Genomic DNA, 54322 nt, shown 5'->3' with positions numbered 1-54322 from the left:
CTGGTTGAAGCCTCTGTCAGAAAGATACTTCAAGTGCTGAACAACGAACTGCAGGTGGTACAAGCGCTGATTGATAACCATATCGATAAACACCCTGAGCTGAAACGGGATATGGAATATCTGACGTCGATAAAAGGGATAGGGTCAGCAGTCGGGAGTACAATGCTGGTAGTCCTGAGGGGAAATCACTTCATCAGTGCAGAACAGGCAGCATCCTGGGTGGGAGTTGTACCTAAGGAAAAACGCTCAGGAAGCTCTGTCCGCGGCAGAACAAGACTCTCAAAGAATGGTCCTCCAGAAGTGAGAGCCAAACTCTTTATGGCTGCAATAGTTGCCGTCAAACACAACCCTCTACTCAAACAGTTTTATGACCGCCTTCTGGCGGCGGGAAAAGCGAAGATGTCAGCGCTGGGTGGGGTGATGAGAAAGCTGGTACACATCTGCTACGGTGTTGTGATGAAACAGCAAAAGTATGACGAGAATTACGCTACAGCAGCTTGACGCTCAAGACGGTAGCTGTACGCTCGAGCCGCGACATCCCTGTCGCGGACGCTTTACTCTTCTATCCCATTATCACTGTTTTCGTTCCTTAAATAGATTTATCGCCGTATCTAACACGTGCAAGCGCCTTTTTCATCTACGCTAATCGCGATAGTTATGAATTCCCGGCGGCAGGATGAGCTGTGCGGCGACTTCGGCGGCTTTTTCTTTTCCCAGCAGCAAATCAATAATCTTCAAGGCGAAATCCATGCTGGTACCTGGCCCTTGTGTGGTTAACAGATTTACGCGCGGATCGTAGACGACACGCTTTTCCATCCATTTTTCTGGCGCAATCTTATCCTTAAACGCCGGATAGCCCGTCATGTTTCCGACGGGGAACAGCTGATGATATTCCAGCACCAGCGCAGGCGTTGCACACATCGCAGCGACAATTTTCCCTTCCAGATGCGCTTGTCGAATGCATTCCACCAGTATTGGGCTATCGCGGAAGCACTCCGCACCTTGCAGCCCACCCGGTAATACCAGCACATCGAAAGGCCGATCGGCGACGGTAGCCAGTGGGGCATCCGCTAGTAGCCTTACCCCACGTGAGCAGACGATTTCAAGATTGCCATCGCTGGCTACGCTGGCAAGCGTGACCTGAATACCTGCCCGGACAAGCAAATCGATGGTCGTGACGGCTTCAGTTTCTTCACTACCAGGTGCCAGACACACCAGTGCCGATGCGGTCATAATCATTTTCCTTTTGCTTAATGTAGTCAAACAGACGAGCATTTTCGGGGAGCATCAGGCCGTGGAGGCGCGCTCGGTGCAGTAAATACCCGGTAATGTAATCAATTTCGGTATGCCGCTGAGCGATGATGTCCTGCAACATCGATGAGGTGTTTGCCGCCGTGTTCTGAATAACTTGATTCACGTAAAGCAGCAGACTATCTCCCGATGTATGGAAGCCTTCCCGTTCCATGACGCTGGCCACCTCCTGACAAAGTGACACAATCAGTTCTGGATAGGCAGAAAGCTCGCCATTAGTGCAGTGATATTTCACCGTCAGCGGATTGATGACGCAGTTAGCCGCCAGCTTCAGCCAGCAGGTGGCGCTAATGTTGGTGTGCCAGGCCACATCAGGCAAGGCCTGATGCAGCACCTCAGCTAAATGGCTTTGGCTGCTGTCACCGTTAAATGTGCCAATATGCGTTGTGCCTGCCGCAACGTGTACGACGTTATTGATGTCGCGTCGGGCGGCGTGGGTGGTGATACCGAGCACCAGTGGCTGCTGCAACGACGGTAATTCTTCCCGCGTGCCCATCCCATTATGTAAAAGCAGAATCGTGCACTGTGGGTTGAGCTGCGGCAACAGCACGGTAACGGCATCGGAAACCTGCCAGGCTTTTAGCGTCACCAGCAGAAGTTCGCTTTGGGCAAGGTGATCGTGGTCGTTCGCTGTCAGGTTGAGATTACAGTGCTGGCCGTCCAACATGGTGACATTGACTGGACAATACGGTTGCGGAATGCGCAGCCATCCCTGGACATCATGCCCTTGCTGATGTAACGCAGCGAGCCAAAGTTGACCCAGCGCGCCACAGCCAAGAACGGTGATTTTCATGTACGTTTCCCCTATTTGATACGGGCGCTGTCGTTCTGCCATGATAGGCTATCATTCATGTCACGATCTTGTGTTATTCGGCCTGTTTGCCGGATGCCGAGTAAAAATCGGGATTGTGTCTGGCATCTTGCTTATCGCAGAAGAGCGGTTATTATGCTCGCCAGCCAAATTTGTCAGGAGAGCGAATTATGCCATCTTTCGATATTGTTTCGGAAATTGATATGCAGGAAGTCCGTAACGCGGTGGAAAATGCGACGCGCGATCTGAGCACCCGTTGGGATTTTCGTAATGTTCCGGCCAGCTTTGAACTGAATGAGAAATCACAGAGTATCAAAGTGGCCAGCGAGTCTGATTTTCAGGTACAACAGCTGGTTGATATTCTGCGTGAAAAGCTGGTTAAGCGCGGTATTGAAGGCGGTTCGCTGGATATCCCAGAAGAAATGGAACACAGCGGAAAAACGTACAGCGTGGAAGCGAAGCTGAAGCAAGGTATTGAAACGACGCTGGCGAAGCAAATCATCAAGCTGATCAAAGACAGCAAGCTGAAAGTGCAGGCGCAGATTCAGGGTGAACAGGTTCGCGTCACCGGTAAATCACGTGATGACTTACAGGGTGTGATGGCGTTGATTCGCGGCGGGAATCTGGGGCAACCGTTCCAGTTTACCAACTTCCGCGATTGATACTTTTAGTCAGCCGCCGATGAACAGAAAGGCCAGCAAAAGCTGGCCTTTCTATTTAGTTCTGTCCTACCAGCTGTTCTAGCTGCTGCCGATTGGTCTTTTTGTTGTCGATCTTCACATAGATGCTCTGTTCATCCGGTACGACGACCACTTCTGCAACGCCGGGTTGGGTACGTATTTTCTGTTCCAATTCACTATCGCGCAGCGCTAAATCAGGCAGTGTAATTCTCAGGCTGCTGAGATAAGGCGGTTCTTGCATGGTGAAGCTGACGAGTAGCCAGATGGCCGCAATGGCCGCGCCAGCCATAAAGACGGCAGACGCGCCATAAAGCTCAAACAGTCCGCCGCCGAGGCTCCCGCCAATTGCAACGCCGATAAACTGCGTGGTGGAATAAACACCCATCGCGGTGCCTTTATATCCTGCTGGTGATTCCTTGCTAATCAGCGATGGCAGCAGCGCTTCCATGACGTTGAAGGCCAGGAAGAACAGCTGTACGCCGATGATAATTTGCCAAAGATGGTTACCCGCTGCCCATAAGACAACCTCTGCGGCGATCAGCACCACGATGCAACTGATGAAGACCTGCTTCATTCGTCTTTTCACTTCCGCATAAATGATGAAAGGCACGACGCCGGCAAAAGAGATCAGCATCGTGGTCAGATAGACTTTCCAGTGATCCTGCGGTGCTAACCCTCCGGATTCCATGACTCGGGGGAGGGCGACGAAGCTCGACATCAATAAAATATGCAGACACATGATGCCGATGTTCAGCTTCAGCAGGCGGCTATTGCTGAGCACTTTGCGGAAACTGCCGCGCACCATCGCCGATTCTCGATTCAGAACGTGCTCAGGTGCGGAAGGAATCAGCGTCAGGGTAATGACAATACCTGCGAGTGACAGAAGGGCGATGCCCCAGAAGAGCGCCTGTAAACCGAAGGCATGGGTAACGATAGGCCCAACGACCATCGCGATAGCAAAGGTGACGCCGAAGCTCACGCCGATAAACGCCATGGCTTTGGTTCGGTTCTGCTCACGCGTCAGGTCGGAAAGCAACGCCATAACGGCAGCGGAGATTGCCCCCGCGCCTTGCAGTGCCCGGCCAAGGATAATGCCCCAGATAGAGTCGCTCAGTGCAGCGATGACGCTGCCGAGAGCAAAAATCAGCAATCCCCCAACGATCAGGGGTTTTCTGCCGATGCGGTCAGAGGCCAGGCCGAAGGGAATCTGGAAAATAGCCTGCATCAGGCCATAAATGCCAATGGCAATACCGATCAGCGCTTCACTGGCCCCCTGTAAGGCCATGCCGTAAGTTGTCAGGACAGGCAACACCATAAACATGCCAAGCATGCGCAGTGAAAAAACGGCTCCTAAGCCCCATGTGGCGCGTAATTCGCCAGGGGTCATTTTATTATCGTTCATGTGTACCTCTGAAAAGCAATTGCCACTATTTTAGTGCGTTCTTGGTCAGACAGTAAACGATAGGTTTGTTACGTGATTTGGCGGAGGAGAAAGTAGGGGAGGGGAAAAGAAAAAAACGCAGGGTGCATTTTCCAACATTGCTGGCGACGGCCCGAAGGGGACGTGCAGAAAACATGACATAAAAAAACAGGCGGACAAGCCACCTGTTTTTCTTAATGTATGTAACGCTACTTGTGATTAACGCAGGTAAGTCAACATGATTTCATGCGCGGGTGCCATTGAATCCACGGACATCATGACGCTCAGTGATGTAATCGCGACAATGGAGAAAACAAACAGTTTTCTTGCCCATACACGGTCATCAATCGCGTTTTTATAGCCTGACAGCGCCATACCCAACCACCAGACACTCACTGCTGCGGCAACGATCAGATATTTATAGCCAGCATAGCCGCCGAGAGACAGCATCAATGTTGCTACCGCAAACGCCACGATATAGAGCGTGATGTGGTGTTTCGCAACGGAGATGCCTTTCACAACAGGCAGTACCGGGATGTTGGCGGCCTGATAATCCTTGAAGCGGAAAATCGCAATCGCGTATGAGTGTGGCATCTGCCACAGGCTAAAGATCAGCAGCAGAATCAACGCGCCAGCGTCGAACTGGTTGCTGACGGCACAGTAACCGATAACCGGTGGTGCCGCGCCGGACAGGCTGCCAATCAGCGTGCCATAAACAGAATGCCGCTTCATGTACAGACTATATACACCGACATACACAACGAAGCCCATCACCGCCAGCCACATGGCCAGCGGGTTAGCCGCGATGTAAAGCAGAGCAAAGCCCGCAATACCTAACAGCGATGCGTAAACCAGCGTTACCTTCAGCGAAATCAGTCCCTTTACCAGAACCCGATTTTTGGTTCTCTCCATTTTCTTGTCGATATCGCGGTCAATGACGTTGTTAAACACGCAGCCAGATGCAACGACTAACGACACACCCACGAGGGTGGCGAAAAACAGGGGATAATCAATGCGGCCTTGGGCCGCAAGGAGAAATCCACCGATAACGGAAATCAGATTTCCGAAAATAATTCCTGGTTTAGTAACTTGCAGGTATTGCTTAATCATCTTTTACGGCTCTGTTACTGGATCATCATATTGTGGTGTGCGCTCATCATAATCCAGATGGAGCCCACGACGACAATAGCGATAATCAGGACGGCAAACACAAGAGCCACCACGTTCCAGCGCTCTTCTGAGGACGTATTCAGGTGCAGGAAGTACACCAGATGCACCAGAATTTGAACCACTGCACATCCCACCACCGTGAAAAGAATGGCGTTATGCGAGGCAGTGCCGCTCATGACCATACTGAAAGGAATCACTGTCAAAATCACAGACAGAACAAAACCTATTACGTATGACTTAACGCTGCCGTGGCTGGCACCTGAATGATCGGTTGTTGAATGACTCATTACATCGCCCCCAGCAGATAAACAACGGTGAAGACACAGATCCATACCACGTCGAGGAAGTGCCAGAACAGACTCAGGCACATCAGACGCGTTTTGTTGGTTGCAGTCAGGCCACGTTTAGAGACCTGAATCATCATGATGACCAACCAGATCAGACCGCCTGTTACGTGGAGCCCGTGAGTGCCGACCAGTGCGAAGAAGGCTGACAGGAACGCGCTGCGATCCGGGCCATAGCCTTCCACGATCAGATGATGGAACTCATAGATTTCCATCCCGATAAACACCAGACCGAACAGGAAGGTCACGCCTAACCAGGTATTAACCTGAGATTTGTTGCCCTTGTTCATGGCGATCATCGCCATGCCGTAGGTAATACTACTGAACAACAGCGCGAACGTTTCCACCAGCACGAAAGGCAGTTGGAAAAGCTCTTTCCCGCTTGGGCCACCCGCAGTACCGTTAACCAGTACCGCATAGGTCGCGAACAGTGACCCGAAAATAATCAGGTCGCTCATCAGGTAGACCCAGAAGCCGAATACTTTATTGGCGCCTGTGTCGTGGTGCCCATGCTCGGCATGGGCAGTGTTGTGGTTAGTCAGAGTTTCAGTTGACATGTTTCACGCCTGCCTTACTGAGTTGATCAAAATTCTGATTCTCAATTTGCTCAATTTCTTTAACCGGCACGTAGTAATCCACGTCTTGATTAAAGCTATGCACAATCCAGGTCACAATCATGCCTGCGAAGCCAGCGATGGCCAGCCACCAGATATGCCAGATCATGGCAAAACCGAATACCAGGCTGAATGCGGAGATAATCACACCGGCGCCGGTGTTCTTCGGCATGTGAATCTCTTCATAGCTGGCAGGGCGCTTGTAAGCTTCACCTTTCTCTTTCGCTTCCCAGAACGCATCACGTTCGTCAACATGCGGCACGACAGCGAAGTTGTAGAACGGCGCAGGAGAAGAGGTTGCCCACTCCAGCGTACGTCCACCCCACGGATCGCCCGTCAGGTCACGGTTCTGGTGACGGTCACGGATACTGACGTAGAACTGGATCACCTGACACAGCACACCGATACCGATCAGCACTGCACCGATGGATGCAACAACCAGCAAGGCGTGGAATTCAGGGTTGATTTGCTGGCTCAGACGACGCGTCATCCCCATGAAGCCGAGGACGTACAGCGGCATGAAGGCAACGAAGAAGCCAATAATCCAGAACCAGAACGCACGTTTACCCCAGGTTTCGTTCAGGGTGAAACCAAAGGCTTTCGGGAACCAGTAAGTAATACCCGCGAAGCAACCAAACACCACGCCGCCGATGATCACGTTATGGAAGTGAGCAATCAGGAACAGGCTGTTGTGCAGGACAAAGTTTGCGCCCGGTACGGCCAGCAGTACGCCGGTCATCCCACCGATGGTAAAGGTGATGATGAAGCCCGTGGTCCACAGCATCGTGGAGTGAGACTGAATACGGCCTTGATACATGGTGAACAGCCAGTTGAAGATTTTAACCCCGGTTGGGATTGAAATAATCATGGTGGCTATACCGAAGAAGGCGTTGACGTTCGCGCCGGACCCCATGGTAAAGAAGTGGTGCAGCCAAACGATGAACGACAGAACCGTAATCGCAATGGTTGCCCACACCAGTGAGGTGTAGCCAAACAGACGTTTTTTACAGAAGGTGGCAACCACTTCGGAGTAAACACCAAAGATCGGCAGCACCAGAATGTAAACCTCAGGATGACCCCATGCCCAAATCAGGTTGATGTACATCATCATGTTGCCACCCATATCATTGGTAAAGAAATGGGTGCCGAGGTAACGGTCAAGCGTCAGCAGCGCAATGGTAACGGTCAATATTGGGAACGCGGCAATGATCAGCACGTTGGTACACAGTGCCGTCCAGGTAAATACTGGCATTTTCATCAGCGTCATGCCAGGTGCGCGCATCTTCAGAATGGTGGCGAAGAAGTTAACACCTGTCAGCGTAGTACCGATACCGGATATCTGTAGACTCCATATCCAGTAATCGACCCCGACGCCGGGACTGTACTCCTTTCCTGAAAGCGGCGGATAGGCCACCCAACCCGTCTGCGCGAACTCACCGACCCCAAGAGAGAGGTTGATCAAGATAACGCCCGCAACAAACAGCCAGAAGCTAAGGGAGTTCAGGAAGGGGAAAGCAACGTCACGCGCACCGATCTGCAAAGGAACCGCAAGGTTCATCAGGCCAACGACAAACGGTGTCGCCACGAAGAAGATCATTATGACACCGTGCGCGGTGAAAATCTGATCGTAGTGGTGAGCGTTTAGGAAGCCTTCTTGCCCGGCAGAGGCCAGCACCTGCTGGCCACGCATCATGATGGCATCGGCAAAACCACGTATCATCATCACCAGACCGACGATGATGTACATGATACCGATTTTCTTGTGGTCGACGGAGGTGAACCATTCGGCCCACAGCCATTTCCACTTGCCGAAATAGGTTATTGCCGCTAGCAGCGCAAGGCCGCCAACGATGATCGCCGCCACGGTGACCATAATAATGGGTTCGTGATACGGAACCGCATCGAGTGTAAGTTTTCCGAACATCGTATTATCCCTCGGCTCCTTTGTGCGAGCTATGCTCGCCCATGTTCATACCCTCACCGTGTTGCATGTTTTCTTCGGGCTTCATGCCTTCACCATGATGTTGCATGTTCATGCCGCTGCCTGTGAATTTGCGAATAAGATTATTAAACAAATCCGGCTGGACACTGGAGAAGTATTCGACAGGATGGAATTCACTTGGTTTAGCCAAAGCGTTGAATTCATCCATGGTATTCAGTGTCTTAGGGGACGACCGAACGTTCGCAACCCACTGGTCGAACTCTTGTTGAGTTGGCGTAGCAATCGCGGTGAACTTCATACCAGAGAAGCCTTTACCACTATAGCCGCCAGAGATACCGTCATATTTGCCCGGTTCGTTAGCGATCAGGTGGAGCTTCGTCTGCATTCCGGCCATGGCATAGATTTGTCCACCAAGACGAGGGATGAAGAAGGAGTTCATCACGGAGTCGGATGTAATCTTGAACGCAACAGGTACGTTGGCAGGGAAAGCCAGTTCGTTAACCGTCGCGATACCCAAGTCCGGGTAAACAAACAGCCATTTCCAGTCAAGCGAAACAACTTCGACATTGATAGGTTTGACGTCTGACACCAGTGGCTTATAGGGATCAAGCGAGTGGGTCGTCTTCCAGGTAATCGTGCCAAGAATGACGATAATGATAATTGGTACAGTCCAAACTACTGCTTCTATCTTATTGGAGTGTGACCAGTTCGGGGTATATTTTGCCTTTTCATTGGAAGCACGGAACTTCCAGGCAAAAGCTATCGTCATAACGATAACGGGAATCACAACGATCAACATCAGCCCGATGGCAGTCAGTATTAACGATCTTTGCTCTAACCCGATCTCTCCTTTGGGGTTCATCAGCGCCATATCGCAACCGCTCAGCAGAGCAGTGGCTGCAAATAAAGACAGCATCCCAAAAATTGTATTGTATTTCTTGAGTCTCATCTAGCGACCTCAATAACAAGGGCTCTATTGTCATTTTACGCGAGCGGGCATTTTACGGGAAGGTTACTGCACTGTAAACATGATTAAGGTTATGTCAGCCGTTTGTTGCTGTTTTTTGCCCTTAATGTCACAAAGATAGCCAAAATAAAAATGGTATTGAAAAACAGCAAATTAAGAGGCTACCCCGATAAGAGTATGGATGGATAATAAGAAATTACAACTCACCATAACGCTTATTTTCTATTTCCGATTTAGTGAAAATTTTTGTTCAATCTGCGTTTTTGATGACAAATGAAATTAGTTCTGAGGGATTTTTACGAGGAAATAAAATTCCAGCTAGCAAGATAATTGTGGGAAAAATAATTAAATAAAGGAAAACTGTAATAGGTTCAGGCAGCATGTGGGCGCTGCCTGAACGAATATCGTCAGTGTGTTGACGGTTTTGATGCACGTCTGAGCGACAGGTAATCCAGCAAGCTACCGAAGAAAATGCCCAGCAGAGCGAGTGCGCCGCCTGCGGCGAGCAGGTATTCTGCTACCTCTGGCAGTGAGGACCATTCCAGCACATTGCTGATCAGCAGCATGAGCCACAATGCCAGCACGATCGCACCCAATGCCAACACATATAAGGCTTTCTTGTAATAGTTCTGGAAGTTTGTGCGTAACTGAAAGGTGTCGGTTTTCTGGGTGAACTCCAACGTCTCACGGCAGATCAGCAGGATGGCCAGACCCGGTAACGCGGCAAAAATCGAGAACAGGTAGAACCATGCCCAGCCATAGGATTCGACAAACCAGCCTGCGATAGGGCCAACGTAAACCCGTCCGACGGCGGCAAGGGCGGAAAGCAGAGCAAACTGTGTGGCTGAGAACGACTTATTACACAGCGTCATCAATAGTGCGACGAATGCTGCTGTCCCCATACCGCCGCAGAGATTTTCCAGAAAAACAGCGGTAGCCATGGTGAACAGATTTTTGGCGGTGATAGCCAGCAGCCAGTACCCCGCGTTGGACACAGCCTGAAGAATACCAAACAGCATCAGCGCTCTGAACAAGGAGAGCCGCTGCATCAATAATCCGCCGTAAATGGCTCCCACGATGGTGGCGAAGAGTCCAAGCGTCTTATTAACCAGCCCGACATCACCCGCATTGAAACCAACGCCGCGTATCAGGAAGGTTGTCGTCAGGCTGACCGCAAAGGCGTCCCCGAGCTTGTATAACACGATAAGCAGAAGAATGAGCCAGGCGTTGTTGCGTGCGAAGAAATCGCGTAGGGGGGCAACAATCGCTTGCTCCATGCTGCGCGGCGCTGGCTGGATATTCAGTGGCTCCGGTGCTAACAGGGTCGCGAACACACCGATCAGCATGAGTCCTGCCATTAACCAATAGGTGGCCTGCCAGCCGAAATAGCGATCGGCCATCCACAACGCCAGTCCACCAGAAACCAGCATCGCCAGACGATAACCTAATACCGAGGTGGCTGCGCCCGTACCACGTTCTTCTGGGGGAAGTAAATCCGTCTTATAGGCATCAAAAACAATATCCTGAGAAGCGGAGCAGAATGCGACCAGAACCGCCAGCGCAGCCAGCCACCAGAGATCGCGAGCTGGGTTCATAAACCCCATACCAATAATGGCAGCAATCAGCAGAAGTTGACTGAGTATCAGCCAGCCGCGGCGTCGGCCGAGAAACGGTGGGGTGTAGCGGTCCATCAGCGGGGACCACAGGAACTTGAATACGTAGGCCTGACCAACCAAAGAGAAGAAACCAATGGTTTTCAGATCGACATTCTCGACGGTCATCCAGGCTTGCAAGGTGCCGGAGGTCAATGCCAGTGGTAAACCGGAAGCGAAGCCAAGCAACAGCATAAAAAGCGAATTACGTTGGCTGAACAAAGCAATGATGCGACTAAACATGAAGAGTCCTTTCCCTTGCTCCGTGAGCGTTCAGGAGCAAGGGAAGCGGCGTACAGAAATTAACGGGCGTTTTCTTTGATAAAGCTACTTACTGTTGTGTCTTGTGCCATGTCGTTGATGACATCGCCTAACACCGTGTTAACAGCATTGGTAATGTTCTCATTATTGGCAGTAAACGCGCCCTGAACGTTATAGGTTGAACGGTAGTTCTTCACCTGCTTGTTGCCATTTGCCGCTTGAGAAATGATGGAGATATCCGCTTTGGTGGTGATGTTGTAGCGCAGGTTGCCTTCGGAGACATCGGCGTACAGGTGGTTAACCACGATCTGCAAGGCTACCGGGCCGCCAGTACCGATCATGTAACCACGCGCGGTCATTTGTTTCTCCAGCGCTTCTTGCAACAGGAAACGCAGATCGCGAGAAGGCGTCAGCGTAATCAGTTGGCCATCGCGATTCACTTTCGCCAGAGCCTGATCGGCGCGTTGGTCTGCACCATTGATACTAATCGTTACGCCCATCAGCGTCGGGTCCTGGGAAGGCAGGCTGATTTTGGGGGTGATGTTCAGCGTGTTGCTTTTTGCTGCACATCCTGCAAGCAGAACGACGGCCAGAAGAGGAAAAAATAATTTTTTTAACATTCGTATTTTCTCAGTAATGATTAGTGTGGTGAGCTGACAAATATTGTTGATATCATATCATCGCCACAGGCAGGAAAAAGAGCAGATAGCAGGTAAATTGTCCTGAAATTCATCTTTTTCATGCCGTTGACCCGGAAAAACGTTTTTATCACATCAATACCGCCGATGATATCTCCACTCTTCGTGACCCTTTTTTCTTCTTTGTCATGCCGCTCTTAGGCATAACAGATTGAAAAAACGCTAAGGTTATACTGACTCGGACATCGGTGAATGACAGCAATGTCGCGTTGATATCACATTTTCCCCAAGCCGAAAGGGTAGTCGTATGATGCGTGAAACGATAGAAGAAAAGCTGCGTGTGGGTTTTGAACCCGTTCATTTAGAAGTCACTGATGAGAGCTATCGCCACAACGTGCCTGCGGGAGCGGAAAGTCATTTTAAAGTTGTGTTGGTCAGCGATAAATTCACGGGCGAACGTGTGATTGGGCGACATCGCGCAGTCTATGCCGTACTGGCCGCGGAGCTGGCGGGGTCGGTGCATGCACTCGCGCTACATACGTATACGACAAAAGAGTGGACCAGCTTGCAAAATGCCGTCCCTTCTTCACCGCCTTGCGGTGGCGCTGGCATCCTTTCTTAAGTCATTAATATGGCCCGTTCCTGACATATCGGGGCGGGTTACTGACAAAAGTGTGAATCCGTTGCTGTAATAGTCTGCCCGCCGTTCTCGACTCATCCCCTCTATATCGCTATAATGCTGCGTCTATTTTTCCTGAATGTATTCGGGACGCTTCTGACTACAGGGACGGGGTTGGCAATTTCTCGGTTCTGCGAGGTTTATTTAAGCCTGTGCGCCTTGGTGCCAGCGCTGAATCAGCCCTGCTGTCGTGAGAGTTTTCGTCGCGAGAATAGTTTTGGGGTTGACCGATCACTGTGATTTTTTGAGGTAACAAGATGCAAGTTTCAGTTGAAACCACTCAAGGTCTGGGACGTCGCGTAACGATTACCGTTGCTGCTGACATCATTGAGAGTGCGGTGAAGAGCGAGCTGGTCAACGCGGCCAAAAAAGTACGTATTGACGGTTTTCGTAAAGGCAAAGTGCCGATGAATGTTGTTGCTCAGCGTTATGGTGCCTCCGTGCGTCAGGACGTATTGGGTGACCTGATGCAGCGCAACTTTGTTGACGCGATCATCAAAGAAAAAATTAATCCGGTTGGCGCGCCTAACTATATCCCTGGCGAATATGCTGTAGGCGGCGACTTCACTTACTCTGTTGAGTTTGACGTGTACCCGGAAATCGAACTGAAAGGTCTGGATGCGATCGAAGTTGAAAAACCGGTTGTTGAAGTGACTGATGCTGACGTTGATACCATGCTGGACACGCTGCGTAAGCAACAGGCAACCTGGAAAGAAACTGACCGCGCTGCGGCAGCGGAAGATCGTGCAACGATCGATTTCACTGGTTCTATCGACGGTGAAGTCTTTGAAGGCGGAAAAGCGTCCGACTTCGTTCTGGCAATGGGCCAGAACCGCATGATCCCAGGCTTTGAAGATGGCATCGTTGGTCACAAAGCGGGTGAAGAATTCACTATCGACGTGAACTTCCCAGAAGATTACCACGCTGAAAACCTGAAAGGAAAAGCGGCTCAGTTCGCTATCGTCCTGAAGAAAGTTGAAGAGCGTGAGCTGCCTGAACTGACTGAAGAATTCATCAAGCGTTTCGGCGTGGCTGATGGTTCTCAGGAAGGTCTGCGTGCTGAAGTTCGTAAAAATATGGAACGTGAGCTGAAAGGCGCGGTGCGTAACCGTGTGAAAACTCAGGTTCTGGACGGACTGATCAACGCCAACGAAATCGACGTGCCAGTTGCACTGATCGATGGCGAAATCGACGTTCTGCGTCGTCAGGCTGCACAGCGTTTTGGCGGCAACGAGAAGCAAGCGCAGGAATTACCGCGTGAGCTGTTCGAAGAGCAAGCTAAACGCCGTGTTGTTATCGGTCTGTTGCTGGGTGAAGTTATCAGCACCAATGAGCTGAAAGCTGACGAAGCACGCGTTAATGCGCTGATCGAAGAGATGGCTTCTGCTTACGAAGATCCACAGGAAGTTATCGAGTTCTACAGCAAAAACAAAGAGCTGCTGAACAACATGCGTAACGTCGCTCTGGAAGAGCAAGCGGTAGAAACCGTACTTGCTAAAGCGAAAGTCGTTGAGAAATCAGTAAGCTTCAACGAACTGATGAATCAAACAACTACGGCATAAACCTTGTTGAGATCAACATTGTTTATTGCGTAGCGGGGATGCTTCCCTATCAAAGCCCGTGCCTTATGGCGCGGGCTTTTTGCTTGTAGCGTTCGCAATATACTGATGATTATCGTTTAGGTGGTACTTAACGCCGGCGTTTAGCGCCTTCGCCTCCGCTAGTGAATCGACGAGAGAGGGGCGACTGAAATTGCACTATTATTAACTCATGCAGAGAATTTGTTAGGTCAGGCAACGAGTTAAACCACAACGTTACCGTGCTGATAACGTGTTAAGAATAAAATAATTGGCTCTTTAATAGAGAACGATTGATAGTGTAAGCTTGAAATACAATGCGTGTGCCCCCACTCACTGAAGAGGAAAAGTGGCACAGCAGGTAAGGATTCTCGGCCATATGGGTTGTTCAGCAAGAGTGAGGCAGGGTTCCATAGTCATCCCCCCCTATCTCTAGTAGAATTGAGTAATACTATGATTGAACAGCGCAATGATTGAACAACGCTAAGAGTGCCGGACGCATTTTATCTAGGAGACGTGAATGTCATACAGTGGCGAACAAGAAAGACAAGCACCTCATATGGCGTTAGTGCCGATGGTGGTTGAACAGACCTCGCGTGGGGAACGTTCTTACGATATCTATTCCCGTCTGCTAAAAGAACGGATAATCTTCCTGACTGGTCAGGTCGAAGATCACATGGCGAACCTGGTTGTGGCACAGATGCTGTTTCTGGAAGCCGAAAACCCAGAAAAAGACATTTATCTGTACATTAATTCCCCAGGTGGCGTCATTACTGCTGGTATGTCCATTTATGACACCATGCAGTTTATCAAGCCAGATGTCAGCACGATCTGTATGGGACAGGCCTGTTCTATGGGCGCGTTCCTGTTGACGGCGGGAGCCAAAGGTAAACGTATTTGCCTGCCTAACTCGCGCGTCATGATTCACCAGCCATTGGGCGGTTTCCAGGGGCAGGCAACGGATATTGAAATCCATGCCAAAGAAATACTGAAAGTGAAAGCCAAGATGAATGAGCTGATGGCGAAACATACGGGTCAGCCTCTTGAAGCGATAGAGAGAGACACCGAGCGCGATCGTTTCCTCTCTGCCAGTGAGGCAGTAGACTACGGTTTGGTAGACTCCGTATTCACGAACCGTGGGTAATAATTCGCCATATTAGCGGTCTGGTGTAGCTAAAAATCAGTGTTCGACCGATAGTCTGTTGTGCGAGGTTATTTTACGCGTATTGGCTATAAGTATCGGCGTTCGTTGTAGCGGTATCGCTGTGGTTGGCCTGCGGGCAAAAGACGAAAAAGAGGTTTAACTCATGACAGATAAGCGCAAAGACGGTTCAGGAAAGTTACTGTACTGCTCTTTTTGCGGCAAAAGCCAGCATGAAGTGCGTAAGCTGATTGCCGGGCCGTCGGTGTATATCTGCGATGAATGTGTTGACTTGTGTAACGACATTATTCGCGAAGAAATTAAGGAAGTGGCGCCCCACCGTGAGCGCAGTGCGTTGCCGACGCCACACGAAATTCGCCGCCACCTTGACGATTACGTTATCGGCCAAGAGCAGGCCAAGAAGGTATTGGCCGTTGCGGTATATAACCACTATAAACGCTTGCGTAATGGTGACAGCAGCAACGGGATCGAACTGGGTAAAAGTAACATCCTGCTGATCGGCCCTACGGGGAGCGGTAAAACGCTGCTGGCTGAAACGCTGGCGCGCTTCCTGGATGTCCCGTTCACCATGGCGGATGCCACTACGTTGACCGAAGCGGGTTACGTCGGTGAAGACGTCGAGAACATCATTCAGAAGCTGTTGCAGAAGTGCGATTACGATGTGCAGAAAGCGCAGCGTGGCATTGTCTACATCGATGAAATCGACAAGATTTCTCGTAAGTCAGACAACCCATCGATCACTCGCGACGTATCTGGTGAAGGCGTGCAGCAGGCGCTGCTGAAGCTGATCGAAGGTACGATTGCCGCGGTTCCACCGCAGGGTGGGCGTAAGCATCCGCAGCAGGAGTTCTTGCAGGTTGATACCTCTAAGATCCTCTTTATCTGCGGCGGTGCGTTTGCGGGTCTGGACAAAGTGATCGAGCAACGTACCGATACAGGTCGCGGTATCGGCTTTAATGCGACGGTTAAAGGATCGGCTGACAAAGCAACAGAAGGCGAGTTGTTAAGCAATGTTGAACCGGGTGACTTGATTAAATTCGGTTTGATTCCTGAGTTTATCGGCCGTCTGCCAGTGGTTGCTACGCTGAGAGAACTGAGCGAAGAAGCACTGATTCAGATTCTGCGTGAGCCAAAGAATGCGCTGACCAAGCAGTATCAGGCGCTGTTCAATCTCGAAGGCGTTGAGCTGGAATTCCGCGATGAAGCGCTGACGGCGATTGCCAAGAAAGCGATGGCGCGTAAAACCGGTGCTCGTGGTCTGCGTTCTATCGTTGAAGCAGCTCTGCTGGATACCATGTATGACCTGCCATCGCTGGAAAGCGTGGATAAAGTCGTCATTGATGAATCCGTCATTGCGGGCCAATCTGAGCCATTGCTGATCTATGGCAAGCCTGAGACACAGCAGGCATCCGGCGAATAATTAATCAATTTGGCCGTATCAAAAAATAAAAATGGGGGATTTTATCCCCCATTTGTTTTTTACACGCATGCTGGTCGTTGAATGTGAGATATTTATCCCCATATACTCAAATACCTATTTGATGAAACCCGTGAAAACCGCGTTTCACGAGATTCCTATAACCTGGCGGAAACGAAACTAAGAGAGAGCTCTATGAACCCTGAGCGTTCCGAACGCATAGAAATCCCCGTATTGCCATTGCGCGATGTGGTGGTTTATCCGCACATGGTCATTCCGTTGTTTGTTGGTCGGGAGAAATCGATTCGGTGCCTTGAAGCCGCAATGGATCATGATAAGAAGATCATGCTGGTGGCACAGAAAGAGGCCTCAACGGATGAGCCAAGTATTAACGATCTTTTCTCGGTAGGGACGGTAGCCTCAATTCTTCAAATGCTGAAACTGCCGGACGGCACGGTAAAAGTGCTGGTCGAAGGGTTACAGCGTGCGCGTATTACGACGCTTTCTGACAGCGGTGAGCATTTCGCTGCACACGCAGAATATCTTGATTCCCCAGCGATTGATGAGCGCGAGCAGGAAGTGCTCATGCGCACGGCGATCAATCAGTTTGAGGGATACATCAAGCTGAACAAGAAGATCCCGCCGGAAGTGCTGACATCTCTGAACAGCATCGATGATGCTGCGCGTTTAGCTGACACCATTGCTGCGCACATGCCGCTGAAACTGGCTGATAAGCAGTCTGTACTTGAAATGTTCGATATCACTGAACGTTTGGAGTACCTGATGGCGATGATGGAATCCGAAATCGACCTGTTGCAGGTAGAAAAACGGATTCGTGGCCGCGTTAAGAAGCAAATGGAAAAAAGCCAGCGTGAGTACTATCTGAATGAGCAAATGAAAGCGATTCAGAAAGAGCTGGGTGAGATGGATGACGCACCGGATGAACACGAAGCGTTAAAACGCAAGATTGATGCGGCGAAAATGCCGAAAGACGCGCGTGAGAAAGCCGAAGCAGAATTACAAAAGCTGAAAATGATGTCACCGATGTCAGCGGAAGCGACGGTGGTGCGCAGCTATATTGACTGGATGGTGCAGGTGCCGTGGAATGCGCGCAGCAAAGTGAAGAAAGACTTGCTGAAAGCGCAGGAAATGCTGGATACCGACCATTATGGTCTGGATCGCGTGAAAGAACGCATCCTCGAATACCTCGCAGTACAGAGCCGGGTCAGCAAGATCAGAGGGCCGATTCTGTGTCTGGTGGGGCCTCCTGGCGTGGGTAAAACCTCGCTCGGCCAGTCTATTGCCAAAGCGACCGGGCGTCAGTATGTGCGTATGGCGCTGGGTGGCGTGCGTGACGAAGCGGAAATCCGCGGTCACCGCCGTACTTATATCGGTTCCATGCCGGGAAAACTGATCCAGAAAATGGCAAAAGTTGGTGTGAAAAACCCGCTATTCCTGCTGGATGAGATCGACAAGATGTCTTCGGACATGCGTGGCGATCCGGCTTCTGCCTTGCTGGAAGTGCTCGATCCTGAGCAAAACGTGGCGTTTAACGATCACTATCTGGAGGTCGACTACGATCTGTCCGATGTGATGTTTGTTGCGACGTCTAACTCCATGAACATCCCGGCACCGTTGCTTGACCGTATGGAAGTCATTCGTCTTTCCGGCTATACCGAAGACGAAAAGCTGAATATCGCCAAACAGCATCTGCTGCCGAAACAGATCGAACGTAATGCGCTGAAAAATGGCGAGCTGTCGGTAGAAGACAGCGCGATTGTTGGCATTATCCGTTATTACACGCGTGAAGCTGGCGTACGTAGTCTGGAGCGTGAAATCTCCAAGCTGTGCCGTAAAGCAGTAAAAACGCTGTTGATGGATAAATCCACTAAGCATATCCAGATTTCGGGCGATAACCTTAAGGATTTCCTTGGGGTACAGCGCTTTGACTATGGTCGTGCGGACGATGAAAATCGCGTAGGGCAGGTGACCGGACTGGCCTGGACGGAAGTGGGCGGCGACCTGCTGACGATTGAAACGGCCTGCGTACCGGGCAAAGGTAAGCTGACTTATACCGGTTCACTGGGTGAGGTCATGCAGGAGTCGATTCAGGCTGCGCTTACCGTGGTTCGTGCCAGAGCGGAAAAATTAGGCATCAATGCTGATTTTTACGAGAAGCGTGATATCCACGTTCACGTTCCAGAAGGTGCGACGCCGAAAGACGGTCCGAGTGCGGGTATTGCGATGTGTACCGCGCTGGTTTCTTGTTTGACCGGTAACCCGGTGCGTGCCGATGTGGCGATGACGGGGGAGATTACCCTGCGTGGTCTGGTGCTGCCGATTGGTGGTCTGAAAGAGAAGCTGTTGGCCGCACACCGTGGTGGTATCAAGACGGTATTGATTCCTGATGACAACAAGCGCGATCTGGAGGATATCCCACAGAACGTGATTGCCGATCTGGACATCCATCCGGTGAAACGTATTGAGGAAGTGTTAGCGTTAGCGTTGCAGAATGCGCCTTCTGGTATGCAAGTGGTCTCGACGCCTAAAGCCAAGACCAAAGCCAAGGCAAAATAGTGACCTGTCGCAAAAACCCTTGAGAAAATCAGGGCTGGTGAGTGAAATCGTGCTTGCCAGCTTTTTTTTGTACCGCTAAGTTAGAGCACTGTTAGTTTTAGCCGTAACTGGCTAAGCATGACAGCATTGATAATAAGTTACGTGTCGCGTCTTGGGACATTGAAGCGCGATAAGAGAATTCCAGAGGGGATGACAGAGTGAACAAGTCACAATTGATCGACAAAATTGCCGCAGATGCTGATATTTCCAAAGCGGCAGCAGGGCGTGTGTTAGATGCAATTATTGGTTCCGTTACCGAATCCCTGAAAGAAGGGGATGATGTCGCTTTGGTTGGTTTTGGTACTTTCTCAGTGCGTGAACGTGCTGCTCGTACCGGCCGTAACCCGCAAACGGGTAAGGAAATCAGTATCCCTGCGGCGAAAGTACCAGGATTCCGTGCTGGTAAAACGCTGAAAGACGCCGTTAACTGATTATTACGTCACAGGTTTGGTGGATAACCACTTTGGGCCCCAAACAATACCTGACGCAATGATATTGGTAGGGTAAGATACGAGGCGCATCATTTTATGATGTGCCTTTTATTTATTAGGACTATACATACCCGACACATGGCAGACGTGGCGGGCAATAAGCTTAAGTGCGCCCTAGCCTTGTATTGGGCTATAGCAATCGCAAGGATGCATGGCTCCGGCCAGCGCAGGGAGTTTTATCCATTCTACAGCGGAGTGTTGTCACATTATGATGGACAATTTACGTACGGCCGCGAATAACGTCGTGCTCAAAATTATTCTTGCTTTGATCATCGCATCATTCGTTCTAACTGGCGTTGGTGATTATCTTATTGGTGGTTCAGGAGATTACGCTGCAAAGGTGAACGGGCAGGAAATTACCCGCGCACAGCTCGAGCAGGCGGTACAGAACGAACGCAGTCGTCAGCAGGAAACCTTGGGAGAGAATTTCTCTCTTCTGGCGAGTAATGACGGCTACATGCAGCAATTGCGTAGGCAGGCACTCTCCCAACTTATTGATGAAACCTTGCTGGACCAGTATGCCAACAAACTTGGGTTGAACATCAGTGATGAGCAAATCAAACAGGCGATCTTTGACGTTCCCGCGTTTCAGACCGACAACCGTTTTGATAATGAAAAGTATCTGGATCAGGTTCGTCGCCTTGGCGTAACGCCGGATATGTATGCGCAGATGCTGCGTAAGCAGCTGACTTCACAGCAACTGATTCGCGGCTTTGGCAATACCGTATTCCTGCTGCCGCAGGAGATCGATAATCTGGTGAAACTGGCTGCACAAGATCGTGTTGTCCGTGTTGCAACCATTGATATTGCTGCCAAGGCGAAGGCGCAGACGGTTGCTGACGATGAGATCCAGAGTTATTACGATCAAAACAAAGGGAATTTCATCGCACCAGAAGAATTCAAAGTCAGCTATATCACGCTGGATGCGGCAAGCATCATGGACGGCGTGAAAGTAGACGATGCAGCCATCAACGATTTCTACGAGCAGAACAAGAGCGCCTATTCCCAACCTGAGCGCAAAAAATTCAGCGTTATTCAGGTGAAGAATGAGGCCGATGCAGCGTCTATTCTGGATGCGCTGAAGCAAGGTGGTAATTTCGCTACGCTGGCGAAAGAAAAATCAACGGACGTTATCTCGCGCCGCAACGGTGGCGATCTGGGATGGATGGACGAAAACAGCATGATTGATGAGCTGAAGCAGGCAAAACTGACAGAGAAAGGTCAGGTTTCCGAAGCGATTAAATCCTCTGTTGGCTATCTGATTGTGCGTCTGGATGATGTTCAACCGCAGCAGGTCAAACCGCTGAGCGAAGTGCGTGCCGAGATCGCTGAGAAAGTGAAGCACGAGAAAGCGCAGGATGGTTACTATGCGCTTCAACAAAAAGTCAGCGAAGCGGCCAGCAATGACAACGAGTCTCTGGCTTCAGCAGAAGAAGCGGCTGGAGTGAAAGCCACGCAGACCGACTGGTTTACGCGTGAGAAAGTTCCCGCTGCGTTGAACTTCCAACCGGTAACGCAGGCTATCTTTAGCGGTGCGCTGCTGGGCGAGAACGGTGCTGCGGGCAACAACTCCGATGTGATTAACGTCGACGGCGATCGTGCTTTCGTTCTGCGTATCACTGAGCACAAGCCTGAAAGTACTCGCCCTCTGGATCAGGTTCGTACCGAGATCGTAGAGACGCTGAAACGTCAGAAGGCTGAACAGCAGACTCATGTAGACGCTGAAAAAATTCTGGCTGAACTGAAGCAAGGTAAAGATGACGCGCTTAAAGCTGCGGGCCTGAGCTTTGGCGAGGCAAAAACGATGTCTTCTATCTCTCAGGGTGATGCAACGGCCGAAGCAATCTTTGCTATGCCACATCCAGAGAAAGATAAGCCATCTTATGCGATTACTCAGGATCAAGCCGGTAATGTCGTGCTGGTCGCGCTGGATAGCGTGACACCACATCAGCTAAACGATGAGCAGAAAACGCAGTTTGCTAGCCAGGTTCAGCAAGGTTCTCTGGGCGCGCTGTTTGATTCTCTGCTGTCCAGCTTACGCAGTGAAGCGAAAATCAAGATGGGCAATGCGGCGCAAGAACAGCAATAAGCTCCGCAAAAATTTGCAAATCGTTGCAATAAAAAAAGGCCGCTTTCGCGGCCTTTTCCACATTTAAATTCTGCTGTTTGCGGTGTTGATGGGTCTGCGGCAAGGTAGCCGTGCTGTCACACACAAGGAGGAAACAGCATGAAAAAATCAGGAATAAAAGCACTGTGCTTAATCATTGGGATGAGCTTGTCTGGGTTGCCATTACTGAGTCAGGCGGCACCTAAAGCCGCCGACAGTACGGCAACAGCGGTGAAGTCTGCGCCAGCAGATCAGAAAGCGGAAAAAGCAACGCTTCCTGATAATGATGAGGATAAGGTAAGCATTAATGCAGCAAGCGCCGCCGATTTGGCGGAAATAATGAACGGTGTCGGCCTTAAAAAGGCGGAAGCGATCGTGACCTATCGCGAGCAAAATGGTCCTTTTACCCAGATCGATCAATTAACTGAGGTCCCGGGAATTGGGGCTGCGTTGGTTGAGCGAAATCTCTCTCGTTTAAAACTGTGATGTCAGTCGCAGCCCAGTCGAGCACTTCCTCTGGGCTGCGAACCTCTGCTAGGCTAATTATCAGGTCATACCAGTTGTTGGGTTTGTCACAGGAGTATTATCGCTATGCAGACTTTCATTACCGTTCGTGGTTATCACATTGATGTTTATCAGCACGTTAATAACGCGCGCTATCTGGAATTTCTGGAAGAGGCGCGTTGGCAATGGCTGGAAACGTTGCCTGCTTTTGGCTGGATGCATAGCAACAATGTCGCTTTTGTCGTGGTGAACATCAATATCAACTATCGCAAGCCTGCCGTTCTCGGTGACGTGCTGCGTATTGATAGCGAGCTACTACAGATGAATACGAAAAGTGGCGTGATCAGCCAGAAGATAACCCGAGTGTCTGATGAAAGCGACGTGGCCGATGCCACGCTGACGTTTGTCTGCATCGATTTATTGACGCAAAAAGCACTGCCGTTGGAGGGAGAACTGCTGGAACACCTAAACGAGATTCGCCGTTAACATGAAGCAACAGGCCACTACCTGTACGGTGTGGCCTGTTTTTTACATGGCGTGATGGTTCTGCGTGTAGGGTTCTGCGTAGCGACGTGAAGTCTCAGCGTAACCCTGTTTTCTGCTTCAGCGATGCCATGATAGCCGCGGGATCGTTTTGATACTGAGCAAGCCCGTTTGCTCGTAAATGGCAGGCGGCACATTGACCACACCCATCACCCTTGATGCCGTTATAGCAGGTTAGCGTGTGGTAACGAACGGTATCGAGTTGCTGGTAATGATCCGCCAGCGCCCAGGTTTCGGCCTTATTAAGCCACATCAGCGGGGTTTCAAAACGGATATCGCGGGCAATACCTAAAACAATAGCCTGGTTCAGTGCCTTGACGAATTCGTCGCGGCAATCAGGGTAACCGGAAAAATCGGTCTCACATACGCCAGTAATGACGGCCTCGGCACCAACCTGATAGGCGTAGATGGCGGCGAGCGTTAGGAAAAGAATATTTCTTCCCGGAACGAAGGTATTGGGTATGCCTTGCGCATTGGCATCGTAATCGGGGACTGGAATACTGTCACGCGTCAGGCTGCTGGTAGCGAGTTCATTCAGCAAGCCGACGTCGAGAACCTTATGCGCTGTTGCCCCCAGTTTCTGGCTGAGTTCCCGAGCGACATCAATTTCCGCGCGGTGGCGTTGCCCATAATCGAAGGTGATGCAGTGGACGTCATCATAATCTTGCAGAGCCTGAATCAGGCAGGTTGTGGAATCTTGTCCACCGCTAAAAACGACAACAGCACGCTTCATTCTTCATTCACCTTAACGCGACGTTAACCGCAATACGTCATTAACGCACAGCGGTGTAAAGCCACTATTTTACCTGAAAAGCTATGTTATCTGAAAAAACACGCTATCTGAAAAACACGTTATTTGAAAAGACCTGTTACCTGAAAAATAGCTCGGCTGTCGTTACGTCAGGCTGGATTCAGGGTAACGGTGAGATATCTCGGGGTTGTTCAGCACATTGAGATAAGGGTTAATGTCACCAATATTTTTTTCCACCCAACTGTTGTTGTAGTAGGTGTCCAGATAGCGTTCGCCGCTGTCGCAGAGCAGAGTCACAATCGCACCTTTTTGACCTCGGTTCACCATCTCTTTGGCCAGTTGCAGCATTCCCCAGACGTTGGTGCCGGTGGAAGCACCTGCTTTACGTCCTAACACGCTTTCCAGCCAGTACAGTGTTGCGATGCTGGCGGCATCCGGCACTTTGATCATGCTATCAATGACGTCAGGAATAAAAGACGGCTCGGCACGCGGGCGGCCAATACCTTCGATCCGACTGCCGCATGGGCCAGTGATGGAGCGATCCCGCTGTTGGTAACAGTCGTAGAAGACGGAGTTTTCTGGATCGACGACGACCAGTTGTGTATCCAGCCCCTGGTAGCGAATGTAGCGTCCGAGCGTAGCTGACGTACCGCCAGTTCCTGCGCTCATCACGATGTAATCCGGTACGGTATGCGGTTCACGTGCCATTTGGCGGTAAATGCTGTCGGCAATATTGTTGTTGCCGCGCCAGTCGGTAGCGCGTTCTGCGTAGGTGAACTGATCCATATAATGACCGTTCATCTCTTGCGCGAGTTGCTCAGATGCCGCATAGATTTGTCCCGCCTGTTCGACAAAATGGCAGCGCCCGCCATAGAAAGCGATTTGCTCGATTTTTCTTTTTGCGGTGCAGGAAGGCATGACGGCGATAAACGGCAGGCCAAGCAAACGTGCAAAATAGGCTTCTGAGACGGCGGTGCTGCCGGATGATGCTTCAATAATCGGCGTGCCTTCTTTAATCCAACCGTTGCACAGCCCGTAGAGAAATAAGGAGCGTGCCAGACGATGCTTCAGACTGCCGCTGGGATGTGTGCTTTCATCTTTGAGGTAAAAATAGATACCGGGATAATCCGGCAGGGTCAGACGGATAAGATGCGTATCAGCCGAACGCTGAAAATCTGCTTCGATAGCGCTGATGGCATTTTTAACCCAGGTATTAGTCATGATGAAAACTCGGTTAGGCAGTGATACGAATAGAGTAACGAGTTTTCAGGATAAAAAAATTACCTTTTTATCTCCTTGTGGCTAATTTAAGGGAATAATTTACCCTTTAGTTATTTATATGTGGATTTTTTTTCTACTTAGGCGAATGGCGAGTTGCTATCTTTAAAATTATGATAACAGCGGGGGGCGCAACGAAGGTCGGTAAGGTCATCGCCATGTCGATGTTGCCAATAATGCTATCACCATGATTCTGGGCGGGAAGAACATTACTTTTCTCTCTTAATGGGGGAGAGTAGGAGGAGTTTTCTATCGGCGGCGCTATTTTTAGGTAAAACTACATTAGGTAAAACCATATTAGGTATAACTATGTTGGATAAAATTGATCGCACACTGCTGAATATGCTGCAACAGGACTGTACGCTTTCGCTACAGACGCTGGCCGATGCGGTTAATCTGACATCCACGCCGTGCTGGAAACGTCTGAAGCGTCTGGAGGAGGAAGGGATCATCCGGGCTCGGGTGGCGCTGCTGGATAATGAACGTCTGGGGTTAGGGCTGACGGCGTTTGTTTTATTGAAGACGCAGCAGCATAACCGCGACTGGTATCAGACTTTCACCCGCGTGGTGTCCGATATGCCGGAGGTGCTGGCTTTCTATCGTATGGCTGGCGAATACGATTACCTGATGCAGGTTCAGGTCGCTGATATGAAAAGCTATGATGATTTCTATAAACGGCTGGTGAATGGAATTCCCGGGCTGGTCGATGTAACATCTAGCTTTGCTATGGAACGAATCAAACATACCACGGCACTGCCCTTATCCCTGTGATTCATCATCCATACTCGTCATACTTCAAGTTGCATGTGCGTTGGCAGCATCCAGTCACCCGAATCACTTACTTGAGTAAGCTCATCGGGATGCCTTCTCTTGCCGCCTTCCTGAAACTTGAATTATTTAGTGTATATCCGTCTTTTGTATAATCACTTGTCTGAGTCTGTCATGACCCGTCTGGCTATTGGAATGAAAACCGCGTGAGACTTTTTGCTCAACTGAGTTGGTATTTTCGCCGTGAATGGCGGCGTTATCTGGGTGCTGTGGCGCTATTGATTGCGATTGCCATCCTGCAATTGCTGCCCCCTAAACTGGTCGGTGTGATTGTCGATGGTGTAACGCAGCACGGCATGTCGATGACCGAAATGATGAAGTGGATTGGCGTGATGCTGTTGACTGCCGTCATGGTTTATCTGCTGCGCTACGTGTGGCGCGTGTTTCTGTTTGGGGCGTCATACCAGTTGGCGGTTGAACTACGAGAGGATTTTTATCGCCAACTGAGCCGCCAGCATCCGGCGTTTTATCAGCGTCACCGTACCGGCGATCTGATGGCGCGTGCGACTAACGATGTCGATCGCGTGGTCTTTGCCGCCGGAGAAGGCGTGCTGACGCTGGTCGATTCAATGGTGATGGGGTGTGCTGTACTGGTTGTCATGTGTACTCAAATCAGTTGGGAACTGACCCTGTTGGCGCTGCTTCCGATGCCGGTCATGGCGATTTTCATCAAACGCTATGGCACCCAACTGCATAACCGTTTTAAATCCGCACAGGCCGCGTTTTCTTCGCTTAACGATCAGGCGCAGGAAGGCTTGACCAGCATTCGGATGATTAAAGCCTTCGGGTTGGAAAACTACCAGTCCGCGCGTTTTGCACAGGTTGCGGCGGACGCCGGTGCCAAAAATATGCATGTTGCCCGCGTTGATGCCCGCTTCGATCCCACCATTTATATTGCCGTCGGGCTGTCGAATTTGCTGGCGATTGGCGGCGGCAGTTGGATGGTGATTAACGGTTCGTTGACGTTAGGTTTGTTGACCAGCTTTGTCATGTATCTGGGATTGATGATCTGGCCGATGCTGGCGCTGGCCTGGATGTTTAATATTGTTGAGCGTGGTAGCGCGGCATATAGCCGTATTCGTCAACTGCTTGCGGAAGAGCTCGTGGTGAAAGACGGTGAAGAGTCGTTGCCTGCCGAGCGAGGCGTGCTGGAAGTGAATATCTCCGCATTTCGCTACCCGGATAATGCCCGTGATGCTTTACAACATATTCAGTTTACGCTGGCACCGGGCAATATGTTGGGGCTGTGTGGGCCGACAGGCTCGGGGAAAAGTACGCTGCTGGCGTTGATCTTGCGTCATTTCGATACCCAATCGGGAGAGATTCGTTATCACGATCGTCCATTGAGCGCCATTCGGTTGGATGAACTGCGTAGCCGTTTTGCCGTTGTGGGGCAAATGCCTTTTTTGTTTTCCGATACCGTGGCGCAAAACATCGCACTGGGTCGGCCTGATGCTACCCAACAAGAGATTGAACAGGCGGCGCGGCTTGCGAGCGTTCATGACGACATTCTGCGTTTACCTCAGGGTTACCAGACGGAGGTCGGAGAGCGCGGCGTGATGTTATCAGGCGGTCAAAAACAGCGGATCGCGATTGCCCGAGCGCTGTTGCTGGATGCTGAAATTTTGGTGCTGGACGATGCGCTGTCTGCGGTTGATGGACGAACGGAACACCAGATTTTGCAGAATCTCAAAACATGGGGCGAAAAGCGGACGCTGATCATCAGCGCACATCGCCTGTCAGCCCTAACCGAAGCGAATGAAATTGTGGTGTTGCAGCAAGGACAAACGGTGCAGCGTGGCACACACCGGATGCTGGCGGCACAACCCGGCTGGTATCGGGATATGCACCGTTATCAACAGCTGGAGGCGGCGCTGGATGATGTGCCGCAGTTGGAAGGAACGAAAAATGAATAGCCCTCAACAGTTTTGGCCAACCCTGAAACGTCTGCTGGCTTATGGTTCCCCCTGGCGAAAACCGCTGTTACAGGGTGTCCTGATGCTGTGGATTGCTGCAATCGCTGAAGTCTCAGGCCCTGTGTTGGTGAGCTATTTTATTGACGATTTGGTAGCAAAAGGCCAGTTCCCGCTGGCGATTGCGGCGGGTTTGGCAATGGCCTATATCCTGCTGCAAATCCTGGCGGCCTCGCTGCATTATTTCCAGACGCTACTGTTCAACCGCGTTGCGGTCGGTGTCGTCCAGCAACTGCGCATTGATGTGATGGATGCGGCGTTGCGCCAGCCGTTGAGTACATTCGATACGCAACCCGTTGGGCAACTGATTTCACGCGTCACCAATGACACCGAGGTGGTTAAAGACCTGTACGTCATGGTGGTGTCAACGGTATTACGCAGTGCGGCGCTGGTGGGGGCGATGCTGGTGGCGATGTTCAGCCTGAACTGGCAGATGGCGCTGGTTGCACTGATGATTTTCCCTGCGGTAGCGACGGTTATGGTGCTGTACCATCGCTTTAGTACGCCGATTGTGCGCAAGGTACGGAGCTATCTGGCTGACATCAATGATGGCTTCAACGAAGTGATTAATGGCATGGGCGTGATTCAGCAGTTTCGCCAGCAGGCCCGCTTTGGCAAGAAACTGGGGGCCGCCAGCCATGAGCATTATGAAGCGCGGATGAAGGCTCTGCGTCTGGAAGGTTTCCTGCTGAGGCCGTTGCTGAGCCTGTTTGCCGCGATGGTGCTGTGTGGCTTGTTAATCCAATTCGGTTTCAGCTCAATGGGATCGGTTGGCGTCGGGGTCTTGTACGCGTTTATCAACTATTTGGGCCGTCTGAATGAACCGCTGATTGAACTGACAACTCAGCAAACGATGTTACAGCAGGCGGTTGTCGCCGGTGAGCGTATCTTCGAACTGATGGATGGCAAAAAACAGCGCTACGGCGATGATGAGCGTCCTCTGGCGACTGGGCGCGTCGATATTGACGATGTTTCTTTCTCGTATGGCACAGAGAAACGTGTGCTACAGAATATTTCTCTGACGATACCAGAGCGCGGATTCGTCGCGCTGGTCGGGCATACCGGCAGTGGGAAAAGTACGCTAGCTAGTTTGCTTATGGGATATTACGCGCCGGATGAAGGTGAGATTCGACTCGATGGCCGCCCGCTGTCGACGCTCTCTCATGCGGTGTTGCGCCAAAATGTGGCAATGGTGCAACAGGATCCGGTTGTGCTGGCGGAATCCATGTTTGTGAATGTGACGCTGGGGCGTGATATCAGCGAAGAGGCCGTCTGGCGCGTGCTGGAAGTGGTGCAGCTTGCTGAACTGGTTCGGGCTTTTCCTGAAGGATTGCATACGCGCATTGGCGAGCAGGGGAATAACCTGTCTACCGGACAAAAGCAACTGTTGGCGATTGCGCGGGTACTGGTGCAAACGCCTAAAATCCTGATTCTTGATGAAGCGACGGCGAATATTGACTCAGGTACGGAGCAGGCGGTGCAAAAGGCGCTGCGCATTATCAGGGAACAGACAACCTTGATTATCATCGCCCATCGGCTTTCCACTATCGTTGAGGCCGACACGATTATGGTGCTCCATCATGGGCAAACCGTTGAGCGGGGAACGCATGAGCAACTGCTGCAACAGCAGGGGCGCTATTATCAAATGTATCAATTGCAGCTCGCCGGAGAGGATCTTGCAGCCACCAGTACTGAGGCTTGTCCTGCGCACTGAGACTGATCTGGGATAGTATCTCGGTCTGCACCGCCTTGTGTGGTGCAGACTGACAGTCTATTCATGGCTTCGCACCATCAATAGGCATCGTGATTCTGGTTTTCCCCCGCGCTGCACTGAAAATACTCTTCGTGCACTAAATTAGTGCAATTCTTGCCCGATTCTTCCTGCATTTCTTTCCCTCCGGGTTTTCTTTTTGCCCTTTCTTATCGTTAATAGCGTTCTCTTTCCTGATTTGTGCCAGATAAATCATTTATGGCACACCCTTTGCTTTAGTCATGACGTAGACCGACTTCATAGAGCATGTAATCGAACAAGTGACGGGCGAAAGCCTGAACGTAATGGCTAGGGGGAAGATAAATGAAACTGGTTACTGTGGTGATAAAACCATTCAAGCTGGAAGATGTACGTGAAGCGTTATCTTCTGTCGGCATCCAGGGACTCACCGTCACTGAGGTGAAGGGATTTGGTCGTCAGAAAGGACACGCGGAGCTATACCGCGGCGCAGAATACAGCGTTAACTTTTTACCCAAGGTAAAAATTGATATCGCGATTGCAGACGACCAGTTGGATGAAGTGATCGACGTCATCAGCAAAGCCGCGTACACCGGAAAAATTGGTGATGGCAAAATTTTTGTCGCCGAGTTGCAAAGGGTTATCCGTATTCGTACGGGTGAAACTGACGAAGCCGCACTTTAATAACACCTAGCGTAGATACGTAAATAGGGATGGATGAAAATGAAAAAACTACTCTCTTCATTAGGTCTCGGTGTGGCGGCATTACTCCCGTCCTGGGCAATGGCTGCGACACCGACGATTGATAAAGCGGACAACGCTTTTATTATGATTTGTACCGCACTGGTACTCTTTATGACTATACCGGGCATCGCACTGTTTTACGGCGGCCTGATTCGTTCTAAGAACGTTCTGTCCATGATGACGCAGGTGAGCGTAACGTTCGCGATGGTTTGTATCCTGTGGGTCGTTTACGGATATAGCCTGGCCTTCAGCGAAGGTAACGCCTTCTTCGGTGGTTTCAGCACCTTTATGCTGAAAGGCATCGGGATTGAATCCATCAGTGGCACCTTCTATCAGTTCGTACACGTGGCTTATCAGGCTTCTTTTGCCTGTATCACCGTTGCGCTGATTGTCGGGGCGATTGCTGAGCGTATCCGTTTCTCTGCTGTACTGATTTTTGTTGCGCTGTGGCTGACGTTCTCCTACCTGCCGATGACGCACATGGTATGGGGTGGTGGCTATCTGGCTGCGGATGGCGCGCTGGACTTCGCTGGCGGTACGGTGGTTCACATCAACGCCGCAGTTGCTGGGTTGGTTGGTGCTTACCTGCTGGGCAAACGTGCTGGTTTTGGCAAAGAAGCCTTCAAACCGCATAACCTGCCGATGGTGTTTATCGGTACGGCGATCCTGTACATCGGCTGGTTTGGTTTCAATGCGGGTTCTGCGGGTGCTGCGAACGGTATCGCTGCTCTGGCTTTCCTGAACACCGTTGTCGCGACTGCCGCTGCAATTCTGGCATGGGTTGGCGGTGAGTGGATGGTCCGCGGTAAGCCTTCTCTGCTGGGCGCATGCTCTGGCTGTATCGCGGGTCTGGTGGCAATCACGCCAGCTGCGGGTACGGTTGGCGTGGGTGGCGCACTGATCATCGGTCTGGCTGGCGGTGTTGCAGGCCTGTGGGGCGTAACGGTACTGAAAAGATGGCTGCGTGTGGATGACCCATGTGATGTATTCGGTGTTCACGGCGTGTGCGGTATCGTTGGCTGTATCCTGACTGGCGTATTCACTTCTGCATCACTGGGCGGTACGGGCTATGCGGAAGGCGTAACGATGGCACACCAGATTTGGGTGCAGCTGTTCAGCGTGATTGTTTGTCTGGTGTGGTCTGGCGTGGTGGCATTTGTCGCCTTCAAGATCGCGGATATGGTTGTCGGCCTGCGTGTACCTGAAGATCAAGAGCGTGAAGGTCTGGACGTCAACAGCCATGGCGAGAGCGCTTACAACCAATAAGAGTGCGTAAATTAATCAGTGAGATAGTCAGAATACAGTAAGCAGGCGTGGGGGAAACTCCACGCCTGTTTTATTATCAGTCTTAAACCAACCCCCTCCAGATGAGGTGGTCTTTTACGTTTCGAGGCTGCCGCAAGGTTTACGGCTGGCGACGACGTATGACGCCTTCCTGCACGCTGGATGCAACCAGCACGCCTTCCCGAGTATAGAATTGCCCACGAACGAAACCACGAGCACCGGATGCAGACGTGCTTTCTACGGTATATAACAGCCAGTCATCCAGCCGGAAATCACGGTGGAACCACATTGAGTGATCGATGGTAGCGACTTGCATACCCGGCTCCAAAAAGCCAACGCCGTGAGGCTGCAAGGCCGTGAGTAGGAAATTGCAGTCAGACGTATAGCCGAGCAGATATTGGTGAATACGCTTATCGTCCGGCAGCGTACTGCTGGCACGGCACCAGACGTGTCGCACCGGTTCGTCTACTTCACCTTTTAGTGGGTTATGGAATTTGACCGGGCGTATCTCAATCGGGCTGGCCTGAATAAATTTATCGTGAAAGCGGGGCGGCAGAAGGTGCTGCATGTCTTGTGCGATTTCCTGCTCGGATTTCAGATTTTCTGGCGGTGTGACGTTTGGCATCACATTTTGGTGCTCGAACCCTTCTTCATGACTTTGAAATGAGGCCGTCATATAAAAAATAGGGCGGCCATTTTGGATTGCCCTAACGCGTCTGGCGCTGAAGCTGTTGCCATCGCGCAGGTTTTCAACGTCATAAATAATTGGTTTCTGGCTATCGCCGGGTAGCAAAAAGTAGCTGTGGAAAGAGTGAATGTTGCGCTCGACGGGGACAGTCTGTTTAGCGGCCGACATAGCCTGGCCGACAACTTGCCCACCAAAGACCTGACGCAGCCCCAAATCATCGCTTTGTCCGCGAAATAGCCCTTCTTCGAGTTTCTCTAAATGCAGGAGGTCGAGAAGGTGTTGTAGTGATTGACTCATGGTATCGGCCCCAATGGATGCGAATAAATAATTATCTGTTTGTTTTTTAAGGTGTAAAATATTTTGTTATGGGTTTTTACTGCAATGAATGTGTGGGTTTCAGGAAAATATCAGAATTTTGCACCATCATTATTGTGTTGGGTGAATCATACTATTTATGAGTGCCGGTTTTCGATACCGGTAGTCTGACAATAATAAAGGAGACTGACCGAATGAAATTATGGCATATATTAGGCGGTATCACGTTATCGATGACTCTGGTTGCATGTGCACAGAGGAATGATTATGGCGTTTCTCCTCAAACTGGCGCACCTGTCACCTCTGTTTCTTCACAGCGCCCAGCTGTTGCAATGCCAGCGGTAACCGGTACGGTGAATATTCGTCAGCGCATTGCACTCCCTCACAACGCCGTTTTAACCGTTACGGTGTCTGATGCATCGCTGGCGGATGCACCTTCAAAAGTGATCACTCAGCGTGTGACGCGTACAGAAGGAAAGCAGGCACCTTTCCGATTCGAATTACCGTATAACCCGGCTGATATTCAGCCCAACGCGCGTATCTTACTCAGCGCAGCCGTTGCGATCGATAATCGTATCGTGATGGTGACGGAGAACGTCTTGCCGGTTATTAGCAACGGGGTAAATCACGCCGATTTGGTGCTGGTACCTGTCGCCTCTGTTCCCTTACCGGCTAAACATCAGGATTCGATGATGTCTAACCCGACAAATCAGACTCCTCATATGCTTCAGGGGCAGCCTGACTCGTCATCTATGGCACCACAGACCATCTGGTAATTTATCTGGATACGCGCCGTTATGGCGCGTATTGCCAGCGATATTTTGCAAGATCAACTTTTCCCTGACGATTGAAAATGATGCCCTCCGCCTGTAGTGCTGACTTTTGACGTACATAGTCCCCACCGACCAGCGATATTTCGCCTTTACGATTGATTACCCGATGCCAAGGAAGTTTGCTGTCTTTCGGCAGACGTTTTAATACTCCGCCGACTTGCCTGGATGCTCTGGGTGAATCGGCCAGCTGCGCGATGTCGCCATAGGTCGCTATTTTTCCGTAAGGGATTGCCGCGACGATTTGAAAAACGCGCTGGCGGAAATTATCGTTTTCTTCTGACATCCGCGGATATTCCTGCTGTTCCTAAACCGATTGAACATCATAGTGGCACAGCGGGGTGGGTAAGAAAACAACGGTTAGTCGGTGTTAGCTTGCAATTGCCTATCCCATCGCCGATAATGCCCACCGCTTTGTGACACGTTGCGATTATCATGCGTAAGCCGTTATAAAGTCGTCAATGGAGGCCCTGTCGGTTCTCCCGCAACATTAACCTGTGGATTCGGTCAGGTCCGGAAGGAAGCAGCCGCAGCAGGAGACGTGTGTGCCGGGATGTAGCTGGCAGGGCCTCCACCATTTCAGCCCTCGTTAGCTGCTTCATCGCCAGACTGGTCTTCATCTCCTGCACATAAACGACATTCTCTGCCATAAACCCGTTGTCTGACATACATAAACGCTGAGCCGCCATTCTTTGCTCTACAGGTGTCATTTACCGATCGCTGTTTCTTCGAGAGGCTGACCGTGTATCTTTACCTGGCGAGTAATAATTGCGGTAATTATTACCTCCTCTTTTTTCATCACGGGAATACTATTAGTGATGCTATCGATGCGATTGTTATATTCCCGTCATACTTCAAGTTGCATGTGCGTTGGCTGCGTTTAGTCACCCGAATCACTTACTTGAGTAAGCTCATCAGGATGCCCTCTCTTGCCGCTTTCCTGAAACTCGAATTATTTAGGGTGTGAACAATAAATGCTGGGGGAATAAGCGTGAGATGTGAGGAAGAATTCATTTTTACTTAATATAAAAAATACAATTTGTTACAAGTCTTACGCAATTAATACGTTAAAAAGATAATAAAAACAAAGGCCGATAATATTATCGGCGCAGTGTAATTAATGTCAGTTTTTGTATGCGTTTCGTTAGGAATTAACGAACGTATCGCCATACTGCAGTAGGGACTTTGTCGTAGAGTTTGTTCATCGTCAGTTCTGCAAGGCGATGATCGGCTGCGGAAAAGAACATCTCCAGTTCATCATTAGAGAGTTCATACTTGTTTTTTTCAATAACGCGTTCGAGGGTGTCAATGGTTGTGCATTTACGCAAACGCATCAAATAGTCGATTTTTTTCATAATGGCCTATGCAAGCAGTACCTGGTGGTTAAAAAATATAAATAAATTATTGCTTAAGTTTTAGCAGGCGTACAGATGTTCTCCCCTGAGAACATTCCGAATAATTTTGCTTTGGACTTCTGCCAACGCCGTAGTTCAGCATCATTAATACCATAGTTGCTAAACAAGACGTAAGTATCATCCAAATACTTTTCAACCTGCTCTGAAAGCTCACTTTCGTTAGGGTATTTTATTTTAAATGTGAGAATAAACGTAGCGATATGCTCAATAAGTTCATTTAATTGGAGATTGATCGCAGATGTTGGATCATTGACCCAGCCGTGACTGCTATCGCCTAACGTCGCTATGCTTTCGTCACACAGATTCTCACATAAGAATCTGAGTTGGGCAATATCATAATGTTTTGGTGTGTACTCATCCATATCAATCCCTCCGTTAAGCCGTTATTCAGTGTTACTGCGGTTAACACCTGGTAAACAGGTAGACTGATGAAGCTTACAAGATAAAACGTTAACGTTGTTTCGTATTCATGTTGTTACAGACAGGGCGTTGAACCATTGTGATTTGTTCTGTAGTGAATGAGAAAACAGTGATTATCGTCCCTCCTAGTATCTACTATGTCTTGAAATAGGGTTGGCGTAAATACCAACATATCATGACTTAACCTTAAGTATAGCTATGCCATGGTGGTTACGGTTACGCCATTCTATATATGACTATAGCAAAAACGTTCGTAAAATTCGCGGATAATAGGTAAGGTTTTCACTGCTATTTATTTTGATTAATCCTCAGATTTTTTGTTGTAACAATGAGCATAGAATAAACTCGTCTGCGGCTTATTTAATTATTTCTATCTGAAAATATGAGAAATGGCAGAAGGAATGCGAAGAGATTGCTCAGCGGATAAGGGCTTTTGGCACTCGTTATCTTATTGTTTCAGCAGTTTTTTCATGCGAATCATCCCGTGCAGTCTTGTTAGCGTCATAACACTGACTGTATCGGGATGAAGTCGAGAAAGATTAACCTTTTTTCTTTTTTCCGCCTTGTACGGCCTTAAAGCGCGGGTTGGATTTGCATATAACGTAAACTCGCCCGCGACGGCGGACCACAATACAATCCTTATGACGATTCTTTGCTGAACGTAGCGAACTAAGCACCTGCATTTTATAGCCCTCTCTGATTACTTGAAGAAGTTGCCAAAGCGCTGCTGGAAGCGCGCTGTGCTGCCTTCTTTGGAATATTCTTTTTGCTTCCCGGTATAATAGGGATGCGATGCCGAAGAAACGTCAATGGTGACGTAAGGGTAGCTGGCCCCCTCCAATTCAATGGTTCGATCGGTTTTAATCGTTGATCCCGTCTTGTAATAAACATCCGCGCTGGTGTCATGAAATACCACCGTGCGATAGTCAGGATGGATACCTGCTTTCATAGTTGCCTCATTTGTTATGTTATAACATATCTATTATGTTGCGCTTTTTTGACATCAGGATCAACCATTATGTTGTTGCAAGGTTGCAGCATTCTCTAAGTCACTATAGAGGTGGATAACGATGCAAATGGCCCTGTGCTCGTTTGATAAGAATGAGCTGAGAGGAAGGGCAGGAAAGTAAAAAAGGCCGCTAGGCGGCCTTTTAGGGGATATATCGATGGATGTTCAGCCTTAGTGTGCTGTTGTGTCGTCTACTTTTTTGCCAAAACGGCGGCGGACAACAACAAAGAACACCGGAACGAAGAAGATAGCCAGCACGGTTGCTGTAATCATCCCGCCCATTACGCCAGTACCAACAGCGTTCTGTGCACCGGAGCCTGCACCACTACTGATAACCAGCGGCATGACACCGAGGATAAAGGCAAGTGATGTCATCAGGATTGGACGCAAACGCATACGAACGGCATCAAGCGTTGCTTCAATCAGTCCTTTCCCTTCTTTCTCCATCAGATCTTTAGCAAATTCGACAATCAATATGGCGTTCTTCGCCGATAGCCCTATGGTTGTCAGCAGGCCCACCTTAAAGTAAACGTCGTTTTCAAGACCTGTCATATTCGCTGCAATTAACGCACCGATGATCCCCAATGGAACAACCAGCATGACGGAGAACGGTATTGACCAACTCTCATAAAGCGCTGCCAGACACAGGAACACGACAATCAGTGAAATGGCATAGATTGCAGGTGCCTGGTTGCCAGATAACCGCTCTTGATAGGACATACCCGTCCATTCGTAGCCGATACCTTGCGGTAATTGGGTCACGAAATTTTCCATCAATGCCATGGCTTCACCGGTACTCTTACCTGGCGCGGCTTGACCTTGGATCTGCATGGATGGTTGGCCGTTATAACGTTCCAGACGCGGTGAACCATATTCCCAGTGGCTCTGCGTGAATGCAGAGAATGGCACCATTTGTCCGTTGCTACCGCGGATGTACCAGTTTTTGATGTCATCTGGCAACATACGGAAAGGTGCATCGGCCTGAACGTAAACTTTCTTCACACGACCGCGATCGATAAAGTCATTTACATAAGAACCACCCAGCGTGGTTGCCAATGTTGAACTGATATCCGACAGTGACACACCAAGCGCCTGTGCTTTTTCCTGATCGATATCGAGACGGAACTGCGGTGTATCTTCCATCCCGTTAGGACGAACTTGCACCAGCGTATCAGGATGTTGTGCCGCCATGCCTAGCAGTTGGTTACGTGCTTCCGTCAGTTTTGCATGCCCAAGGTTAGCCTGGTCAATTAACTGGAAGTCGAAACCTGTTGCGGTACCCAGTTCGATAATCGCAGGAAGGTTGACTGCGAAAACCATCGCTTCTTTATACTGGCTAAAGGCCGCGTTTGCTCGGCCTGCAATCGCCATAACTTTATTTTCTGCGCCGCTTCGTTCACTCCAGTCACTCAGGCTGGCGAAGGCCAGACCGACATTCTGCCCACGGCCAGAGAATCCGAAGCCCGACACCGTAAATACAGATTTAACGTTACTTTTCTCATTCTCGAGATAGTAGTTTGTCATTCTGTCCATGATTTTCTGCGTATTTTCCTGCGTTGCCCCTGAAGGCAACTGAACGATGTTCAGGAGAACACCCTGATCTTCGTCTGGCAGGAAGGACGTCGGCAAGCGTAAGAACAGAAATGCCAGACCGACAACAATCAGCAGATAGATGACCAGATAACGGCCCGTGCTGCGCAGAATATTTGCCACACTATCGGTGTAGTGATGCGTGCTTTTCTCGAACAGTCTGTTGAACCAGCCGAAGAAGCCTTTCTTCTCACCGTGATCGCCTTTGGCGATTGGTTTTAGCAGCGTTGCGCAAAGCGCGGGTGTCAAAATCAATGCGACCAGAACCGACAGCACCATCGCAGACACGATTGTGATGGAGAACTGGCGGTAGATTGCCCCTGTGGAGCCACCGGTAAACGCCATCGGGACGAATACCGCGGACAGAACCAGCGCAATACCGACCAACGCACCTTGGATCTGCTCCATGGATCGTTTGGTTGCTTCTTTAGGCGGTAGACCTTCTTCCGCCATGACACGTTCCACGTTTTCCACGACGACGATGGCGTCATCCACCAGAAGCCCGATGGCGAGAACCATCGCGAACATCGTCAGGGTGTTAATGGAATAACCAAACGCGGAGAGGACCGCAAACGTCCCTAGCAAGACGACCGGCACCGCGATAGTGGGGATCAGCGTGGCACGGAAGTTCTGCAAGAACAGATACATCACCAGGAATACCAGTACGATAGCTTCCACCAGCGTTTTCACTACTTCGTTGATGGAGATCTTAACGAAGGGAGTTGTATCGTACGGGTAAACGACTTTCAGGCCAGCAGGGAAGAACTCTTCCGCCTTGGTCAATGCATTTTTTACTGCGGTTGCCGTATCCAGCGCGTTCGCACCGGTTGCCAGTTTGATACCGATACCGGCAGCGGGCTGACCATTGAAACGTGCAATCGTGTCATAGCCTTCTGCACCTAGCTCAACGCGAGCAACGTCTTTAAGGCGAACCTGAGACCCATCAGCGTTAACCTTCAGCAGGATTTTAGAAAACTCCTCGGCTGAATTAAGACGGGTCTGCGCAATGATAGAAGCGTTTAACTGTTGACCGGGAACCGGTGGCGCGCCACCCAACTGCCCAGCGGCGATTTGGTTGTTTTGCACTCGGATCGCTGCTGTAACATCGCCGGCTGTTAACTGGTAATTATTCAGTTTGTTCGGATCCAGCCAGATACGCATTGCGTACTGGGAACCAAACAGCTGCGCATCACCTACGCCAGATGTACGGCTGATTGGGTCTTTAACGTTAGCGGCCACGTAGTCAGCGATATCTTCCTGCGACATTTTGCCATCTTCACTGATGAAGGCGGCAACCATGAGGAAGCTGCTACTTGATTTCTGAACGTTAACCCCTTGCTGCTGTACTTCCTGCGGTAGCAGCGGCATGGCCAGTTGCAGTTTGTTCTGCACCTGAACTTGCGCGATGTCCGCGTCCGTACCTGCGTCAAAAGTCAGCGTAATCTGCACTGTACCTGAGGAGTCACTGCTTGATGACATGTACATCAGGTTATCGATACCGTTCATATTCTGTTCGATAACCTGCGTCACGGAATCTTGCAGCGTTGATGCATCGGCCCCTGGATAGTTTGCTGTTATTTCAATCGCGGGTGGTGCGATCGTTGGATACTGGGCAATCGGTAATTTAACAATTGCCAGCAACCCCGTCAGCATCACCATGATGGCGAGTACCCATGCAAAAATGGGTCGATCTATAAAAAACTTAGCCATGAATTATACCGGCTCCTGTTAGAACGTCTTAAGACTTCGCGGGTTCTGCTGACGCTTGCTGCGCCTGCTGATTTTCTTGAGCGACTTCTTTAGCTTTCACCTGCGCACCGGGTCTGATTTTTTGCAGACCAGTGACGATAACGCGATCGCCGGCTTTCAAGCCTTCGGTAACCAACCATTTGTCACCAACTGCCTTACTGGTTTTAAGCGTGCGAGGTTCCACTTTATCGCCTTCTCCAACCACCATCGCCGTAGCCTGACCACGTGGATCGCGGGTGACACCCTGCTGCGGAACTAACAAGGCTGTTGGGTTAACGCCAGAATCGAGACGCGCGCGTACAAACATTCCGGGGAGGAGGTTGTGCTGTGGATTAGGGAAAATGGCACGCAGCGTAATGGAACCGGTGGTTTCATCTACCGTGACATCGGAGAATTCTAATGTACCTGCCTCAGTATATTCAGTACCGTTTTCCAGCAGCAGGCGGACATTGGCTTTGCCTTCACTTTGTTTCAGCGTGCCGTTTTCCAGTTCTTTCTTCAATTGCAGGAAGTCGTTACTGGACTGCGTGACGTCAACATAAATCGGATCAAGTTGTTGAACGGTCGTTAATGCTGTTGCTTGCCCGGTTGCGACTAATGCGCCTTCCGTTACCGTTGATTTACCTACACGGCCTTCGATTGGCGAATTAACTTTGGTGTAAGCCAGATTGATTTGTGCGGTGTCCACTGCTGCTTTGGCAGCCTGAACGGCAGCATCAGCCTGACGAGAAGTCGCGACAGCCTGATCGTAATCCTGCTTGCTGACGTAGTTGGTGCCCAGCAGCGGCTTATAGCGATTAACGGTCAAACGGGCAATTTCTGCCTGAGCCTGAGCCTGAGCGAGTGAGCCTTTGGCGCTGTTGTAGCTTGCCTGATAGGTCGCAGGATCGATCTGATACAGCGATGCGCCAGCTTTAACGTCAGATCCTTCAACGAAGTTGCGTTTGAGGATAATGCCGCCAACCTGTGGGCGAACCTCAGCAATGCGGTAAGCACTTGTGCGGCCCGGCAGTTCGGTCATGACATTCAGTGCTTCCGTTTTCAACGTAACAATACCCACTTCAGGCATTTGCTGCTGTGCGCCGCCTTGCTGATTATTGCCGCTATCACATCCTGCGAGCATTAAGCCGCCGGAAAGCATCAGAACTGCCGCCAGAGGCGTTAGCCCTCTGTTTTTGTTCATAGATAAACCTCAAGTGTCCGATTTGAAATTGACCAATGGATCACAAGCTCAAAAACCCATTGCTGCTATAGTCTTATGTTCATGCTATGTTACATACATACTTGAATGTATGTAAATCTCACTTTCCTTCAAATACAGCGATATGGCACGAAAAACCAAATTATCATGGCACGAAAAACCAAAAAACAGGCTCAGGAAACCCGGCAACAGATACTGGATACTGCGTTAAGAGTGTTCTCTGAGCATGGTGTGTCTGCGACTTCATTGTCTGACATTGCGACTGCTGCTGGTGTGACCCGCGGTGCTATTTATTGGCATTTTAAGAACAAAGCCGAAATCTTTGATGAGATCTGGGCGTTAGCAGAATCAAAGATCAGTGAGTTTGAAATAGAGTATCAGACAAAATTTCCTGATAATCCACTCCGTGTGATGCGTGAATTATTGATTTATATGCTGCGTTTAACAGTTAGTGATACGCACTGGCGTTCCATTATGGAAATCGCTTTTCACAAATGTGAGTTTGTCGGTGAAATGTTGCAATCGTACAACGCGCGCAAAGAGCTCTATCTTTCCTGCTATGTCGATATTGAAGAAAATCTGATTGAGTGCATCCGCCTAGGCATGTTGCCGACGGATATTCATTCTCGTCGTGCGGCAATTGCGCTGCGTGCCTATTTTTCTGGTGTGATGGAGAACTGGCTATTTATGCCGGAAAGTTTCGATCTCGATCAGGAAGCCCCGTCGCTGGTGGATGCCTTTATCGATATGTTGCATTTTAGCCCGGCGCTACGTAAAGCCGCTGGGTAAGCTATTGAACGACGGCGCTAGCACCCGTTGCCTCTACGTGCTGAGTTATCTTTGCTTTAGGTAGAGGATTTAGCGCCACCTTCTTCTTGTGATAGCTTCTTTTCAAAATCGGTGCGCACAATCTCTAATGCGGCCAGCACGATACGCGGTTCGATCTGGTTTTCTTCCAGTAGCATAATCAAATCGACCGCCAGCTTGACGTCGGGTGGGGCGTTTTCAAGTGACATAAATCCGTTCCTCTTTTTCCTCGGCGTAGCCGCCGCGCTATAGTCCTTGTTCCCGGCGTTCTATCTGACGCTCCAGACGCGACAGCGCCTGACGGCAGCGTGACAGCCGTCCTTCCAGCGCCGCCAGCTCTTTCTGTAATCGTTGTTGTTCGCTGAAGAGCGTCTGCGTGGTGAGCAGGCTTTCTCTATCCTGAATCATGGAAAGTAAACGGCGTTCATAATCCTGATGTTCCGCCAGTTTGTGATACACATCTTCCGGCTGTGGAGCGGCATTTTTCTCCTGCCTGCGTAATGACTGCGTTGCCAGCTCACGCTGCAAGGCGGCTATCTGGCTGACTAGCTTTTCAGCCAGAAATGCCACGCGATCGGTGCGCTGTTCTGCAACTAACTGCTTTATCGCCTGTAGGTTTTGTTCAACTTCGGCGCGATAGTCACGTAGCCGGGTGCCGTAGCTGCTAAAAAGCTGACGATCAAAGCGCGATTGTGGCACGGCTTTATCCGCCAGCGGTTCAAGCTCTTTCGCCAGCGTGTTAATTTGTTGTTCAAGTGCCTGCAGCAATCGATGCGTGTTCACTTTTTTCCCTTACGGTAAGGCTGATGATTCAGCGAGTCGGCGCGTGGTAGATCGGCAGAGTGAGTCTGTGTCGCTTTAATACACTGCATGAGGATATCTTAACTAATTCATCGGGCAAGGTGGTGATAAAGTGTGATGGATATTGTCGTAGACAAAGCTTATTGAGTAGACAACGCATAGTGGTCGTGAACAAAGTATAAAGGTGAATATGTATCGCGTGTTGCTGATGATAGTGGGGTGGGTTTCCGTTGTGCTGGCAACGTTGGGCGTCGTGTTGCCTTTATTACCGACAACGCCTTTCTTGCTACTGGCCGCCTGGTGTTTTGCCCGCTCGTCCCCGCGTTTCCATGACTGGCTGCTGTACCGCTCCTGGTTTGGCAGCTATCTGCGCCATTGGCAGCAATATCGGGCGTTGCCGCCGGGGGCAAAATGGAAGGCAGTCACCATGATTCTGTTAACGTTCGCGCTGTCGCTCTGGCTGGTTAAGCTCGTCTGGGTCAGGATTTTGTTGTTGGTCATTTTGGCTATTTTGCTGACCTTCATGCTTCGTTTACCCGTGATTGATCCAGAACAACAAACGCAGGGCGCAGATCCGAAAAGATAGCGTAAGCGGCGACCTCTGTGACGGGAATACAAAAAATATGCACCCAGAGTGCGGATAGTTGCATTTGCCCGTCACTTTGACTAAATTTGACCGTTTTCGTGCGCGGGTCGCCATTTTCCTCTTTGTCATAATGCCTCTTCATCACCTCATGCGATGATGAAAGCCTTGTGGTGACCGGCATTTGTATGTTCAGAACGTTTTATCAGGCACAACTATGATGACCGTAACAGCGCAGCAGCAGGCAGAATTAATTAAAAACAGTATCAAAAGCATCCCCGATTATCCGAAGCCGGGCATACTGTTCCGTGATGTCACCAGCCTGCTGGAAGATCCTGTGGCCTATGCAGCCAGTATTGAGATGCTGGCAAACCGTTACCGCAACACTGGTGTGACGAAGGTTGTTGGTACGGAAGCGCGTGGTTTCCTGTTTGGCGCTCCGGTTGCGTTGGCGCTGGGCGTGGGTTTTGTTCCCGTGCGTAAACCGGGCAAGCTGCCACGCCCGACTATCAGTGAAAGCTATGAACTGGAATACGGTTCAGATACGCTGGAAATTCATGCAGATGCGATCTCCGCTGGCGACAACGTGCTGGTGATCGACGATCTGTTGGCAACTGGCGGTACGCTTGAGGCCACGGTGAAATTGATCCGTCGTCTGGGTGGTTCGGTCAATGATGCCGCGTTTATCATCAATTTGTTCGATCTGGGCGGCGAGCAGCGTCTGACCGAGATGGGCGTCACCTGCTATAGCCTGGTTGACTTCCCCGGACATTAATCATAACAGTCTCGCCGATAGCGGCGTGGCTGTGTTAGCATGATCGCCTCAATAACTCGACTGTTGCGGTATTGATGAGCTATCAGGTTCTTGCCCGTAAGTGGCGTCCCCAAACCTTTACCCATGTTGTCGGTCAGGAACATGTCCTGACCGCGTTGGCTAACGGCCTTTCCCTAGGCAGAATTCATCACGCGTATTTGTTTTCCGGCACCCGCGGTGTTGGGAAGACGTCGATTGCCCGTTTGTTGGCAAAAGGGCTGAATTGCGAACAGGGCGTGACGGCAACACCCTGTGGTCAGTGTGATAACTGCCGCGAAATCGAGCAGGGCCGCTTTGTCGATTTGATCGAAATCGATGCCGCGTCTCGCACGAAAGTCGAGGACACGCGCGATCTGCTGGATAATGTGCAGTACGCTCCTGCGCGTGGGCGATTCAAGGTGTATTTGATCGACGAAGTACACATGCTATCGCGCCACAGCTTTAATGCGCTGCTGAAAACGTTGGAAGAGCCGCCTCCGCACGTCAAATTCCTGCTGGCGACCACCGATCCGCAAAAACTGCCGGTGACCATTCTGTCGCGCTGTCTGCAATTTCATCTCAAAGCGCTGGATGTCGAACAGATTCGCGCGCATCTGGAGCAGGTATTACAGGCAGAAAATCTCGTCAGTGAGCCGCGTGCGCTACAGCTTCTGGCACGTGCTGCCGATGGGAGCTTGCGCGATGCGCTGAGTCTGACCGATCAGGCCATTGCCATGGGGCAAGGTCAGGTTACGACCGCTTCCGTCAGCCAAATGCTAGGTACGCTGGACGATGAGCAGCCGTTGGCACTCATTGAAGCGCTGGCGAAAGGTGATGGCGCACAGGCCATGTCGCTCTTAGATCAGGTCGCGGCGCGGGGTGTGGACTGGGAATCGCTGTTGGTCGAAACCCAGACGCTGTTACACCGCATTGCGATGGTTCAACTATTGCCCGCTGCGCTGGGTGATGATTACGCTGCGGTTGAAGCCCGCATGCGAGAGCTGGCGCGTGCGCTGCCACCAGCGGACGTTCAGCTTTACTATCAGACGATGCTCATTGGTCGCAAAGAATTGCCTTTTGCGCCCGATCGTCGGATGGGCGTTGAAATGACGCTACTGAGAGCGCTGGCGTTTCATCCCAGTCAGATTATCGCTGAACCTGTGGCACCCGTAAGCGCGGCGCCTGCTCAGGTTGCGCGTGCGCCGTCTATTCAGCCTCTTGTACAGCAGCCCGGTACTAGAGCATCGGCGACGGTTCGTGCGCCAATTCAGCCAAGCAGTGAGCCGCATGAAAACGTGCAGCCGCCATCTTATTCTCCTGAACCACCGCTGGATGCCTCTGCGTATGCGCCGCCGTTAGGGGAAATGCCTGCTTCAGCGGGTTCTGCGGATCAATATGGTGAGAGCGAGCTGCCTGATGCGACTTCTCAGCTGTTACAAGCTCGCAGCCAGCTCCTGCGAAAACAGGGGAGTACGCCACCAAAAAAGGCTGATCCGGCAGCGTCTGACAACACGCGGCCGGCAACCTCAGCGCTGGAGCGATTAGCTTCTGTGACTGAGCGCAGCATTCAACGGCAAAACGCGAAAACATCTCCCTCCGAGCCCAAAAAGCCGGAAGCGTATCGTTGGCGGGCGCAGAATAAAGTCGAAGAAGAGAAGGTCGACGTCGCAACGCCAAAAGCGCTGCGTTCGGCATTAGAACACGAAAAAACGCCGGAGCTGGCAGCACGGCTGGCGGAAGAGTCACTGGAACGAGATGCCTGGGCGGCGGAAATCCATCGCCTGACGCTGCCAAAGCTGGTACAACAGCTGGCACTCAATGCGTTTAAAGAGAGCGAAGAGGCGGGCAAAGTCCATTTGCATCTGCGTTCATCCCAACGGCATTTGAATTCGCCTGCGGCACAAAAGACGCTGGCGGACGCATTGACGGCTCACTACGGGCATCCTATAGAATTACTGATTACTGAAGACGACAATCCGGCGGTGCGGACGCCGCTGGAGTGGCGTCAGGCCATCTATGAAGAGAAGCTGGCGCAGGCGCGTCAGTCCATTTTGGCCGATACAACGATTCAAACGCTGCGGCGTTTCTTTGATGCGGAACTGGACGAAGAAAGTATCCGCCCTGTTTAACCGCTGCGAGTACGCAGCCCGACGTGATAGAGAGAAAACTATGTTTGGTAAAGGTGGAATTGGCAACCTGATGAAGCAAGCCCAGCAGATGCAGGAAAAAATGCAGCAGATGCAGGAAGAAGTGGCGAATCTGGAAGTCACGGGCGAATCGGGTGCAGGTCTGGTGAAAATTACAATCAACGGTGCGCATAACTGCCGCCGTGTTGAGATCGATCCAAGCCTGATGGAAGACGATAAAGAGATGCTGGAAGATCTGATCGCTGCAGCGTTCAACGATGCCGCTCGTCGTATCGCGGAAACGCAGAAAGAGAAAATGGCAGCGGTTTCCAGCGGTATGCAACTGCCGCCGGGCTTCAAGATGCCGTTCTGATGCAGACCAGTCCGCTTCTTGAGTCATTGATGGAAGCGCTGCGCTGCCTGCCGGGCGTTGGGCCCAAGTCGGCGCAGCGCATGGCGTTTCAACTGCTGCAACGTAACCGCAGTGGCGGTATGCGTCTGGCGCAGGCGTTGACGCGGGCGATGTCCGAAATCGGTCACTGTAGCGATTGTCGGACATTCACCGAGCAGGACGTTTGTGCGATTTGCTCGAATCCGCGCCGTCAGCAAAACGGACAGATTTGCGTGGTAGAAAGCCCGGCTGATATTCACGCCATTGAACAGACGGGGCAGTTTGCTGGTCGGTACTTTGTACTGATGGGGCATTTGTCGCCGCTGGATGGCATTGGCCCGGACGATATCGGTTTGGGGCGGCTGGAAGAGCGCCTGCAGGTGGAGTCGATAAGCGAAGTGATTCTGGCGACTAACCCGACGGTAGAAGGCGATGCGACGGCAAACTATATCGCTGAACTGTGCGCACAACACGGCGTGATGGCCAGCCGCATTGCACACGGTGTTCCCGTTGGCGGTGAGCTGGAAATGGTCGATGGCACCACACTTTCCCATTCGCTTGCAGGTCGTCAGCCTTTCCGGTTTTAATCTGTCGGCTGCCAGTATCATTATCTGGCAGCCGCAGTCTTGTTTTCCTCTTTCCTCTCACCGTTTTCTTTTTTCGCTGAAATTTACCCCTTGAAATCACCTTGGTTTATCCCCACTTGCTACTTATCGTCAGTTTAATCAGCCTGAATAATATTAGGATTGAGGTAAGCAACAATGAGTATGAAAGGCCAAGAAACTCGCGGGTTCCAGTCCGAAGTTAAGCAACTCCTGCATTTGATGATCCATTCGCTCTATTCCAACAAAGAAATCTTTCTGCGTGAATTGATCTCCAACGCCTCCGATGCCGCAGACAAATTACGTTTTCGTGCGCTGTCCGCACCTGAACTGTATGCGGGCGATGGCGACCTGCGCGTGCGGGTGTCTACGGATAAAGAAAAACGTACACTGACGATTTCTGACAACGGTATCGGCATGAGCCGTGACGAAGTTATTGATAATCTGGGTACGATTGCGAAATCCGGCACCAAGGCTTTTCTGGAATCTATGGGGTCCGATCAGGTTAAAGATAGCCAACTGATTGGCCAGTTCGGCGTGGGTTTCTACTCCGCCTTCATCGTGGCGGATAAAGTGACTGTGCGTACCCGTGCCGCGGGTGCGAATGCCGATCAGGGCGTGTACTGGGAATCTGCCGGCGAAGGTGACTACACCATCGCTGACATTACCAAAGACGATCGCGGTACGGAAATTACTCTGCATCTGCGTGAAGGTGAAGACGAGTTCCTGGATGACTGGCGTGTGCGCTCTGTCATCAGTAAATATTCCGACCATATCGCGTTGCCAGTAGAAATTGAAGCCCAGACGGAAAGCGAAGAAGAAGGCGGTGAGTCCACCGTTAGCTGGGAAAAAATTAACAAGGCACAGGCCCTGTGGACGCGCAGCAAATCAGAAGTCAGCGATGAAGAGTACAACGAGTTTTATAAACATATCTCCCACGACTTTACCGATCCGCTGAGCTGGAGCCACAACCGTGTGGAAGGTAAGCAGGAATACACCAGCCTGCTGTACATCCCAGCGCGTGCGCCGTGGGATATGTGGAACCGCGATCATAAACATGGCTTGAAACTGTACGTTCAGCGCGTCTTTATTATGGATGATGCCGAGCAGTTCATGCCGAACTACCTGCGTTTTGTGCGTGGCCTGATTGATTCCAACGATCTGCCGTTGAACGTTTCCCGTGAGATTTTGCAGGACAGCCGTGTGACGCAGAACCTGCGTAATGCACTGACTAAACGCGTGCTGCAAATGCTGGATAAACTGGCGAAAGACGACGCGGAAAAATACCAGACGTTCTGGCAACAGTTTGGTCTGGTGCTGAAAGAAGGCCCGGCGGAAGACGGCAGCAACCGCGAAGCGATCGCGAAACTGCTGCGCTTTGCCACCACGCAATCCGACAGCTCCGCACAGACGGTATCGCTGGAAGACTACGTTAGCCGGATGGTGGAAGGTCAGGACAAGATCTACTACATCACCGCAGACAGCTATGCGGCGGCAAAGAGCAGCCCACATCTGGAGCTGTTCCGTAAGAAAGGCATTGAGGTATTGCTGTTGTCCGAGCGTATTGACGAGTGGATGATGAGCTACCTGACCGAATTCGACGGTAAATCCTTCCAGTCAGTCAGCAAAGCGGATGATACGCTGGATAAACTGGCTGATGAAGAAAACGATGCGCAGAAAGAAGCACAGAAAGCGCTGGAGCCGTTTGTTGAGCGTGTGAAAACCCTGCTGGGTGAGCGCGTTAAAGATGTGCGTTTCACCTACCGTTTGACCGATACGCCTGCGATTGTCGTAACGGATGCGGACGAGATGAGTACGCAGATGGCGAAATTGTTCGCAGCGGCGGGCCAGCAAGCACCGGAAGTGAAGTACATTTTTGAACTGAACCCGGAGCACGCGCTCATTAAACGTGCGGCGGACGTTTCTGATGAGGCGGAGTTTGGCGAGTGGGTCGAGCTGCTGCTGGATCAGGCTCTGCTCGCCGAACGCGGTACGCTGGACGATCCGAACCTGTTCATCCGCCGTATGAATCAGCTGTTAAGTGCCTGATAGTGATACCCTCCAGACCCCGGTGTTAACCGGGGTCTTCCCCCTGATTTTACGTTTCCTTCCGTTATTGGGCGTTTCTTCGTCTACACTGAATGGCAACATTGGGCAGACGGCAAACCGTATTTTTAGGTATCTTGCTTTTTTTCATCTGCCTGCGCGTTGCTGAAGCGAGCCCGTTCCTTGAGCATAAGCGTCTGGAATGGTATGGTTTAGCGTTTTTCAAATTTATTTTATAAATATTACATAGCAAGGGGATTTACGCGATGCGTATTATTCTGCTGGGCGCTCCGGGCGCAGGCAAAGGTACTCAGGCTCAATTCATCATGGAGAAATACGGTATTCCGCAGATTTCCACGGGTGACATGCTGCGTGCAGCGGTAAAAGCGGGTACTGAATTGGGCAAGCAGGCTAAAGAAATCATGGACGCAGGTAAACTGGTCACTGATGAACTGGTCATTGCTCTGGTTAAAGAGCGCATCGCCCAGGAGGATTGCCGTAACGGTTTTCTGCTGGATGGTTTCCCACGCACCATTCCACAAGCTGATGCGATGAAAGATGCAGGCATCAATGTGGACTACGTTATCGAATTTGCAGTTCCTGACGAACTGATCATCGATCGTATCATTGGCCGTCGCGTTCATGCGGCGTCCGGTCGTGTCTATCATGTAAAATTCAATCCGCCTAAAGTTGAAGGCAAAGACGACGTGACGGGCGAAGATCTGACTATTCGTAAAGACGATCAGGAAGATACTGTACGTAAACGTCTGGTTGAGTACCATCAGCAGACTGCCCCACTGGTTTCCTACTACCAGAAAGAAGCGGAAGCAGGCAACACGCGCTATTTCAAAGTGGAAGGCACGCGTAAAGTGGAAGAAGTTCGCGCAGAACTGGAAACCATTCTGGGCTAATTTTTCTACACGAATCATACCCAAACATCTGAATGCCAGACGATCGTCTGGCATTTTTTCGTTCTGAAATCCTCGTTTGCTTTGTTTCCTCTATTGATAGCATCGGCGTTATCCCTGCTATCTACCCGTATTTGTTTAGCTTTTTTTCGCTACAATATACCCGTCATACTTCAAGCTGCATGTTCGTTGGCTTCCCTTGCTCACCCCAGTCACTTACTTGAGTAAGCTCCTGGGGATTCGTGCGGTTGCCGCCTGCCTGCAACTCGAATTATTTAGAGTATGGGAATTTGATGTTACGCACTGGCGGGCTGAGAGAAAGCCTGCTTCTCCATAAAAGGAAGACGGCGATGAAACAAGAGAAATACGGCGTGCTGATGGTGAACTTAGGGACGCCCGATGCCCCGACGCCGCAGGCGGTAAGGCGTTATCTGGCGGAGTTTCTAAGCGACCGACGTGTAGTGGATACGCCGCGTCTACTATGGTGGCCGCTACTGCGCGGCATCATCCTGCCGACCCGCTCACCGCGAGTGGCGAAGCTCTATCAGTCGGTCTGGATGGAAGGGGGATCGCCGCTGTTGGTGATTAGCCGTCGGCAGCAGCAGGCACTGGCTGCGCGCATGCCGGAAACGCCCGTTGAGCTGGGGATGAGCTATGGTTCACCCAGTCTGCGTTCGGCGCTGGATAAGTTACTGGCGCAGGGTGTCACGCAGTTGGTTGTCTTGCCGATGTATCCGCAGTATTCCTGCTCAACAACTGCAGCCGTGTGGGATGGGTTAGCCGCGCAGCTGCGTGATAATCGTCAACTGCCTGCAATTCGCTTTATCCGTGATTATGCCGAACATCCTGCTTATATTGCGGCGTTGAAGCACCGTGTTGAGCAGTCTTTTGCTGAACACGGCGAACCCGACAGATTAGTGATCTCCTATCACGGCATCCCCGTGCGGTATGCCAATGAAGGGGATGACTATCCACAACGCTGTCGGGCGACTACAGAGGCACTGATTGCCGCGCTGGGGCTGCCGGAAGGCAAAATAATGATGACCTTCCAGTCGCGTTTTGGCCGTGAACCCTGGCTGACACCCTATACGGATGAAACCATGCAGGGGCTGCCCGCGCAGGGAATCAAACACATTCAGATTATGTGTCCCGGTTTTGCCGCGGACTGTCTGGAAACGTTGGAAGAGATTCAGGAACAGAACCGTGAGATCTTCCTGCATGCAGGCGGAGAGGCTTTCCACTATATTCCTGCGCTTAATGACGATCCGCTGCACATCGATCTGCTGGAACAGTTAGTGAGTAAAGCAGAGTAGGGACGAGGTTGCCTTGTCTGGCGATGTTTGAAGGCATGGCGCACAGCGTAAAAAAATGGCGGGCTTATATTTGCCCGCCATTTTTGTCTCTAACGTGTAGCTATTTAGATAGGGCACGCCTGAGGTGCAGGAGGGATCTCATCCAGCTTCAGCAGCGTGATCATGCTGTTGGCGATTTCCCGCTCACCCATTACCACTTCGTTGGCACCGTGCTCGGTAATGTAGCTGACTTCATCGTCATAGTGCGCGCGGGCGATAATCTCCAGATCGGCGCGTTTCTCACGGGCTGCCGCGACAATTTCCCCCGCCTCATAGCCGTTCGGAATGGTCAGCAATAGCCAACGGGCGCAGTCCAGACGCGCAATATCCATGATCTCTGGCTTGGTCGCATTGCCCAATACGGCTTTAATTCCCTGTTCACGTAGTGCATCAACACGCGTACGTGAATTCTCAATCACAACGATGGGAATCCCAGCCTGATGCAGTTTGGCACCAATCAGGCTACCAACACGGCCATAGCCAACCAGCAGCGCATGGTTGCACATATCGACAGGAATCTGTTTCTCTTCCTCAATGGCTTCTTCTACGATCTGCTCTTCGATGGTTTCATGCTTCGCCAGATAGCGCTCAAGCAGCGTAAACAGCAGCGGGTTTATCATGATGGAGAGAATGGCCCCGGCCAGCACCAGATTCCGCCCTTCTTCGGACAGCAGCCCCAACACAATGCCGAGCCCAGCCAAAATAAAGGCAAATTCACCGATCTGCGCCAGACTGGCGGAAATCGTTAATGCTGTTCGTTTGGAGTGACCAAAGAGTCGAACCAGCACGAAGGCGGCGGCTGACTTACCGAACACGATAATCGCCAGCGTGATCAGCACGGAAATCGGGTCGTTCAGCAGGATCATCGGATCAAACAGCATACCGACGGAAACGAAGAACAGTACGGCGAAGGCATCGCGCAGCGGCAGTGTATCGTGCGCCGCACGCTGGCTGAGTTCAGATTCGTTCAATACCACACCGGCGAAGAATGCGCCCAGTGCAAAGGAGACATCAAACAGTTTCACCGCGCCAAAGGCGATGCCGAGTGCCATAGCTAACACCGCCAGCGTGAAAAGCTCGCGTGAGCCGGTGCTGGCGCTTTTTGCTAATACCCACGGTACCAGACGGCGACCAACGACAATCATCAGGGTAATAAACGCAATCACTTTACCGATAGTCCAGGCTAAATCGGTCAGCAGTTTGCTGGTGTCGGCATGCTCAGCGCCGATCATGTCGCCGAAGGCCGGTAGCAGAACCAGCGTAAGAACCATCGCCAGATCTTCTACAATTAGCCAGCCGATGGCGATTTGGCCACGCTGGCTATCAATAAGCTGTCGTTCTTCCAACGCGCGTAGTAGCACTACGGTACTGGCGGTTGAGAGGCAAAGGCCGAAAACCAGGCCGCTCGCCAGGCTCCAACCCAGCATGGTGGATAACCCCATTCCAAGTAGCGTTGCCACGGCAATCTGGGCTATCGCACCGGGAATGGCGATGGACTTTACCGCCATGAGATCTTTCAGCGAGAAGTGCAGACCAACGCCAAACATCAGCAGGATAACACCAAGTTCAGCGAGTTCTGATGCCAGTGAGGCATCGGCGACAAAGCCGGGGGTAAAAGGACCGACAAGAACACCTGCGGCAAGGTACCCAACAAGGGGAGAGATACGCAGGCGGTGCGCCAGAATACCAAGGAGGAAGGCAAGAACCAGCCCCCCAGCGATAGTAGAAATTAGCGGTGTTGCAGCATGCATCCCAACTCCTTGTGCCATAGGTGAAACGTCATTGAGCGGATTTACCCTTCTTGCCTTGAAGTTACAGCGTGGTTAGCAGCGCTTACGTACCCTTATTACTTTTATTATGTACCGAAAAGCGTATTGGGATTCGTTCGTTTGCTGTCTGGCTGCAACGCCAATTGTTCTGGGCATACACAAATTCTATTGCATATAGCGAAATGTTGCTTGGATAAAAGTGGTATTTTATGAAAAATATCGGTTTCTCCAGTTAAAGATAGTGTAACACAGATTTAAGGAGGGTTTCTCGCGATAAGCATTGATAAACATGCGTAATTATTCTGATAGCGTGATGTTATTGGCAGTAATGCCTTACTGCTTTCCTGTGTATTCAGCGGAATAATTTTATCCACCGGCGTAAAACGCCGGAAAACAGAGGATAAACGGTGTGATGCTGGATTATTCCGATGAAGCATTCATATTAGCAAGAGTTCGTGACGGCGTGACGACAGTGCCAAGCCAGCGTGATATCACTCTCTCTGCTATACCTCATCTGATTTTGTCGGCTATCGCACATTGCTGGCGGACAGCGTGAATACGCCTCGCGCATTGTTCATCTTGCTGTGCTAATTTGTGTGGTGAATTTCTCAGTGGTTCCACTGGGTCTTTAAAATAAACGGAGATTTATCATGCGCTTTTCAATAAAAGCTCTGGGATGTGCGATGGCGGTATCGCTCGCGCTAACACCTGTAATGTCAATGGCTTGGGAAAAAGACAAAACATACGCCATCACTATTTTGCATACTAATGACCATCACGGCCACTTCTGGCATAACGATCACGGTGAATATGGATTGGCCGCACAAAAAACGCTGGTTGATCAGATCCGTCAGGAAGTGGCGAGTAAAGGTGGCAGCGTACTGCTGCTTTCCGGTGGTGATATTAATACCGGTGTGCCTGAGTCTGATTTGCAGGATGCCGAGCCAGATTTCCGCGGTATGAACATGGTCGGCTATGATGCAATGGCACTCGGCAACCACGAATTCGATAATCCGCTGTCTGTCCTGCGTCAGCAGGAGAAATGGGCGAAATTCCCGCTGTTATCGGCCAATATCTACCAAAAAAGCACCAGTCAGCGCTTATTTAAGCCTTATGCCCTGTTCGACAAGCAAGGTGTGAAAATCGCGGTTATCGGCCTGACAACGGACGATACGGCCAAATTAGGCAATCCTGAGTATTTTACCGATATCGAATTCCGTAACCCTTCTACGGAAGCAAAGCAGGTTGTTGAGCAATTGCGTAAGAGCGAAAAGCCGGATGTGATTATTGCCGCGACGCACATGGGGCACTATGACGACGGTAATCACGGTTCTAATGCGCCGGGCGATGTGGAAATGGCGCGTAGCCTGCCTGCTGGTTATCTGGACATGATTGTCGGCGGTCACTCGCAGGATCCGGTCTGTATGGCGCAGG

The 54322-nt window shown here is 50.8% G+C and carries 50 protein-coding genes and 1 other RNA gene (1 of these 51 only partly in view); 28 read left to right on the top strand and 23 right to left on the bottom strand.

All coding sequences use genetic code 11. The features are described 5' to 3' along the window. Positions 1-501 (top strand): transposase (locus Q3A88_RS06400; RefSeq protein ID WP_226302583.1); only part of this gene is annotated, 501 nt, incomplete at its 5' end. A gap of 141 nt (positions 502-642) precedes the next feature. Here Q3A88_RS06400 and yajL read toward each other — a convergent pair. Beyond that, entirely contained in the window at positions 643-1233 is a 591-nt protein-coding gene (gene yajL / locus Q3A88_RS06395) for a protein deglycase YajL (RefSeq protein WP_010282087.1), read from the bottom strand. Next, entirely contained in the window at positions 1196-2104 is a 909-nt protein-coding gene (gene panE / locus Q3A88_RS06390) for a 2-dehydropantoate 2-reductase (protein WP_317177602.1), read from the bottom strand. Before panE ends, yajL begins: the two co-directional genes overlap by 38 nt. Positions 2105-2292: 188 nt before the next feature. Between panE and Q3A88_RS06385 the strand changes: the two genes are divergently transcribed. Further along, on the top strand, positions 2293-2784 hold the full coding sequence (locus Q3A88_RS06385) for a YajQ family cyclic di-GMP-binding protein (protein WP_014914521.1): 492 nt from the start codon (positions 2293-2295) through the stop codon (positions 2782-2784). A 55-nt stretch (positions 2785-2839) separates the two neighbouring features. Here Q3A88_RS06385 and Q3A88_RS06380 read toward each other — a convergent pair whose 3' ends face one another. The 8 genes from Q3A88_RS06380 to Q3A88_RS06345 all read right to left on the bottom strand — a co-directional run bounded on the left by Q3A88_RS06380 (position 2840) and on the right by Q3A88_RS06345 (position 11792). Continuing rightward, on the bottom strand, positions 2840-4204 hold the full coding sequence (locus tag Q3A88_RS06380) for an MFS transporter (RefSeq protein ID WP_110163788.1): 1365 nt from the start codon (positions 4202-4204) through the stop codon (positions 2840-2842). 237 nt (positions 4205-4441) lie between these two features. Continuing rightward, positions 4442-5332 carry a heme o synthase gene (gene cyoE / locus Q3A88_RS06375; protein ID WP_010282097.1) on the bottom strand — a complete coding sequence of 297 codons (891 nt, stop codon included), beginning with the start codon at positions 5330-5332 and terminating at the stop codon, positions 4442-4444. A gap of 14 nt (positions 5333-5346) precedes the next feature. Continuing rightward, on the bottom strand, positions 5347-5679 hold the full coding sequence (locus Q3A88_RS06370; protein WP_015839339.1) for a cytochrome o ubiquinol oxidase subunit IV: 333 nt from the start codon (positions 5677-5679) through the stop codon (positions 5347-5349). Beyond that, complete coding sequence (locus Q3A88_RS06365; RefSeq protein WP_014914524.1) at positions 5679-6293, bottom strand: cytochrome o ubiquinol oxidase subunit III; 615 nt, start codon at positions 6291-6293, stop codon at positions 5679-5681. The genes Q3A88_RS06370 and Q3A88_RS06365 overlap by 1 nt, the downstream gene beginning before the upstream one ends. Further along, complete coding sequence (cyoB, locus tag Q3A88_RS06360; RefSeq protein ID WP_119873853.1) at positions 6283-8274, bottom strand: cytochrome o ubiquinol oxidase subunit I; 1992 nt, start codon at positions 8272-8274, stop codon at positions 6283-6285. Before cyoB ends, Q3A88_RS06365 begins: the two co-directional genes overlap by 11 nt. A 4-nt stretch (positions 8275-8278) precedes the next feature. After that, entirely contained in the window at positions 8279-9241 is a 963-nt protein-coding gene (cyoA, locus tag Q3A88_RS06355) for a cytochrome o ubiquinol oxidase subunit II (RefSeq protein WP_014914526.1), read from the bottom strand. 425 nt (positions 9242-9666) lie between these two features. After that, entirely contained in the window at positions 9667-11154 is a 1488-nt protein-coding gene (gene ampG / locus Q3A88_RS06350; RefSeq protein ID WP_317177601.1) for a muropeptide MFS transporter AmpG, read from the bottom strand. A gap of 59 nt (positions 11155-11213) precedes the next feature. Then, positions 11214-11792: a lipoprotein gene (locus Q3A88_RS06345; protein ID WP_317177600.1), complete on the bottom strand. Its 579-nt coding sequence runs from the start codon at positions 11790-11792 to the stop codon at positions 11214-11216. Between the two features lie 325 nt (positions 11793-12117). Here Q3A88_RS06345 and bolA point away from each other — a divergent pair, with 325 nt between their 5' ends. The 9 genes from bolA to Q3A88_RS06300 all read left to right on the top strand — a co-directional run bounded on the left by bolA (position 12118) and on the right by Q3A88_RS06300 (position 22849). Continuing rightward, complete coding sequence (gene bolA, locus Q3A88_RS06340; RefSeq protein ID WP_039529541.1) at positions 12118-12432, top strand: transcriptional regulator BolA; 315 nt, start codon at positions 12118-12120, stop codon at positions 12430-12432. Between the two features lie 314 nt (positions 12433-12746). Further along, positions 12747-14051, top strand: a complete 1305-nt coding sequence (gene tig, locus Q3A88_RS06335; RefSeq protein ID WP_010304174.1) for a trigger factor — start codon at positions 12747-12749, stop codon at positions 14049-14051. 535 nt (positions 14052-14586) lie between these two features. Further along, positions 14587-15210 carry an ATP-dependent Clp endopeptidase proteolytic subunit ClpP gene (clpP, locus tag Q3A88_RS06330; RefSeq protein WP_010282141.1) on the top strand — a complete coding sequence of 208 codons (624 nt, stop codon included), beginning with the start codon at positions 14587-14589 and terminating at the stop codon, positions 15208-15210. Between the two features lie 163 nt (positions 15211-15373). Further along, positions 15374-16648, top strand: coding sequence for an ATP-dependent protease ATP-binding subunit ClpX (gene clpX / locus Q3A88_RS06325; protein ID WP_010282142.1), 1275 nt, complete (start codon positions 15374-15376; stop codon positions 16646-16648). A gap of 192 nt (positions 16649-16840) precedes the next feature. Beyond that, entirely contained in the window at positions 16841-19222 is a 2382-nt protein-coding gene (gene lon, locus Q3A88_RS06320) for an endopeptidase La (protein WP_110163785.1), read from the top strand. 197 nt (positions 19223-19419) lie between these two features. Further along, positions 19420-19692 carry a nucleoid-associated protein HU-beta gene (hupB, locus tag Q3A88_RS06315; protein ID WP_005976031.1) on the top strand — a complete coding sequence of 91 codons (273 nt, stop codon included), beginning with the start codon at positions 19420-19422 and terminating at the stop codon, positions 19690-19692. A gap of 268 nt (positions 19693-19960) precedes the next feature. Beyond that, positions 19961-21841, top strand: a complete 1881-nt coding sequence (gene ppiD / locus Q3A88_RS06310; RefSeq protein WP_317177599.1) for a peptidylprolyl isomerase — start codon at positions 19961-19963, stop codon at positions 21839-21841. A gap of 138 nt (positions 21842-21979) precedes the next feature. Then, complete coding sequence (locus tag Q3A88_RS06305; protein WP_110163784.1) at positions 21980-22345, top strand: helix-hairpin-helix domain-containing protein; 366 nt, start codon at positions 21980-21982, stop codon at positions 22343-22345. Between the two features lie 105 nt (positions 22346-22450). After that, positions 22451-22849, top strand: coding sequence for an acyl-CoA thioesterase (locus Q3A88_RS06300; RefSeq protein ID WP_014914532.1), 399 nt, complete (start codon positions 22451-22453; stop codon positions 22847-22849). A 94-nt stretch (positions 22850-22943) separates the two neighbouring features. Here the strand turns inward: Q3A88_RS06300 and queC are convergent, their stop codons facing one another. Both queC and Q3A88_RS06290 read right to left on the bottom strand, forming a co-directional pair. Beyond that, on the bottom strand, positions 22944-23639 hold the full coding sequence (queC, locus tag Q3A88_RS06295) for a 7-cyano-7-deazaguanine synthase QueC (protein WP_110163783.1): 696 nt from the start codon (positions 23637-23639) through the stop codon (positions 22944-22946). Positions 23640-23801: 162 nt separating this feature from the next. Continuing rightward, on the bottom strand, positions 23802-24878 hold the full coding sequence (locus Q3A88_RS06290) for a PLP-dependent cysteine synthase family protein (RefSeq protein WP_317177598.1): 1077 nt from the start codon (positions 24876-24878) through the stop codon (positions 23802-23804). A gap of 366 nt (positions 24879-25244) precedes the next feature. Here Q3A88_RS06290 and Q3A88_RS06285 point away from each other — a divergent pair, with 366 nt between their 5' ends. From Q3A88_RS06285 to amtB, 5 genes are all read left to right on the top strand, one after another. Then, positions 25245-25706 carry an Lrp/AsnC family transcriptional regulator gene (locus Q3A88_RS06285; protein WP_005976040.1) on the top strand — a complete coding sequence of 154 codons (462 nt, stop codon included), beginning with the start codon at positions 25245-25247 and terminating at the stop codon, positions 25704-25706. 203 nt (positions 25707-25909) lie between these two features. Beyond that, positions 25910-27679 (top strand): SmdA family multidrug ABC transporter permease/ATP-binding protein, encoded by a 1770-nt coding sequence (locus Q3A88_RS06280; protein ID WP_317177597.1) that lies wholly within the window; start codon positions 25910-25912, stop codon positions 27677-27679. Beyond that, positions 27672-29450, top strand: a complete 1779-nt coding sequence (locus Q3A88_RS06275) for a SmdB family multidrug efflux ABC transporter permease/ATP-binding protein (RefSeq protein ID WP_052902707.1) — start codon at positions 27672-27674, stop codon at positions 29448-29450. Before Q3A88_RS06280 ends, Q3A88_RS06275 begins: the two co-directional genes overlap by 8 nt. A 360-nt stretch (positions 29451-29810) precedes the next feature. After that, a complete protein-coding gene (glnK, locus tag Q3A88_RS06270; protein ID WP_002208627.1) occupies positions 29811-30149 on the top strand; it encodes a P-II family nitrogen regulator in 339 nt (112 codons plus the stop codon). A 39-nt stretch (positions 30150-30188) separates the two neighbouring features. Beyond that, positions 30189-31475: an ammonium transporter AmtB gene (amtB, locus tag Q3A88_RS06265; protein WP_014914537.1), complete on the top strand. Its 1287-nt coding sequence runs from the start codon at positions 30189-30191 to the stop codon at positions 31473-31475. Between the two features lie 139 nt (positions 31476-31614). Here the strand turns inward: amtB and tesB are convergent, their stop codons facing one another. Next, positions 31615-32478 carry an acyl-CoA thioesterase II gene (gene tesB / locus Q3A88_RS06260; protein ID WP_014914538.1) on the bottom strand — a complete coding sequence of 288 codons (864 nt, stop codon included), beginning with the start codon at positions 32476-32478 and terminating at the stop codon, positions 31615-31617. Positions 32479-32690: 212 nt separating this feature from the next. Between tesB and Q3A88_RS06255 the strand changes: the two genes are divergently transcribed. Then, positions 32691-33272, top strand: coding sequence for a YbaY family lipoprotein (locus tag Q3A88_RS06255; protein WP_110163779.1), 582 nt, complete (start codon positions 32691-32693; stop codon positions 33270-33272). A 19-nt stretch (positions 33273-33291) separates the two neighbouring features. On the opposite strand, the gene Q3A88_RS06250 is transcribed toward Q3A88_RS06255, so the two are convergent. Continuing rightward, positions 33292-33612 (bottom strand): MGMT family protein, encoded by a 321-nt coding sequence (locus Q3A88_RS06250; RefSeq protein WP_010282239.1) that lies wholly within the window; start codon positions 33610-33612, stop codon positions 33292-33294. A 185-nt stretch (positions 33613-33797) separates the two neighbouring features. On the opposite strand from Q3A88_RS06250, the gene ffs reads away from it, so the two are divergent. Next, positions 33798-33894, top strand: an RNA gene (ffs, locus tag Q3A88_RS06245) — signal recognition particle sRNA small type. Between the two features lie 583 nt (positions 33895-34477). Here ffs and Q3A88_RS06240 read toward each other — a convergent pair. The 6 genes from Q3A88_RS06240 to Q3A88_RS06215 form a co-directional block, all read right to left on the bottom strand. After that, on the bottom strand, positions 34478-34681 hold the full coding sequence (locus tag Q3A88_RS06240; protein WP_005976087.1) for an HHA domain-containing protein: 204 nt from the start codon (positions 34679-34681) through the stop codon (positions 34478-34480). A gap of 53 nt (positions 34682-34734) precedes the next feature. Then, complete coding sequence (gene tomB / locus Q3A88_RS06235; protein ID WP_010282247.1) at positions 34735-35103, bottom strand: Hha toxicity modulator TomB; 369 nt, start codon at positions 35101-35103, stop codon at positions 34735-34737. 597 nt (positions 35104-35700) lie between these two features. After that, positions 35701-35844, bottom strand: coding sequence for a type B 50S ribosomal protein L36 (gene ykgO / locus Q3A88_RS06230; protein WP_005976091.1), 144 nt, complete (start codon positions 35842-35844; stop codon positions 35701-35703). Positions 35845-35861: 17 nt separating this feature from the next. Next, a complete protein-coding gene (locus tag Q3A88_RS06225) occupies positions 35862-36110 on the bottom strand; it encodes a type B 50S ribosomal protein L31 (RefSeq protein ID WP_014914542.1) in 249 nt (82 codons plus the stop codon). A 231-nt stretch (positions 36111-36341) separates the two neighbouring features. Next, complete coding sequence (locus tag Q3A88_RS06220; protein ID WP_110163778.1) at positions 36342-39470, bottom strand: efflux RND transporter permease subunit; 3129 nt, start codon at positions 39468-39470, stop codon at positions 36342-36344. Positions 39471-39498: 28 nt separating this feature from the next. Then, entirely contained in the window at positions 39499-40692 is a 1194-nt protein-coding gene (locus Q3A88_RS06215) for an efflux RND transporter periplasmic adaptor subunit (RefSeq protein ID WP_317177596.1), read from the bottom strand. Between the two features lie 165 nt (positions 40693-40857). Here Q3A88_RS06215 and acrR point away from each other — a divergent pair, with 165 nt between their 5' ends. Beyond that, on the top strand, positions 40858-41499 hold the full coding sequence (gene acrR / locus Q3A88_RS06210; RefSeq protein WP_110163776.1) for a multidrug efflux transporter transcriptional repressor AcrR: 642 nt from the start codon (positions 40858-40860) through the stop codon (positions 41497-41499). A gap of 56 nt (positions 41500-41555) precedes the next feature. On the opposite strand, the gene rsmS is transcribed toward acrR, so the two are convergent. Further along, a complete protein-coding gene (rsmS, locus tag Q3A88_RS06205) occupies positions 41556-41726 on the bottom strand; it encodes a pleiotropic regulatory protein RsmS (protein WP_072010012.1) in 171 nt (56 codons plus the stop codon). Positions 41727-41763: 37 nt separating this feature from the next. After that, complete coding sequence (priC, locus tag Q3A88_RS06200) at positions 41764-42300, bottom strand: primosomal replication protein PriC (RefSeq protein ID WP_233991085.1); 537 nt, start codon at positions 42298-42300, stop codon at positions 41764-41766. A 208-nt stretch (positions 42301-42508) separates the two neighbouring features. Between priC and Q3A88_RS06195 the strand changes: the two genes are divergently transcribed. The 8 genes from Q3A88_RS06195 to hemH all read left to right on the top strand — a co-directional run bounded on the left by Q3A88_RS06195 (position 42509) and on the right by hemH (position 51080). Next, complete coding sequence (locus Q3A88_RS06195; protein WP_317177595.1) at positions 42509-42904, top strand: DUF454 family protein; 396 nt, start codon at positions 42509-42511, stop codon at positions 42902-42904. Positions 42905-43121: 217 nt separating this feature from the next. After that, complete coding sequence (apt, locus tag Q3A88_RS06190) at positions 43122-43676, top strand: adenine phosphoribosyltransferase (RefSeq protein ID WP_010286238.1); 555 nt, start codon at positions 43122-43124, stop codon at positions 43674-43676. Between the two features lie 74 nt (positions 43677-43750). Then, positions 43751-45823 carry a DNA polymerase III subunit gamma/tau gene (dnaX, locus tag Q3A88_RS06185; protein ID WP_110163773.1) on the top strand — a complete coding sequence of 691 codons (2073 nt, stop codon included), beginning with the start codon at positions 43751-43753 and terminating at the stop codon, positions 45821-45823. A gap of 40 nt (positions 45824-45863) precedes the next feature. Further along, on the top strand, positions 45864-46193 hold the full coding sequence (locus tag Q3A88_RS06180) for a YbaB/EbfC family nucleoid-associated protein (RefSeq protein ID WP_010286242.1): 330 nt from the start codon (positions 45864-45866) through the stop codon (positions 46191-46193). Continuing rightward, positions 46193-46798, top strand: a complete 606-nt coding sequence (recR, locus tag Q3A88_RS06175) for a recombination mediator RecR (protein WP_014914551.1) — start codon at positions 46193-46195, stop codon at positions 46796-46798. Before Q3A88_RS06180 ends, recR begins: the two co-directional genes overlap by 1 nt. 180 nt (positions 46799-46978) lie before the next feature. Continuing rightward, positions 46979-48862, top strand: a complete 1884-nt coding sequence (gene htpG, locus Q3A88_RS06170; protein WP_180774649.1) for a molecular chaperone HtpG — start codon at positions 46979-46981, stop codon at positions 48860-48862. 263 nt (positions 48863-49125) lie between these two features. Then, positions 49126-49770, top strand: a complete 645-nt coding sequence (gene adk / locus Q3A88_RS06165) for an adenylate kinase (protein WP_010286252.1) — start codon at positions 49126-49128, stop codon at positions 49768-49770. Positions 49771-50117: 347 nt separating this feature from the next. Continuing rightward, a complete protein-coding gene (gene hemH, locus Q3A88_RS06160; protein ID WP_039284255.1) occupies positions 50118-51080 on the top strand; it encodes a ferrochelatase in 963 nt (320 codons plus the stop codon). 104 nt (positions 51081-51184) lie between these two features. On the opposite strand, the gene ybaL is transcribed toward hemH, so the two are convergent. Further along, positions 51185-52870: a YbaL family putative K(+) efflux transporter gene (gene ybaL, locus Q3A88_RS06155; RefSeq protein WP_110163769.1), complete on the bottom strand. Its 1686-nt coding sequence runs from the start codon at positions 52868-52870 to the stop codon at positions 51185-51187. Positions 52871-53538: 668 nt separating this feature from the next. On the opposite strand from ybaL, the gene ushA reads away from it, so the two are divergent. After that, positions 53539-54322, top strand: the beginning of a protein-coding gene (gene ushA, locus Q3A88_RS06150; protein ID WP_317177594.1) for a bifunctional UDP-sugar hydrolase/5'-nucleotidase UshA. It continues 878 nt past the right edge of the window; only the first 784 of its 1662 coding nucleotides appear in the window; it begins with the start codon at positions 53539-53541; its stop codon lies off the right edge, out of view.

The organism is Pectobacterium sp. HCp5_1 (assembly GCF_032905925.1).
In the GTDB taxonomy this organism is placed as follows: domain Bacteria; phylum Pseudomonadota; class Gammaproteobacteria; order Enterobacterales; family Enterobacteriaceae; genus Pectobacterium; species Pectobacterium brasiliense_A.
This window is presented reverse-complemented; position numbering and strand designations above follow the sequence as displayed.

Coding starts and splice junctions, on each gene's coding strand:
- yajL (WP_010282087.1), bottom strand. CDS start 1,233: ATGACCGCATCGGCACTGGTGTGTCTGGCACCTGGTAGTGAAGAAACT.
- panE (WP_317177602.1), bottom strand. CDS start 2,104: ATGAAAATCACCGTTCTTGGCTGTGGCGCGCTGGGTCAACTTTGGCTC.
- Q3A88_RS06385 (WP_014914521.1), top strand. CDS start 2,293: ATGCCATCTTTCGATATTGTTTCGGAAATTGATATGCAGGAAGTCCGT.
- Q3A88_RS06380 (WP_110163788.1), bottom strand. CDS start 4,204: ATGAACGATAATAAAATGACCCCTGGCGAATTACGCGCCACATGGGGC.
- cyoE (WP_010282097.1), bottom strand. CDS start 5,332: ATGATTAAGCAATACCTGCAAGTTACTAAACCAGGAATTATTTTCGGA.
- Q3A88_RS06370 (WP_015839339.1), bottom strand. CDS start 5,679: ATGAGTCATTCAACAACCGATCATTCAGGTGCCAGCCACGGCAGCGTT.
- Q3A88_RS06365 (WP_014914524.1), bottom strand. CDS start 6,293: ATGTCAACTGAAACTCTGACTAACCACAACACTGCCCATGCCGAGCAT.
- cyoB (WP_119873853.1), bottom strand. CDS start 8,274: ATGTTCGGAAAACTTACACTCGATGCGGTTCCGTATCACGAACCCATT.
- cyoA (WP_014914526.1), bottom strand. CDS start 9,241: ATGAGACTCAAGAAATACAATACAATTTTTGGGATGCTGTCTTTATTT.
- ampG (WP_317177601.1), bottom strand. CDS start 11,154: ATGTTTAGTCGCATCATTGCTTTGTTCAGCCAACGTAATTCGCTTTTT.
- Q3A88_RS06345 (WP_317177600.1), bottom strand. CDS start 11,792: ATGTTAAAAAAATTATTTTTTCCTCTTCTGGCCGTCGTTCTGCTTGCA.
- bolA (WP_039529541.1), top strand. CDS start 12,118: ATGATGCGTGAAACGATAGAAGAAAAGCTGCGTGTGGGTTTTGAACCC.
- tig (WP_010304174.1), top strand. CDS start 12,747: ATGCAAGTTTCAGTTGAAACCACTCAAGGTCTGGGACGTCGCGTAACG.
- clpP (WP_010282141.1), top strand. CDS start 14,587: ATGTCATACAGTGGCGAACAAGAAAGACAAGCACCTCATATGGCGTTA.
- clpX (WP_010282142.1), top strand. CDS start 15,374: ATGACAGATAAGCGCAAAGACGGTTCAGGAAAGTTACTGTACTGCTCT.
- lon (WP_110163785.1), top strand. CDS start 16,841: ATGAACCCTGAGCGTTCCGAACGCATAGAAATCCCCGTATTGCCATTG.
- ppiD (WP_317177599.1), top strand. CDS start 19,961: ATGATGGACAATTTACGTACGGCCGCGAATAACGTCGTGCTCAAAATT.
- Q3A88_RS06305 (WP_110163784.1), top strand. CDS start 21,980: ATGAAAAAATCAGGAATAAAAGCACTGTGCTTAATCATTGGGATGAGC.
- Q3A88_RS06300 (WP_014914532.1), top strand. CDS start 22,451: ATGCAGACTTTCATTACCGTTCGTGGTTATCACATTGATGTTTATCAG.
- queC (WP_110163783.1), bottom strand. CDS start 23,639: ATGAAGCGTGCTGTTGTCGTTTTTAGCGGTGGACAAGATTCCACAACC.
- Q3A88_RS06290 (WP_317177598.1), bottom strand. CDS start 24,878: ATGACTAATACCTGGGTTAAAAATGCCATCAGCGCTATCGAAGCAGAT.
- Q3A88_RS06285 (WP_005976040.1), top strand. CDS start 25,245: ATGTTGGATAAAATTGATCGCACACTGCTGAATATGCTGCAACAGGAC.
- Q3A88_RS06275 (WP_052902707.1), top strand. CDS start 27,672: ATGAATAGCCCTCAACAGTTTTGGCCAACCCTGAAACGTCTGCTGGCT.
- glnK (WP_002208627.1), top strand. CDS start 29,811: ATGAAACTGGTTACTGTGGTGATAAAACCATTCAAGCTGGAAGATGTA.
- amtB (WP_014914537.1), top strand. CDS start 30,189: ATGAAAAAACTACTCTCTTCATTAGGTCTCGGTGTGGCGGCATTACTC.
- tesB (WP_014914538.1), bottom strand. CDS start 32,478: ATGAGTCAATCACTACAACACCTTCTCGACCTCCTGCATTTAGAGAAA.
- Q3A88_RS06255 (WP_110163779.1), top strand. CDS start 32,691: ATGAAATTATGGCATATATTAGGCGGTATCACGTTATCGATGACTCTG.
- Q3A88_RS06250 (WP_010282239.1), bottom strand. CDS start 33,612: ATGTCAGAAGAAAACGATAATTTCCGCCAGCGCGTTTTTCAAATCGTC.
- Q3A88_RS06240 (WP_005976087.1), bottom strand. CDS start 34,681: ATGAAAAAAATCGACTATTTGATGCGTTTGCGTAAATGCACAACCATT.
- tomB (WP_010282247.1), bottom strand. CDS start 35,103: ATGGATGAGTACACACCAAAACATTATGATATTGCCCAACTCAGATTC.
- ykgO (WP_005976091.1), bottom strand. CDS start 35,844: ATGCAGGTGCTTAGTTCGCTACGTTCAGCAAAGAATCGTCATAAGGAT.
- Q3A88_RS06225 (WP_014914542.1), bottom strand. CDS start 36,110: ATGAAAGCAGGTATCCATCCTGACTATCGCACGGTGGTATTTCATGAC.
- Q3A88_RS06220 (WP_110163778.1), bottom strand. CDS start 39,470: ATGGCTAAGTTTTTTATAGATCGACCCATTTTTGCATGGGTACTCGCC.
- Q3A88_RS06215 (WP_317177596.1), bottom strand. CDS start 40,692: ATGAACAAAAACAGAGGGCTAACGCCTCTGGCGGCAGTTCTGATGCTT.
- acrR (WP_110163776.1), top strand. CDS start 40,858: ATGGCACGAAAAACCAAAAAACAGGCTCAGGAAACCCGGCAACAGATA.
- rsmS (WP_072010012.1), bottom strand. CDS start 41,726: ATGTCACTTGAAAACGCCCCACCCGACGTCAAGCTGGCGGTCGATTTG.
- Q3A88_RS06195 (WP_317177595.1), top strand. CDS start 42,509: ATGTATCGCGTGTTGCTGATGATAGTGGGGTGGGTTTCCGTTGTGCTG.
- apt (WP_010286238.1), top strand. CDS start 43,122: ATGACCGTAACAGCGCAGCAGCAGGCAGAATTAATTAAAAACAGTATC.
- dnaX (WP_110163773.1), top strand. CDS start 43,751: ATGAGCTATCAGGTTCTTGCCCGTAAGTGGCGTCCCCAAACCTTTACC.
- Q3A88_RS06180 (WP_010286242.1), top strand. CDS start 45,864: ATGTTTGGTAAAGGTGGAATTGGCAACCTGATGAAGCAAGCCCAGCAG.
- recR (WP_014914551.1), top strand. CDS start 46,193: ATGCAGACCAGTCCGCTTCTTGAGTCATTGATGGAAGCGCTGCGCTGC.
- htpG (WP_180774649.1), top strand. CDS start 46,979: ATGAAAGGCCAAGAAACTCGCGGGTTCCAGTCCGAAGTTAAGCAACTC.
- adk (WP_010286252.1), top strand. CDS start 49,126: ATGCGTATTATTCTGCTGGGCGCTCCGGGCGCAGGCAAAGGTACTCAG.
- hemH (WP_039284255.1), top strand. CDS start 50,118: ATGAAACAAGAGAAATACGGCGTGCTGATGGTGAACTTAGGGACGCCC.
- ybaL (WP_110163769.1), bottom strand. CDS start 52,870: ATGCATGCTGCAACACCGCTAATTTCTACTATCGCTGGGGGGCTGGTT.